Source organism: Paenibacillus sp. Root52, from assembly GCF_001426865.1.
GTDB lineage: Bacteria > Bacillota > Bacilli > Paenibacillales > Paenibacillaceae > Paenibacillus.
The window spans coordinates 1-57,671 of the sequence record NZ_LMFO01000012.1 but is presented as its reverse complement, the minus strand read 5'-3'; the positions used below and the strand labels follow the sequence as shown (position 1 = coordinate 57,671).

The window sequence follows — 57,671 nt, the reverse complement described above, 5'->3', positions numbered from 1 at the left end:
CATCTCTTCGGCGATTTCCCACAGAAAATAAAAGTTGCCTCTTACCCGCAAGTATTCATCCCGTGAACGGTTCTCCCTACGTGCAAAAGCAGTAGGTATGATCTGTTCTGCCTCCTCGTAACGCTGCTCCAGCTTCCGATACACGGACTTCACGCCTTCTTCGTCCACTTGGCGGAATACATCTGCACCAGGTGCTTCAATTAAATGATCGATATCCGTTACTTGGCGACGACCACTGTAATAATCGGCGAATACAATTTTCATAAACTGCATGATGCGATATGTAATGTTGTGACCCCCGAAGTTGGTATCCCCATTTTCGTACGTGGTATGGATGTCCAGCTTATACGCCATATGTCCGTCTTCCATCGTAAATGCGCAGGATGACAAGTCGGTCGTTCCACCGCCGCAATCAATCACAAGTGCATGATACATCTGCCCTTCCATGAACACCCCGCGTTCCATACCATCCGCAAGCGTGTTATAGAGAACAGCCATCCCCTCATCCAGCGCATAAGTCTGTTCAATCTGATAGTCTGGAAGCATCTCCCCGAACATCTGCAAAAACTGTGTTTTCATCTTCACGGGACTCGTAAAATGTACATGGCGGAACTTGCACTTGAATTGATGCTCTGCGGTTCGAATAATATAGCTCATATACGCGCGTAGCAGATCCATCCGAGAAACGTTAGCTGCATTTCCATGAACATCGACGATTTCTTCCAGCTTGGTATAATTGTTCACCCAGCGCTTCATACTCCGGAACACACTGGCTCGGCTGCTGTATCCTCCGCGACGCATGCTTCGCAATGCCTCATAGCCGAATTCGTAACGAATATTTGCCGGATCGGAGCAATCTGCTACACCAATGGCCGTAGGCAACACTTCAATCCAGTCGGTGGCTTTGTAAGTGGGATCAGGAAATGCAACATAGTTAATGGCATCCATTCGAACCCGTCCATTCAACAGATCCTGACTGCTGGGTGCTTGAATATAACCGTTATGCAAAAAGGCGCCTGCCGTCGTATTGGAGGTGCCAAAATCTATCGCAAGCACAGCTTCTGTTGGCTCAAGCTCCCGAATATCCAGATCAGCCAGTGGAATCTGAGTATATTGAATATGAACCGGAGGAAGAGGGCGGTTGGAGTAATACGTCTGGTACAAATATTCCGAATCGCGTTTACGGAAAAAGAGAAGACTGTACTGTCTGTTTCCCGAACGCTTCCAAGTCGATCCACTGCCTGCCGTTAGATAAAAAGTACCAGCTACAGTGTCATCCTTAACTAGGTTAAAGATGCCACACAGCTCCATGCTCTCATTGACTAACAGCACATTAGATTCCGTTAACCCTCCGGGTGCGGTGACGACGTATTGATCCAGCTTGTCCACCTTCAAACCTTCGTACAGAATAAGCCTTGCGGGAACACTGATTCCTCCATCACTGCTCATCGGAGCTGTCATATGACGGGATATTGCCTTTTGGATGCGCTCAAATCCACCATCATATGACTGATCGATCCACAATACATCGTCAGCCCCCAGAAATTTCAGAATGATCCGAATCAACTCTTCGCGCTCCGTTCTGGGCCCCAATCCCTCAACTAAACGCTCTTTGTAACAAATGTTCCGCAATTGGAATGTCGTCATATCCATTAGTTCTTCACGCGTATAACGCATCGTGCCTCTGGCTCGTTCCCTGCCGGTGGCGTCAGGATACAATCGGTATGAATAACCGTTCATCTATGCTTCCTCCTTACAACTGCTACCGCTGCTAATATAGCGCAATACCGTCCTGTATCATCGTATAGTCCACATCCATTATGCCAAAATGATGACCCCAATAGATTTCCGTATCGAAGCGAACCGGCAAAAATAGTTCTAGAATCAGCTCCAACTTCTCCTTCGCCTCCGTGCGTTCCGCCTGTCCAATATATAAGAGCAATTCGTCCTTCTCCTCACAATTGGCATATAGAGTGGAGCGGGGAAACATCCGAACAAGTGTATCTCGTAGAAGATGTACAGCCTCGCCCGTATCGTACAAGCGGAGCATATTACAAGCGATCACTTCCTGCTCCTCTCGACCAAACAGCTCCAATCGCCGCTTAATTCGCTCACCGTATACACCCGAATGCATATCATTCAGAATGAAACGAATGTAGTACTCCCGCTTGTTCATCCCTTGCATCAGATCCATATTCGCCAGAAAATGAATGACCAGATCAAATAACGCTTCCCGTAATTCCACCTGTTCTTCATTGTTGATATCAAACAAATCTCGGAATATATCAAAAAAGCGATAATACGGATTCACTTCGATCGTCCGTTCTACCCCTGAAGCATTCAGATTGGTATGACTGAGCTCCATGTAAGGCGAGTACACACGTGCAGGCACAAAGGAAATATCGCGCAAATCAGCTCCACTTCGCTTCGCTCGAATGACGAGATCCCATATATAGTTCATGCCATACTCACACCCATTCCCCTTCACAGCAGTATTCCGGGAAGGCAAGCTGGACTTCCGATACGAGAAAGCTCAGCAAATCATCTAAGAAAATAGCCATCTCCGGCTGAATTCCATGTTTGCTGAACTTCAAAATCATTCGATGTTTATCCGCCTCAACACGAACATGATCACTGACAAATTCATTGAGTGGATACGTTATCCCAAGTCCCGAACCAGGTGCTACAACCTGCACATCCTCTAGTTCCAATCCTTCTGCCGACTGAAAAGCATGAATCATGCGGGCAATCTCGCCTTTGGATCGAACAGATCGTCCCTCCTGACGCGCATACTTACCAGCAAAACCTTCCCGTTTGTTATTGGAAAATAGCGGGTAGTCCATCCTGCTAATTCGGGTAGCAACAGGCACCGCTATCTTAAGCACCGTCCAAGAATCTGATTTTTCTAGTGGAGATACGATGGTAATCTCCTCTTCTGATCTTTTGATATACCGGATGTGCGATTCTTCTCCATCAACCAGATATCCGTGCTCTGTTCCTGTTTTGCGGAGTGGTAATACATGCTCATAATTAATTCGATCCGATGCTGGGACAGGGAAGCCTCCTGTTTTCATATCAAGCTTCTGAATGTTCCACAATGGAATCATATTCGTTCGTTTGTAGGACTCAAATTCTTCTAGATGGATAGAGAGTTCCTTGACGGTTTGTTGTTTGTCCCATTCGTCACCGTCATCCGAACTGACCAGAACACAATCAACGAATTTGAATATGTAGGGTGCATTAACTGACTTCCAAGGAAGGCTGTTTTTACGAAATACTCGGTACAACTCTTCAACTTTGGAGATATATGCGGTGCTTGGTTTCAATCGAACGGTTATCGCATGTCTACCCTCACTCGTTACAATTTCCCCGCGAAATGTGCGATTACTATGTAACAGAGATTGCAGCTCACGATGTCCGCACTCCATATAACATGTAAATAACTTCATGTCTTCCTTGCGTGACAAGGCTTCTGATGCTTCGCTCAAGTATACCTTCTGAGGAACAGCATCCTCGGGAAGAATCGGATATAAGAATTCATGAATCGGATCTAAATCTTCATGTGCACATAACGTGACATATACATCATGACGTTCCTCTTGCGGAAGAACCTCATCGAACACACGCTGCTCAATCTGCTTATTCAGCGTCTCCTGATATTCCACCAAATTCAGAAAAACGCCAGTCATGAGGTTCTTTAGCATGCTGCGTTGTTCAAGATCCTCCATCTTATTGAGGCGGTCACGGATAATGTCTTTCATTATGAATCTCCTCCTTCCGTTGTTGGCTGCTCTTCAGACTCTATTTCAGTTGTATTATTGCTAACCGCATTCGTAGCTCCAGTTCCTACAGATGAATTCGTGTCACCATTGGTAGTATTAGATGTGTTGGATGTATTGGAAGAACTGCTTCCCACCGAATTATTCGTGTTCATCCCGCCTGTGTTGTTAGTCAGATCTGTGTTCATCCCTGACATATCCGCTGATCCGAATCCCGCGGTATCCGTATTTAGGTCAGCCGCGGGTACGGGTGGATTGAGCTTTTCGTCCAACTTGTTAATTTTGCGTTCCATCGCCAGCACACGTTCCAGCATATCAATCTCCTGATACACTTCCTGTGCTTTCTCGTAGGCTGTTAGCGCACCCGCATAATCGCCCGCTTCATTGAATCGATCACCCTTCTGTTCCAACGTATCTGCTTGAAGCTGGCGCGACTGGCGTTTGATATCTGCACGTTTCGTCTCCGCCGTCTCCAGTTTGGTGGCGATCTCCTTCAGGGCATCCTTATAAGCTGTCTCCGTTGCGGCTGTTCGAGCTCGTTTATACAAAATAATAGCCCCACTATAGTCCCCGTTCTGGAGTTTCAGATCCCCTTCGGTAATCCAATCCTGCACTTGTTGGAAGGTCGTCATTTGCTCCAGTCGCTCTGAAATAACTTCTCGATTGAACATGCTGTATGACTCCGTCAATTCGAGTGCCTTCGTATAGCTAGCCGTTGCCTTCGTAATATCGCCTTCCTTCAGATGAGCGTCTCCATCGACGAGCGTCTGAGCAGCAGCCATTTTTTCAGTAAATAGCTTCTTATGTATCGGGTCCTTGACCTTAATAGAATTGTTGCGTGCTAGACTGTAATCCGAGACCGCCTTAGCGTACTCCTGTTCCTTCACATACTGGTCAGCATTCTGCTCGTATTGCAGCATATCTACAACTAACTCAGCCTTCTTGGCTGCACTTTTTACCGCATAGAATATGCCCGCCCCACCAAAAATGAGAAGCATGATTAACATAATCGCAATCCGCTTAATCCACTTCTTCCGATTCTTAGGCTCTTCGTGAAAGATTTTGTTCACATAAATAGCAGCCGCACTGTAATTCTCGATTCGCGCACGCTGCTTGCTCAGCATCACTTCTTCGAGGGTATCCGCCAGCGTCTGTGGATCATTGGCTCCCTCCACGGCATCGATCATCTCGGCATCCTGTACACCTTCCCACAGACCAGGCGTACAGAGTACAAGCACATCTCCGTCGGCAAGCTTGATTTTGTCGGATACATAAGGCTTAATCATACCGGGTTTGCCCGCATATTCGTTTAGATTCCCGCGTTCATCATGCTGATCTACACGATCCTCCGCAATCTGTCCTTCCGCAGCAAGCTTGGCGGCCATACTATGATCCTTGCTTTTCAGAGCAATACGGTTACCTCGAAAATGATACAACCGGGTATGTCCAGCCGATGCCCAGACCATACGTGTATAATCTGTGACCACAATGACGAATCCCGCTTTGAGTCTGACCCGGCGGCTCTCATACTGCAACCATTCATGAGCGATCTTGATATATTCGGTTAGTCTGCGTTTCGACATCGTCGGTTTGTCTAGAAAGGATTCAAGAATGGTCTGCACCGTGATCTGTGCACTGTTCACCTCTGTGTCCGTGTCCAGTCCATCTGCCATGACATAACAAGCCCAATCCTCCAGTTCTACACAACCGTAGAAATCTCGATTTTTCAGGAAAGATCCCGCTTCCGAGACAAACGCTGTATTAAATTCACTGTTCTCCTTCCTCATCCGTCTCCCCATTTCCCGTCCCTGTGCGTTGCCTTATCCCTTACCATCCTTGCTCCAAAATGATAATCGTGGCATTATCCTGATGCACGAGCTGTTTTTCTTCAATTAGATCAATAATGGCCTGTGCAGCATCAAATGGCGGAATACTTTGCGCCAATATGGTTTCCAGTTCCATCTCCGTGAGCGAGTTATATACACCATCACTGCATAACACAATCTTGTCCGCCGGATGCAACGCAAACGGCTCGTCCGCGATTTCCATTTGCTTGAAATGGTCGTATCCCAAATAGTTGACCAGCCTTTTGCGCTGCGGGTTATCCAGTGCCTCCTGCTCCGATATCTGTCCAGACATGTATTGTTCTTCTAGTTGACTTTCCAGCGTATGTTTGTGATTAATCGGAATAAGTTCACCTTGGCGAAATACAGATAAAATACTATCTCCAACGGCTCCCCAATAGAGGTTTCTCCCCCGAATCATGACCGAAACTAGGGTTGTGCCTCCTGGAACACCAAGCAGATTACGGAGAATAGCTTGATTCGCTAAATGTGCAGACTCGCTCCAGAACTCGTCCGGATCTGGGAATCGATCCAGTGCCTCAAACTCACGGATGAAGGTTTCAACGGCTGTCGTACTCGCAACCTTTCCACCCGATAATCCACTAATTCCATCAGCAAGTACCGCAAGCACGCCATAGGGCTCTACAGCACAGGCAAAATAATCATCTTGCTCACTTCGGGCTCCGATGGTCTGTCCATTCCCAATCTGAACTCCAACGGGTCTATCGTCACGCTGCCTTACCGGAATCCGGCTTCGGACGAATAATAGTAATCCAATGGACAGACAACCTGCTAAGATCACCCAATAAGGGGTTAGCTCCTTGTCGTTCCAGAGAATCATGAACGTACTCACTGCTGCTCCCATTCAAAGTGCACACCGCACAATGGAATGAAGATGAATTTGCTTCGACCTAATTGAATGACATCGTATGCAGCCAGTTCCACCGGAGAATAGACCGCTTCATTGTTGTGATACGCAAGGCCAGAGGCATCACCGGGCAGCAAGTAGAAATTTCTCTTTTTGGGATCATATACGATCACCGCATGATTACGCCGAGAAATGGTGTTATCTCCGAGGATGCGAACATGCATCTCTTCTGAACGTCCGATAAAGTTCTTCTCTGCCATAATCCGATAATCCTGACCCATCTGTGCACCTTCAATGCACACGAGCCAGCCTGTTACTGGTTCAATCCCCGTCGTTTCTCCCAAATACGGCATGGTTTTGTCTTCCTCAGATGTACGAGGTGCCCGCGGGATTGCACCCGCCCCATCACTACTACTTGAAGCTGGTGATTCCACTGCTAGATTGCAATATGGACACGTATTCCCGTGCCGTCTCATGCTGAACATATGTCCGTTTCCGCATCTTGTCAGACTCATTTCGTTTCATTCCCCCGTAAGCTTGTATGATGGTACGCCAACGTCATTTCACCAGAATTCGGGTATTGGCAATATAAATTAAATCCCCCGCCTCAATTAGACTGGGTTCCTCGATTTCCAATTTGGATGCTCGGCTCTGATTGCCCTTACGCACACCTACACCACTGGCCGAATCGATATCCTCGATAAACCATTGGCCTGATGCTTTGTTAAGCACGGCATGCTGTTGACTGATTAGAGATGCATAAGGTGTATCTGACAGATCGATGTCTGCCTCACTATGTTTCGAACTTTTACCGATAAGCACACTGGTCTCACCCTGGATGTACCATTCCTTCACACTTGTTCCGTCATCATCGAGCAGTACGAGTTTTACAACGCGTGAGGATAGTTTCTTCTTTTCCGCCTTGGTAGCAGGCATGTATTTAAAAAACAGATAAGCCGCTCCCGAGAGAATCACGATGCTTCCAGTAATCCACTGGGCACCCATATCCCGGTTCACAAAAAATATGTAATATAGCACGGTTAACGAAATGATGGCGACACATGCATCAAGCCCTATCGTCAATACCGACCTTCCTTGTCTCACTTTTCATAACCTCCGCCTGAATCAGAATCACTTATAGAGGTTGTTCAAAAAGTCCGCTTTTGATTACGAAGGATGCCTGTCGGCATCTCATCATCGAAGTTGGAATTCAGCCGAAATGTCCGTTGCTCACGTAGTTTTGCCTACGCTCCGCTACTCCATTTCTATTCTTCATTCCATCTTCTCGGTACTGAAAACCGACCTTTTTGAACACGCACTTATAAATTGTTTAACATCCTACTTTTTTCGAACTCCGAAATAACGGTCAAACATGGCGGACATATCCATTCCCTTATGAGAATCGGCTTTATTCCCACTGTTCGGACTTTCTTTCCCCTTTGGTCGAATCCCAAAAAACTGTTCAAATTGCTCATGCATTCGCGAAGGATCTGACCAGCCAGTTACCTGATTTCCTCCGGAAGCTGCATGGTTTTCCCTTGTTGCATGATTGGAGCCTGTTCCCTTGGAGCTACTACTTCCTCCAGATCGAGGTTGTTGGTCATACGCAGCCTTAAGCTCTGGATTGCCAAGGGTGCTGTAAGCCTCATGAACCTGCTTAAAGCGCGCTTCGGCCTGAGCATCACCACCATTCACGTCAGGATGATACGTTTTGGCTAATTGGCGATAAGACTTCTTAATCTGTTCAGGCGAAGCATCTCGACTTACGCCAAGAACAGCATAAAAATCACTCATTTGATTGTTCCTCCTTCCTTACTGTTATCAGTGCAAAATAAAGATTAAGGGGCACAAGGCCCCTTAACTTATGATGCTTGTTCCATGCAAGTGCCGATAGCACTTGTCTGGGACATCAGAGGTTTCCTAATTAAACCGGGAAGCCACCTTCAATTTTCGTGAACTCAGTTTTGTCTTTTTTCTGTTTGATGAACAAGCTGAATTCACCCACACCTTCGGTATCTCCGAAACGCTCTGTGTAATCCACTACAAAAGCATTAGGCATGTAAATTTTGCGTACCACTTGGTCAGCTGCAACAACTTCCAGCGTTACTTTACGGTAGCAATCTGCTTTTTCAGCAGGAACGAGGGACCACAGCGCCAACTTCATCGTGTCATCTGCGTTGTCACCATCCGTTGCTGTAATGATTTTGCCGCTAATGCGCAGTGTTGCGCCCACATCTGTGGAGCGTGCATTGGAATCATCCGGCGTATCTGTGTCGTATACGACTGTACGGATATTATCCATTCCCAATTCGATTGTTTCTGCGCCTTCTACTTTCAATACAAAACCCATTAATAAAAACCTCCTTAAGATTAGGAAAAATGTGTCCGCCATCCTGCTTCAAAATCTGAGGAAAGACAACGAAATATATGTATAAAGGCAAGCCGGTAAAGGCAGCCTCTAACACCAAATTCATGTTTTCAATACGTTGTTTGAAGAACTATATACACTATTAAAACTTATATATTAAACTAGCTAGACTTTCATTGCACTCGTGCCTTTGGTAATCATGACCTCAAGGTTCTTCACGTTACCGTTAAAGACCAGGTCGATATGGCACATATTGCTCTTCTCATCGATGATAAAGCTCATGTCATCACCCTCTTGAATGATCGAATTGATCGATCCACGAGTTCCCAGCCACCGGCTCTTTTGACTGCTCGGATTATTGCTGAAGAATTTGACGATATTTTCATGCTTGAAATCACCGGTTTGGAAACGGAGCAAGCGTTCAATGTACGTGCTAACAAGTGTCTTATACAAGGAGTCAAATCCATCTTCGGACATCGCCATACTTCTAGCTTTATACACGGTGATCCGTTTGATATCACTGTCCTGAATCTGAGCATTTTCCGATGAGAAAATAAATCCAAAGTTCTTCCGGTTAATGGAATCCTTAATGGTATTCGTGAAACCCGAAATTTCCTTGGTCATCGTCGTAACAACACGCAGACTGTTATCGCCAGCTTCGATATCAAAACGCACCCCTGGATAATCGCGGTTGACCGTTTTGAATGCTCCACGCAGATACTCTGGACATTGATAAGCTGCCACAATACCAGCAGATACATAAGATGCTCCTATATAAACGCCTTCGATCCAAAGTCTCAGGATATCTTCTTTTTCCTTCGAAAGCTCAACACCATGCTCGGTTTGAAGCATACGGCTATCGATGACTACACCTGACTTCTCCTTCGGAATAATGGTGAAATTCGGCGCACTTGGAATCGCAAACTCACTATATTCCTTCCGCGTTAACACAGAACATTTCTCAATGTACTTATCAATGCCAGCGGTAGCCATACTGCTGAACGTCGTCTCTTCTCCGGATTCAAAACTGAAGAAGACCTGGACTTTGTAGTCCTTCACGACTTGCAGAAGCATTGTCAGGGATTCCATACTATTCCCGTCCTGCTTAACCACCTTGTCATTACCACGGAAACGAGTACGACTGACCTTAACTTGGCTTGTATTCTCCAGTTCAACCGAAGGTACAATTCCGAACCAGATCGTATCCGAAAAGTCATTCTTCGCGTTAACCGTGTTAAGGTACGTCTCTAGCCGTGGAATATTGCTACTCTTCACAAGCATATCCAGCTTCGTGTTGGAGATCAGCATGGAAGGAACCATACCTTTGTTCTTCGTTGCATATTGATCAAAGAACATTTTGACACCCAAAATTTTCTCCACCAACGGCTTCACTGTTTTGACAAAGTCATCCTTGGCGTTTTTGTAAAACTCCAGGTATGTATTGTAGTTCTGTACCTCCACGGATGTATCCACATCGGTCTGTACCGCAGGAAGTGGGGAGAATGTACGAACAACCAGATCCTGAACATAAGGTGAAGGTGTCTCGGACAATGAATTATAATCCTCGGCAAATACCTGAGTCAGATCTGTACTACTTGCTTCATCCAATAACATCAACTCGTTGTTATCCGATTTAGGAGCTTCGATAATTTTCAATTCTCCGCTCTCACCGATGGTCAGTTGACCCACTTGAATCGCTTCGGAAGAGGTCTCTTCCTGTGCACGACCCAATAACAAACGGGTTTTGATATCTTCAATTGCAAGCGGTAGCATCGCCATGACATTGTTGTAATTCCGGCTAGCTTCCTCGAACATCACATTCAATTTGTCGCCGATATCCAGCTTCTTAGGATCTCCATCATCCAGCTTCTCGTGCTGGCCGTACATGTAGTGAATTTCCTTCCGCACTTGGCGGATGTCATCCATCACTTTTTTCGGGGAGATCATGTCGAGCAGATTCTCAAACTTGAAATCTACGTTGGTAATGCCTTGGCTACGCTTCGTATCGATCAAGGTAAACAACATTCTTAGAAAATCATTGCTCTGATCAATTTTGATCTCCGAGATGGCTTCATCCGGAATACCTTCCGGTTTTTTAAGCGTATACATGACTTTCTGGTTCACCGCATTGAAAAATGAATATACGCTCGGTGAGAACTTATCCAGAAACTCATCAAAGCTGCGAACAAGCAAGTGCTCGTTAATCTCTTTGATTTTGTCATCGCTCAGGCTATCAATGCCCTTCACGTCACCAACGATTGTGATGAGATCCAACTTCTCGGGATTGATCTCTTCAAAAAGCATCGTTCGGTTCGTTTGATTAATAATGTCCATTCAGGCAGCATCCCCACGAGCAGGCTTTCATTCGGGCGGATGCTTTCCCCCCTCCATCAATTTTTGACACTCCGCACGTCTTTTCGGCCTTTGGTCTTGATCTTTAAGAATCAAACTAGGCAGAAGGAAGACGATCGATAGAACGAGCTGTCAACATGTAACTGGAACTTATGTACCAGTTTATGCCGTTTGCTTTGGAGATTTATGGAATTCATCTTAATCATCAGCGACATGTTTTGTCAATATTCCCCACTATAGGTCTAAAAGCTCATTTTATAACCTTCGATATACCTATAGAACTAATTTTTGGAATTCGCTTCATTTCCTTGTAAGTCAAACCGATGATATAGAATATCCTATAATTTGGATCTTGTTCAAGGATTTAAGACCGATGGAGTATTCCCCCTATTCGAGCGTGTAAACACATAACCTATGCGAGGTTGCACTTCTTTTGACAATGCAAAACTACGCATAACCACGTTAAAACGTGTGGAAGTAGAAAAAATTAGATTTTGTAGATTTACTTCAAGAAACATAAGCTAGTTGTGTGCAAACAGAAAGGAGACTTGAAGCCTCACATGATATTAATTAAATTCAAAAAAGCATGGCTTACCCTATTGGTGGTGAGCATCTTACTTCCCAATTGGGACACTGGAAACGTGCACGCAGATTCATCTGTCAAGACCCAGGCTTATGAAGGCCTAGATGCTATGTTTGTTCTAGACGTTAGCTACTCAATGAATGAGACTGACAAAGATCGCATTGCCGAAGAAGTTATACATATGTTTATGGATATGAGTAGTGGACCTAAGACCCGGCTTGGCTTTGTAGCCTATAATGACAAGATCACATCATCTGTACCTTTGATGGATATCTCATCTTCCGGAGCTCGCAATAATCTTCGGAGCCGTGTGGATGGATTGAAGCGTTCAGGTTATACAGACCTTGGACTCGGTTTACGCCGAGGTGCCAGCCTACTTGAACAATCTAAGACAGATCAACGTAAACCATTTATGATTTTGTTATCTGATGGCGAGACAGACTTAAGGGGTTCAACCAATCGAACACCTGCCGATTCTTCCAAAGATGTCGACAAGGTAATTCAAATGGCACAACAAGCCGGTTACCCGATCTATACTGTTGGGCTTAACCGAGATGGAACTGTAAATCCTGCTGAACTTGAACGAATTGCCAAAGAAACAGGCGGTTCTTCCTTTATCACCGGAAGCGCAGATGACTTACCCGAGATTTTCAATCGAATTTTTGCCGATCAGATTCAATCCGTTCTCGTGTCTGTAGCTGCTGTTACGGCAACCGGGGCGATGCAAGAAGTCACAGTAGACATTCCGAATTCAAGTATGGCGGATGCGAATATCATCATGCTCTCGGATCATGCGGTCTCTGAGGCTCAGCTCTATTATCAATCCAGCAATGTGAGCTTTATCCGTTCAGACAAATATGCTTTGATGAAGATCATTCGTCCGGTTAAAGGACAGTTCAAATTGAAATTCAAAGGACGCAGCGGAGATCTTGTGAAGATTAACCTGCTCGGCAATTACAACGTTTCTGCAACTGCAAATATGGCAACTGAGCTGCCAGTCAAGGGACAGAGCATTACGTTCAACGCCGCATTATACGATCAAGCTGCAGAGCCAAAGCCAATTCAGGATCTGAATGTGTACAAAGGTCTTGAAGCTGAGCTAATCGTGAGCACATCAGAAGGAACGAGTGAACGCGTAGCTCTAACGAATACAGGCAGTGGATTTACGGGGAATTATACATTTCCGAAGTCTGATCTATATACGTGGGGACTCCGCATCGACGGTCCAGACTTTTATCGAGAGATCACTCCGGTTGAAGTAGATATTACGAACCAAGCCCCTGTAAGTACAGGCTCTTCCATGGACTTGTCCAAAGATGATGGGGATGCTTATCTGGATCTAAATACATATTTTGAAGATGCCAATAATGACCCTTTAACTTATACGCTCGGTGTAGTTCAGGATTCCAATACCCTTGGTAATACGAGCATTAATGGTAATATGCTGCACTTGTCTTCTCTTCACACAGGTAATTCGTTCGTTCAGATTACAGCAACGGATTCCGAAGGCGCGAGTGTGACTACTGATATCCCATTACGGATTCATTCTTTACGTGAAAAGATTTTCTTATTTACTGGTTTGGGGATCCTTGCCGCAGGTGGAATCTTCGCTTTGTATTGGTTTGTGTTGAAACCTAAGCCCGTGTTTCGCGGAAGGTTGGAGGGTTATTTTCTTGCAACCGCGAGTGGAGAAGATATTCCCGTTACCCATTGGCCACTAACTTCGCTCAATAGTCGAAAAGTGAGCTTAAGTGAACTTTTTGATCGAATGGATATCGGGGTGAGGGTACCCGAAGCAGGCCGAATCTGGCTGGAAGCAGGCAAAAAAGAAACATTGCTGATCCGGCATGATACGAATTGCACCGTCGTTCGAGGTCGAACACCTGTGAAACGGCGCCATACGGAGGCTCTGGAGTATAATGAGAAGTTGTATGTTACCTTCGAGGATGGAATTACCGAGATTGAAATTCGTTACAAGCCTATTAAACCGAGTACCAATATTTCAGTTGGGCAACGGAGAGAACCGTATCAGCCATAGTTAACTATGATGTGCTCTGTTGGGAACGAATTGTAACTCACCTACCAACTAGAGGTATTCGTAGTGGAAGGACTTGAACGTTCGAGAAATCGAGGATGGTTTAGCATTTACTCGTCTCTGTTGTTGCCCTTCTATATCGCACACAGATACTTATCCTGATTAAAGCAGCTATAGGTACTATAAATTGACTACCATATAAATAAAACAGGTTAGATACAACCCACCGGGGTTAATCTAACCTGTTTTTTCGTATGCATATGATATGTAACGCTACTCGTATACCCGCGATATGGTTCAGGCGGTCTCATGCTGTTTGCCTGACTCCGCTTCGTAGATCTGAGTATGTTCATTCTCAGACAATGACCACTCTACCGTCCCCGGTTTACGCACTTTCCACACCAAAGCCTGCATCTGCAATGATCTTCTCACCCACCGTAGAGAAGCACAACGTTTCTCGGAACGAACGGATAATCCCCAGTGAATAACATGAGCGAGCCATGGATTCACATATTCATTGTGCGAACGCACTGACGGGAGTTCATCCTGGAATAGACGTTGCTTCACATCCATCGGCGGCTGTCCACATGTCCAATAATGAAGCAGTGCTGCTAAACTATATATATCAGACATCGGCCCTTGACTGGACTTCTCTGAATAAAATTCAAGCGGAGAATATCCAGCAGATGTGAAAATGACCTGTTTCTCACCGGACGGCATCGGCCAGCGAACAGCAGAACCGAAATCTAATAATTTAGGTGTACCATCCTCCATCACCATAATGTTCGAAGGTTTCAGATCCCGATGCAGAATACCTTGCTTATGTATATGTTCAACGGTATCGATAATAGGAAGAAGCGTGCCTTTGATAAAAGCAGCATCTAATGCATGATTACGTTCTTTCAAATAATCATTCAGCATGATCCCCGTACAGTATTCCATCACAAGATAGCCGGTATCATTCGCTTCAAAATGATCTACATATTGAATAATATGAGGATGATTCAGACCAGATAGCAGCTCTCCTTCAATCAGGAAAGAAGCTAGTAATTCTTGATACTGTCCACTGTATCCTCGTGAGGAACAATACACACTCCGTTTGTCAGACTGACGAGAAGCCAGACTTTGAGGGAAGAATTCTTTGATCGCAACTTTTGCGCCTGTATTGCGATCTCTTCCTATGTATACAATAGCCAGCTCGCTGCAAGCTAGGACTTGTCTTACTTGATATGTATCGTTCAATATAACATTGCGTTGCAGTGCCATTTTGTAGTTATCTTTTCTCATAACTTCCTTCGTCTCACCCCTATCTAACTGAGGAACTTTCCGCAGGTTGCATCATTTCGTTCAGTCAGTAAGCAATTGGATCGCCAACTATATATATAAACCAAATGATGCAACATGAATCATATCCCTGCGAAAAGATATAATTATTTTATCTTAATACTATACTTGCTTCATCCTATTACTTACTCGTACCTTACTCGTACCCATAATTGTTTCATTCTTCTATTTATGTTATCGACAGAACGGAGCATTTAATGAATGCATTCGCACAAAAAGTATATAATTATTCCGCTCAATATCTATATCTTTTAATAATTCTCTTGTAGGAACAGCTTAATCTCCTCGTTCATCTGAACCAGCACATGCTGGGATGGATAATGTCCTGTATCATACTTAACGGTTCTCACATTCGGGATAATCTTCCGCGCTCTCTCAATCAACTTATCTCCTGGGAAAAAGATATCCTTCTCACCTGCCAAGATCAGTGTTGGGGCAGTGTAGTTCAACAATTCTTCTCGGTCGGTCAGCTTCGGCATATCCTGTTCCAGACTTACATGTTTGAAAATTTTGCCGATGATGTTCTTATCTACTTCCTTCATACAGTTACAAGACATGGTATCTGCAATTTTTTGCAGCGAATTCGGTGAAGAAGTCATTCGGTAGGTCACAATTGGGAGCATGAAGTCCTGAGCCACTTTCATTTTGGAACGAGCGATCAGTCCCGCTGGTGCAACCAGAATGGAGCACGCAATCCGATCCGGAATATACGTTGCCAGTCTCAGAATAATTCCACCGCCAAAGGAAGGACCGATAAAAGCACTTTGCTCAATCTCATAGTGATCTAGCAGATCCGTCACCCACATCGCCAAACTATCAAACCTCGCTGAGATTCGGGTATCTTCACTATAGCCAGGGTGACCAATGGTATCCGGTGCAATAATTCGGTAATCCTTAAATAAGGAAGAAAACCATGACAGCGTCATCGGATTCACACAATTCCCACCTTGGAGAATAAATAACGGCTTGCCATCCTTAGGACCAGTCAATAACACATGGGTCTGTCCAAAACGTGTTTCAACATACTCACGCGTAAAGCCCTCACCCAACTGATCTACATATGCCTCGTATTCCTCAAGAATACAACTCTTACCTTCTTCACTTCTGTAAATGGAACTCATGTCTGCCTCCTGCAATGTGTACTCAAATAACCCATTTTCATCATATTCATTTCATATAAACCGTAAAAATAACGACTCAAAAAGATAAAGAGGGCCTGCAGACGGCAGGCTCCTCCATATGTGCAACTTATCATATTGAATGATTATAGAATGGAAATTGGAAATTGTAAATATCGTTTCTAATAGACAACAAATATCATGATTAGAGGTTGCAGCAGTAGCTTATTTTCGGCCATAATCCGCCTTAATTTCGCCCCATTGTTTGGTCTGCCATTTCAGCACTTTATTACTGTATGTGTTGGTTCGTAGCCACTGCTCTGCACGGTCAATCATAAGCCAGATTTCTTCTGTTGAAGAATCTCGCGGCAATGTGGTCGATACCGCCTTTTGCTTCAACCATTTCATCGCATTGACTGAGTCGGTGTACACCGTCTTATTACTGCCCTCTTTCTTAAGATGAGCCAGTGCATGTACAATCGCTAGAAATTCTCCAAGATTGTTAGTGCCTTTTGAGATTGGGCCAACCGAGAAGATGATCTCACCAGTACGAGTATCCACTCCTTTATATTCTACCTGCCCTGGATTACCTCGTGTACCTACATCAACCGAAATGCTGTCATAATCGACCTCTTCGGAGGTTTCCATGCCAACACTACGTCCACTGCTTCTTGCCTTCGTCTTGGACGAACCCTTAGCACCAGCGCCCCAATTGCCTTTCCAACCTGCACGGTATGCTTCTTCTGCTGCAGCTTTGGATTCGTATGACTTATATTTAGCCCCAGTATATTGATCTGTCTGCGCCTTGCATTCTGCCCACGTACTATATACACCTGGCTGTTTGCCTTCCCAGACAACATAATATTTAGATTTGGCCATCGTTACCCGCTCCCTTATTCGCTTACGTTCAATACCCTATTGTATACGAACCACAGGGTGGATTGAAAGTTAATGATAGTTCATAGAAAAGTAATTATATGATCTCCCTTATGATGGGTGTTATTGCGAAGCAGTTGTCCAATTCAGGTTCGTCTAATAGCGCCCAATAATGTAGCGTATTGTAGTGAATATCCGCATCAAGAATGAGATGATGTTTCAGTACATTGATTATCTCTGGATCGCACGTTCCTTCCACAAGAGCATCGTTACAAGATTCAATTATAATGATCATAAGCGCGAACTTTTCTTCAACATCCCATGGGCATTGCTCATACGCATCCAGAAATTCAGTTATCCTAGAAGCATCCGCAACCTCATACTCCCAGTCTTGTGTAAATTCACCCTGTGATTTAAGATTCAATTTACTGCACAGGCTCCTTACTGCATGTCCTGTAACATACTTAGGATAGTTCTTCTCCATATGGATCTCCTTCGTATAATTCCTTCTACATCAATTGTATCACTCTCTTAATTGGATCGATCCGTCAGATTGTGTTTACAGACAGGTTAACATATGAAGTATACTTCAACCATCCAGCTTATATCATATTTATCGCATAGCGGATGCAAAGACCTATTACCTATATCTCTCTAACGAATGAAGGGGATTGGCAATATGTTCCCCAACCTCTGCAATGGTTTCTTCGATTTCACTACGAATGGCTGGGTCTAGCTTATTATCCTGATGTAAAGAATTTTGCACTTGTGAAAAGCATCCCTTTAACCCTAAATTCACTACTAGCGACAGCATAATGTCTACCTCATCATAGGAGTCCGTATTCCACAGCTTTCGAAGCACCTGGTCTATGTTATCTCGTAGTTCCTTCTCTAGTAACTCATACGTCATCGCTTGTCGATCAGTTAGCTCGCTAAGAATCAGTAAGAACTCTTGCTTATCGTTTGTACCGTTCTCCAAATGTTGAAGTGCGTCATGGAACAGCGTATGTAAAAAGTCTGCAGCACAATAATCAGGTAATTTGCGGATATCTTCGTAATGCATAATTAATGTGACATCTCCTCTCCAGTTCTGAGCTTCGAACAAAGTTACATTATCTTCTTTTTAATATCCAAAAATTCAACTTCACTCTCCAAAGTCTATTCACAAATGAAGCCATATCCCTATCATGATTGCATTAACGAACACTAGATTTTTCTCTTTATAATAAATAACAATACATCTCCACTAACAGTTTGAACTTAAAATTTCCCAGGCAATGAACTGTACAACAGGATCCAAGTTATTAGAGGTTAGTGCCCAAACGATAAGGAAGTGGGAATGAGGCAACGAGTATTAAAGCAATAAGAACATGTTGAACATTGAAGATTTGTATTTTCCCTTTTGCATAAATTCCCCTTATCCAGAACACGCTAATCCTAATGATGGAAAAGACTTGTAGTAGAAAGGAGATCGAAGTACATGGATTGGATATGGAAATCGATCTTACTTGTTCTGGTGGGTATGCTTTTATTGCGCATTGCGGGGCGTAAGTCCATCTCACAGATGAGTGTTGCAACCACGGTCATTATGATCTCAATCGGAACAACGATTGTACAGCCTATTGCGAATCATGAGCTTGGTAAAGCCATTGGATCAGCAACTGTTTTTATTGCGACTTTACTGGTTGTAGAGGTGCTTCAGTTGAAATTCAATTTTTTCGAACGGCTGATGAGTGGTAGCTCCAAAATTGTCGTTGAAGACGGCAAAATCATTGTGCCCAATCTGAAAAAGATGCGTTATACCGTGGATCAGTTAGAGATGCATCTGCGCCAAAGTGGCATCTCTAGTGTGGAAGACCTGGAAACGGCAACTGTAGAACCAAACGGTCAATTGGGCTATGTATTGAAAAGACATGCGCGTCCAGTCACGATTGGAGATCTTGAGCTATTGCTTCAGGGTCAGAATACCAAAGTAGAGCAGGATAATTCCAGTGATATATTCCAAGAGGTTCGCCATGGTGAGCATCAACAGTCGGTTGATCCTATGCTACGCTGACTCATCTAGTCTTACCAAATAGACCGTTCCAGCGGGCAATGCCTCATTGCAATCGGGACGGTTATTTTTGTGCTACTATGTCCATTCATCACTTCTACATACCGTCTAAAATAAGAAAAAAGCCGAAGCTTAATTCAGCTCCAGCTAATTAAATATCGTTCGTTTATCTTATGCAGCAGTTCGCGGACGTGGCTGAGGATAGTTGCACTTATCTGAACATGATTTATCCCTTTGATCTTACCGTGTGCTTAGATAGGCAATACCCAACCCACCGGTTACGGGATTTTGGTAGATTTCACAATCTACCTCAAACACCTCACCGATCATCTCGCGGGTTAATATATCGGCAGGTTTACCATGAACCACAATCTGTCCCTGCTTCACCACGTAGAGATGATCACAATATGAAGCGGCAAGCTCAAGATCGTGCAGTGCAGCAAGGATTCCGATATCGAGACTTTTCACGATATTGAGAATCTGTAGCTGGTATTTAATATCCAGATGATTGGTCGGCTCGTCCAATATCAGAAATTCGGGTTGCTGAGCCAACACACGAGCCAAAACAACACGCTGCTTCTCCCCGCCGGACAACGAAATATAGTTACGGTCTGCGTGTCCGGTTAGATGTACCTTTTCCAAAGCCTGCTCTACAATTTCAAGATCCCGTCCATTATCCGTCTCCAGCAACTTCTTATGCGGGGTACGTCCCATCATGACCATCTCACGCACCGTAAAATCGAAGCTTAACTCGTTAAACTGCCCAACCACACCCATGTGCCGAGCCACGACTTTGGGACTGGACTTCAATATATCCGTATGATCCAAAAATACATTGCCCTGCTGGGGCTTAATGACCTTATAGATGCTCTTGAGCAGCGTGGATTTGCCACAACCGTTAGGTCCAATCAAGCCAACGAACTGCTTTTCTTTTACCTGCAAAGAAATATTACGAATAATATCTGTGTTCTGCACCGTGATGGATATGTTCTCTACATTCAGTTCCATTGTTAGTTTCCTCCAAAACCGTAGCCTTTTTTGACTAACATATACATAAACATCGGTGCACCTATCATCGCTGTAATGATCCCTATTGGCAGCTCTACACTGGATATCAGAGATCTTGCAATAACGTCTGTCCAGATGAGGAAGATCGCACCAAAGAGTACGGATACAGGCATCACTTTGCGATGGTCTGAACCGACCAGACCTCTAACGATATGCGGAATAATGAGGCCGACAAAACCGATCATGCCACAGCTCGCCACCATAACCCCTGTCACCAGCGCCGTTAATAACATGTAGAGCCTACGGTACACACTCAAGTTAATGCCAAGCGTAACTGCTGCTTCATCACCCAGTAACATGGTGTTCAGCACACGGGATTGCAATAGGAAGAACACAATCGACACAATCACCACGATACCGATCAAAGGTAGCTTATTCCATCCGGAGGCAGCGAGACTACCCATCGTCCAGAACGTTACCGTTTTGATTCCCTCAGCATTGTTAGCAAAATAGATAATAAAATTAGAAAAGGCTGTACACAGCGCATTAATAACCATGCCAGCAAGCACAAGCTTGACTGAGGTCATCTTACCCCGAATGCCTGCTAAGGTTAGCACCAACAAGGAAGCTCCCATGGCTCCAGCAAATGCCCAGAAGGCCACTCCCGTCTGTCCTAACCAACTGATGGCACCGAATCCAATCAAGATCGCAAACGTTGCTCCGAGTGAAGCTCCCGAAGATATACCCAATATGTATGGATCGGCCAACGGGTTCTGTACCGCTGCCTGCATGACTGCACCACACATCGCGAGACCCGCACCAATAAACATCGCCATCAGAACACGCGGAAAACGAATCTGCCAGATGATATCGGTAAATGATCCGGCTTCAATCGGTGCTTGACCGATTTGGAATCCTGTCAATTTGAATACAAGGATGCGATAGGATTCAGCAAGCGGGATACTCACCTGCCCGATCGATACGGCAATGCCAACAGAAATAATCATCACACCAATCAGAAGCGCGATTAATAATGCAAAACCGGATTTGCTGTGAATAAGAGATTCTTTTCTTCCCACACGCGGTGTCTGAAGCTGAACTGTCTGTGCCATCTTGTCCCCCATCATTTCCTACGAAAATAAAATAAAAAGAATTTAGCTATTTACAAAGTATTTTCTCGGATTATAATTGAGAATGATTATCTTTGTCAATTTACATTACAGAAAAGGGGCTCTCTCTCATTATGAAATTTACATCCAGAAAAATACTCATCACCTGTCTAAGTCTTATGCTACTTCTTCTCGCTGCTTGTTCTAATGCCACATCCTCCAATACGGAGCAAACCACCACATCAGGAGAAAATACAACCAACACTTCAGAATCAACCACTACCGCTGGAGATACGAATAAAACAACCTATCCACTGACGATTGAAAACTTCAGTATCTCCGGTGAAGGCGGAGAATGGAAACCGAAATCCCAGACGTTCGAGAAAGCACCTGAGCGTGTTGTAGCCAACACACAATCTGTAGCTGAAATGTTAATTAAGCTCGGTCTAACAGACAAAATGGTCGGAGTAGCCGCATTGTATGGCTCTGTGACTCCAGATGTTGCTGACGATTTCGCTAAAATTCCAGTCCTATCCGAAAACTATGTAGGTAAAGAGCTCGTTGTAGGCGCAAGCCCAGACATCGTGTTGGGTCGCGGTGACCTGTTCGCAGATGCTGACTGGGGCGTGGGTACCGTGGATGGACTGAACGACATGAATATCCATACATTCCTGCAAACAACAAACCATAAGGGCACATTGGACAGCCTCTATAATGATATCGCACAGCTCGGACAGATCTTCGATGTACAGGAAAATGCTACATCATTCACCGAGAGCCTGAAAGCACGTGCTGAAGCAATCAAGGCGAGTGTTGCAGATCAGCCTGAGCATACATTTGCTTACATCGTACCTGCGTCCGAAGATTCCATTACAGTTAGCAGCATGCAAAACGATACGTATCAACTGGATGCACTCAGCTTGCTGAAATTGAAAAATACGTTCGATGGCGTGCAAGGCGAAGTCAGTGTAGAGCAACTGATCACAGCTAACCCAGACTACCTGCTGTTGTCTGCGTATACGGGATCCCCGGATATCGACAAACTGATTCAAAATCTATATGCTAATCCTGCCTTGCAAAGTATGAATGCGATTAAGAACAAACAAATCTATGTCACTGATTTTGGTCAGTTCTGGGGTTATGGGCATCAGATTCTCGATGGTATCGAAAATATGCAGAAGCAAATGAATGAAAACCCAATTCAATAACAAGCATGTTCATCTTGATTGAAAGTGCTACATTATGAAAAGAATGTAATCAGTTAATATGCTGGACAACGCAACGCTATATGACAAGAGCAGGAGATGTTAATCTCACTGCTCTTTTTCTTTGGAATATTACTACGTAATACGTGTCTGAAATGGATTACATAATGTATCTGTAATTTGAGAACAAACGAATGAGGCAACGAGCAGATAAAGTATATTCATCAACGATCTTCTCAGCATACACCGTCAATTTTAACGAATCTGAGAGACCTTATTTGATCGAATCACGAGGAATGGAAATAGTAGGGAATCTGAGAAGCGTTATATGACGAAATACAACGGAATGGAACTAATTTTCGCACCCAAAAGGCGTATTAGCGTGTCAACGATTCGTTATCTTTTCCGAAATGTAATTTTCCCGCCAATAAGGCCTACTGAGTTCGTTAGGGATGGAGGTTAGCACTCAACAAAAAAAGTTGCCCCAAGTCATATGAACGACTTTTGAGACAACTCCTTATTTACTCCAACTATACTTTTGGATTTTTCACTTTACTTTTATTGATTCTTACTTTTTTGGCTTATTGCTTCGCTTCTTAATACATTACTTTTTTTATAACGTTACGCCCTGTTCTAACAATCAGCTCTTAATCACACCACGTCTTCTCTTTTGCATAAGATATACGCCCACCAGCAGAATGAACCACACTGGCGTTACAAACAACGCTACCCGGGTATCTTCTGCGAATCCGAGGATCACCAGAACAAAGACCAGGAAAGTGAGAATAATGTAATTCGAGAAAGGATATAACGGTAATCTGAATTTCGCACGCTTAGCAAGTTCCGGTTGAGTACGGCGATATTTCAGGTGACTGATTACGGTGATGCCCCACACAAAAATAAAGCAAACGGTCGACACACTCGTAATTAGAACAAACACGCCTTCAGGCATGACATAATTCAATATAATCGCAAGCAGAATAATCAACGTCGAGAAAAACAGGGCATTGGACGGTACCTTTCTCCGGTTAACTCGTGCAAACGAAGAAGGTGCATTGCGATCCTTTGCCATCGAGAATACCATACGACTTGTACTAAAAATAGCGCTATTACATGCCGAAGCCGCCGACGTCAGCACGACAAAATTTACAATCCCTGCTGCTGTGGCGATACCTACAGCGGCAAATACCTGTACAAATGGACTCTCACTCGGCACAATAGCGTTCCAAGGATAGATGCTCATAATGATCAACAATGCGCCAACGTAGAATAATAACACCCGAATCGGGATCTGGTTGATGGCCTTAGGAATGACTTTCTCTGGATTCTCTGTCTCCCCAGCTGTAAGCCCTACAAGTTCAATACCGACAAAGGCGAAGACAACCATCTGGAACGATAGTAAAAACCCATGTAACCCATGTGGGAATAGTCCACCATGACTCCAGATATTTGTGAAGCTTGCTGGACCCAGATCCGTAGAGAATCCTTTGACAATCATGAAGAGCCCAATAACAATCAGCGCCACAATGGCAATCACTTTAATTAAGGCAAACCAGAACTCCATTTCCCCAAACCATTTGACTGTAGCCAAATTCATGATCAACAGAATGACCAGTGCAATTAAGCCTGGCATCCATTGAGGAATGTTCGGAAACCAAAATTGTGTGTATAGTCCAACGGCTGTAACGTCCGCCATCGCAATCGATATCCAGCAGAACCAGTAGGTCCATCCCGTGACAAATGCCGCCATCTCCCCAAGGTAATCACGCACAAAGTCCACAAATGAATGATAGTTCAAATTGCTTAACAACAATTCTCCCAAGGCACGCATGATCAGGAACAGCACGATCCCTGTTATGATGTAGGCAAGCAGGATCGACGGCCCAGCCAATTGAATGGTTTTGCCTGCCCCTAGGAACAGTCCCGTACCAATGGCTCCCCCGATGGCCATCAGCTGCACATGCCTATTTTTTAACCCCCGCGTTAATGTTTCTTCCTGCATCGTACTCAACCACTCTCTTTCTGCTCATGCTCTCTAAGTTGCTAAAATAGTTATACCCCATCATATAATAATCTCCGCAGAATACAATCCCTGATTTTTTATTTTTTAAGACTGTCGAATCCCTTCTGCAGAAATATCAATGATTGCTTGGAGATTCAAACCCTTTTTCACGTGTACGTGCACTTCTGGGCAACAGCCCACATACAATAAATCGACCCTGTTCCCTTATGTGCTCAGGCCAGATCGTTGTAAAACTGCAGGAGGTGTCATCTGTGCCCGGATTGTTTACTGCAATTGCCCTATTCATCAAAGAGTTGACGTTGCTCGTCTCGTATGTCAAAAATAATGCATTCCCTCAACCGCTCGCTGAGGACGACGAAGCCAAACATTTACGCCTCATGGCCGAAGGCAATGCCCATTCTCGAAATCTGTTGATCGAACACAATTTGCGCCTCGTCGCACATATCGTTAAGAAATTTGATAATACGGGCGAAGATCAGGAGGACCTGATTTCAATCGGAACCATCGGTTTGATTAAGGCTATCGAAAGCTTCCAGCAAGGAAAAGGAACCAAGCTTGCTACGTTTGCGGCTCGTTGTATTGAAAACGAAATACTGATGCATCTCCGTTCCCTGAAAAAAACACGTAAAGACGTATCCCTGCATGATCCCATCGGTACGGATAAGGAAGGCAATGAAATTACACTAATAGATATCCTAGGAACAGAAGCAGATGATGTCGTAGATCGGGTTCAACTCAAAATTGAGAAAAGCAAAATTTATCGTAATCTCGATATTCTCGATGATCGGGAGAAAGAAGTCGTTATTGGCCGATTCGGTCTGGAAGCAGGTGGTGAAGAACGAACCCAGCGTGAAATCGCCAAGGAACTGGGCATCTCCCGTTCTTATGTGTCGCGGATTGAGAAAAGGGCGCTCATGAAGCTATATCATGAGTTCTATAAACAAAAGAGTTAGAAACTTCTTCACCTTCGAAGTCAGGTTCTGCATTGTAACCAAAAGGGAGCTTATCAGGTGCTTTAAAACTGCGCCCAAATAGCTCCCTTTGCATACCTACTTATATCTGCTCAACCTCAAACTTTCCATCCACGGAACGGACTAGATACAACGTATCAAACCCTTCAGCATATGTAGGCATTTGCAGATTCTTCATCGTGCTTTTGAGTCCAACTTCCGGAATCTTAGCGGCTCCTTCTCTCAGTGCATTCCTCGAATAAGACAACTCATAATCAGGTTCAAAATAATAACCTACAACCTTAAATCGGTTCCTCTTGGCTGCATCGATATACTTTTTTCGTTCTTCGATCGTGGGATTCGTATTATCAATCACAAAGGGTTGTTTCGCCTCAAGCGAAGCGGTTAAATAAATCTGCTCACGATGTCTCGTTCTCAACATATCCAGATTGATTCGCATATGCGTTTTGAAAAAGTTTGCTTGATAAAATGTCGATTTCCCCGAGGCCTGTATCCCAATAAAAATTATACATTCCACTGTTATTCATCCTTTTGTAGATAAACGTATTGATTAATATATTCACGATCCTGACTAAAGATAGGCGTTTCAAAATCCACGTCCCATTTGCTCCGCGTAGCTTCACCCTTTTTGTAAAATTGCTTCGTTATACAGGCTCCACGTTTTTGCCAGATCGGTAGGTCATTCCAATTGATCCCTTTCTCAAGGAATAACTTATCCTGTAGACTTTTCCCATCTAGCCCCTGTAGTTCGTTATGTGGAAAATGAGCTTGAGCTACCATGGAGATGCTGTTCTTCGTTGCATCCTGTTGGCGCCAGAGAAAATAATTGGTCACTTCATCCGGCGGGAGCACCCAAGCCCTGCTATCAAACGTGGCAAGTGGCTTATCCGGATAATGATCTCGGATCACTTCATTAAATTTGGCAGTTGCCATTGAGGCAGATACGGAAACCATCTTTTGCAGGTTATTTTCAAACCATGATTTCGTTGTTAATTTATCGTAGTTCGTCAACAGAAGAGATATTTCATCGCTCTGATGGTACACTAATTTGCACCCCATAATGTTCTGCGCTAAGTATTTACTGGTCTCCCACAGAGCCCCTGTCAGTGCTTCATCAAATGGTTTCTTCAAGCCACGTGTAAACGTGTGAAAGTGACATCCATCGATTCGAATAATAATCGGTAGCCGCTGAGGCAGGGTTTGTCTGAATGTATTTTCATACCCCTTCATCCGATTTCCAAAATCATCTTTTCTCATCTCTTACCCCTCCTGCAAAACCTATGTAATTAAAATCCTCGTTGTCTCGTCTTGTCGGTACTTTTATTGTCTAACGTGCAACTCTATCACTAGCTATTTATCACCTCATTATACAACGTAAAAAGCTTGCGAACTATTGGTTTCTCAGATTAATCATTACTTTCCATCTTAATTATCCTGAAACACAAAAAAACCTCCATCCCACTTCTCAATGTGTGAACAGAGGTTTTGTATGCTGCATGATATCCCTATTTAATTCGCCGATGCAACTTCTACCATTTCCGACTTATCAATCAATCGTTTTCTCCGATCCATTCCTACACTAATCAATAACCCTAATAATCCACAGGCTGCAATAACGGCTGCGTAGAGCGGTACGGAACCCAGCCCCGTATGGGTAATTGCGAAGCCACCTAAGTACGCACCCCAGGCGTTACCCAAATTGAAAGCCGAATGACTTGATGTCGTTGCAAGTAATGGCGCTTCTCGGGTCAGGTTCATAATGCGAATCTGCAATCCTGGCATAATACCGAAGGCCGCGACACCCCAGCAAAATATCGTAAACACCGCTAGATAAGCATTCTCTAGCGTGAACGTAAGTACAGCGAGAAGTACAGCTAGTATACCGAAATTAACTATTAGTGACGGCATCAGCTTCCAATCCGCCAGACGTCCACCTACCATATTGCCAAGGGTAACACCTACGCCGAACAGCACAAGAATCCAGGTTACATTTTGCTCCGCAAAACCACTAATATCCACTAACATTGGGGTAATGTACGTGAACACGGCAAAGAGACTTCCACATCCTAGCGCACCAACAAGTAGAACCAATAATACCTGCGGGCGAATCAGGTTGCGAAACTGTTGCATCAGATTCGCCGGAGCGCCTTGCGGGATAACCGGAATAAAGCGAATGATCCCAATTAACGAAATGATGCCTAGGATTGTAATCGCACCGAACGATGATCGCCACCCCAATTGTTGACCAATAAATGTACCAAATGGAACGCCAATGATATTCGCAATCGTAAGTCCTGCGAGCACAACGGATACAGCTCCTGCCCTTCTCTCTGGAGCAACCAGCTTCGTTGCCATAATCGACCCCACACCTAGAAACGTACCATGCGCAAATGCCGTCAAAATACGTGCGGAGATTAGTAACCCATAGGTTGGTGCTATAACAGACAAAGCGTTGCCTAGAATGAAAATGCACATTAATAGGACAAGCAATCTCTTTTGCGGTATTTTATGTGTAAACACCGTTAATATCGGTGCACCTACAGCTACACCAAGCGCATATCCCGTAATAAGTTGACCTGCTTGTGGAATGCTTACATTCAGATCTGTCGCCACGTTTGGCAACAATCCCATAATGATAAATTCGGTCATACCAATCGCAAATGCACCTACAGTGAGGCACAGCAAGGACAATGGAAATGCACCTCGCGGATTGGATGGCGAAGCTTGCGCCTTCTTGCTCTCTGTCTTACTCATACGATGTCTCTTCTCCTATCCGTTTAACATAATGAAACCTTGCGCATCTCTATAAACACAACTTATATAGTATACCGCCTTGCTCTAATCCTGAACAGCAATTCTCGGTATTCAGGCGCTATAGGGACATAGAGAAGCTGTGGGACTTTAGTTTTAAATCTGTCTTTTACATATAGGTCAGACTTACCTTTTATCCCATTTTTTGTTGAAATACTCCTTAGCATATGTTTAATTGGTATGAATTCATAAGGAGGTATTACACATTGATAAGAAAAGAATTTAAGGCATTTTTGGCTTTTGTCATGTTCGCCACTGTTGTATTAGGAACTTTCCAGCATCCCCGAGCAAGTGCCGAGGAATCAGTTAACAACGAAATAACAACCGAAGAGAATTGGTGGGATGTGGACGCAGCACAAAGCTTAAGCACAGCAAACGACTCCTCTAAGCAACTAACCAAAGAAGAGGTCTTAGATATCGCTAGAGAACAACTTGAGAATCAGAATGCATCACAAGAGAGCATTGATTATTTCACTAACCTTATCGAGAACGAATATAACGCTATGCCTAACGAAGGAATAACAACGCAAGCTCAGGCTACACAAGCCGCAACTGTTAATTTCAAACAAGTATTGATGAAGAGAGGTGGAGAGGATTACTATCAGTCTTACCTGGGAAGTAGATATATCGCCACTCACCGAGTGCAATACTTACCACCGACGGTGACAGCAGATATTATAGACAAAAAGCTGCGCGGAAACCTGACCACTTGGCAGCATGTGATGACGGCATTGTTAGGCTGGCCAATCTCTGCCAAATTCCCTGTAATCGGCCATATTATTTCAGCAGTAGGTGTTCTCAACACGATTGATTCATATATGACGTCTGAAACGATCCGTAAGATTGAAGCATCTACCGGAGCATCTAGAATTATTAGTTACAACTCCTCCCAGGGAGAAGACACTCTGTGGGTACCTTGGACAGAATACCCATACGCTAACGTTAGCGTCGACTCACAGTACTCTAAGAATTCCAGTCATGTGATCTATTAAAATTAAATTGATATTACGAATCAATATCAATCATCAAGTCATGACCAGGCTTACTATTATCCAATGTGAAAGGGACTTAACATGAATACTCAACCTCTGAAGAACAAAATTTGGTATTATTTCACCATTGTTTCTTTTGCCCTCCTACTTCTCAGTTCATTCATGTTAGAACAGATAACTTCCCAATCTGCGGTTGAGCAGTTATTGGGTGCGTATATCATCCCCGTGTACGTTGTCGTTCTTGTTGTCATCTCCACCATAATCCGACAACGGGATGAGTTATTCAATTTAACACTAATCATCTTCGCCACATACGCACATGCAGACTACACTGATATGCTCCTAACGCATTGGATTATTTCATTAGCTCTTCCGGTTCTATTTATCCTGCGGCTGATCTTCGTCGTAAAAAGGAAACATAAAACCGCGATTAGCATTGGAATAGGAGCCGCTGTTATTTATCTCTTCTTCTACCTTCGCTATACGCTTGATGTCATATAACACGAACAAAGCCAAAATCACAGGATCTCACCCGTGATTTTGGCTTTTATTCGCTCTATGCCACAGCCCATTCACTACCTCATCTAACGTTTCTTGCATAGCCAGCTTCTCTCGCCATTGGACTGGAATGCCGCTCAGACCATAATATGCACCGGCAATTTGCCCATACACAGCTCCGGTTGTATCCGCATCATCGCCTAAGTTTACCGCCAAGAGTGCTCCTTCTGCAAAAGTAGAAGATTTATAAAAAGCCCACAAAGCCGCTTCAAGCGAACGAACGACATAACCACTCCCTTGAATTCCGGGTGGCTCCATGCGCTGATAAGACGCTTCCACCACTTCCTCTATGCCAGGGGAAAATGTCTTCGATTCCCGCCACTGACGAATGGTCACTGGGGACAACATGGTTTCTTTGCTCGCTCCCTGAAGTCCAGCCACCAGAATCGCAGCCAACACACCACAGGCTTCTACGCTTTCGGTCGTGGCATGTGTTGTTCGAGAACTCATCTCGGCATACCGCACCGCTTCTTCCGGGTGGTTAGCATAGGCCATCGCTACTGGAGCAAGCCGCATAATGGAGCCGTTGCCTGCCGTATTCGGATTCGTAGATCCACTATACGGCTCCCCTGACACTGCAAATCGTTCCAAAGCGTTCCGCGTCGCCCCGCCAATATCGAAGCATGTTCCCGTACTGCTCATGTATCCCACTTGGTACCAGTTTGTATATCTTCGCATCTGATCTGCAGGGTCAAAAGCTTCTCTTCGCACCAAACTTTCTGCCAGACACAGAGCCATAGAGGTATCATCTGTCCATTGCCCAGCCTTTAACCCAAATACGCCGCCACCCACCATATCTGTCATTGGTTCAAATGTTCCCGGGGCACTGAATTCCACAGTTGTACCGAGTGCATCGCCAGCGGCAAGTCCAATGAACGTTCCATTAAAGCGATCTTGATTAAGCATCTGCCATTCCTCCTCTTCCATTCACCATTCAACCTAGATTAACTTCTTTCATTTTGACACATGCCTCAATGTGGCGCAAAAAGATTAATATTCCACACTTATTTAGCCTTATTTCAATTGCCTTTCTTCTATTATAAAAGTGTCGAAACCTGTTGAACGGTTGTCATATCCAATAATTCATAAAAAAAGTTTAAAAAAAGTAAACTGAAAATACAGTTTTTCCAGTACACCGCTTACATGCAAAAGGCATAACGGTTTATGACTTTTTCTATTTTCTGAAAACACGTCATTCATGTGCAATTTTTCAATGTAAACAATCATAACGCGCTTGACCCTTCACTTTGTCCTATGTTACGGTTTTATTAGATACAGCGCATATTATTTTCCAATTTTATTGCATTAACCTGTTGTCTGCGTCAACTAACATGCCGCAGGTTAAATAATACAGGAAATGAATTTGCAGAAAGTTTTCATTTTTATTCCAAACGATATAGGTTCAACTAAACTTTTTGCACGAGAACGGAGAGGACAGAAATAACGTGAAGAAGCGAAGCGTTCGCCTTTATCACCGGATTTTCCCTTTGAAGAAGGGAATCCAAAAAATCTGGGGATAACAGCGATCGGAAGGTTATTCTGTTATCGGAGTGGCAAGTGTAAACATTCTTTAGTTGAACTTATCTAATTCTGAAACAGGAGGAAACAAATTTATGATTAAGGCACTGGTTTTTGATTTTGACGGAACGATTATTGATACAGAAACAGCATGGTATGTCGCTTTTCGAGATGCCTATAAGGAACATGGTGTCGACCTGACCCTGGAGATGTATTCACAATGCATCGGTACCAGTCTAAAAACATTTAATCCCTATGAGTACTTAATAACAGATTTGAATCTTCCGATCGATCGGGATGCGTTCAGGGAATCCGTTCAGTTGCATCACGCAGCACTGATGAACAAAGAACAAGTCAGACCCGGTATCCAGAACTACCTCGATGCAGCACGCGAAGCAGGATTGAAATTGGCCGTTGCGTCCAGCTCGAAGCGCGAGTGGGTTGAGCAACACCTCGAACAACTGAAGCTTAAGGATTATTTCGAAGTAATCCGTACAGCTGACGATGTAGCCAATGTGAAGCCGGATCCAGAATTATATAATCAAGCTCTTGAAGCCCTTGGAGTAACTGCAGACGAAGCCGTCGCGATTGAAGATTCACCTAACGGCGCGCGTGCAGCTGCTGCGGCAGGTATTCACTGTGTCGTTATCTCCAATACCATTACCGGGACACTTGAATTCGACATGCCTCACCAACGGCTATCCTGCCTGACCGACCTCGAATTTAATGATCTGATCTCGAAGCCACTCGTCACTACCGTTTAAGTCTGAACGAATGCTGCTTCATTTCAATGATTAAAAGGGGGAGTTCACACATGAAAGCTGTACATTTTGGTGCGGGCAATATAGGCCGCGGTTTTATCGGTCATATGTTGTCCGCTTCCGATTACGAAGTCTGCTTTGTCGCACGTAACCCGAAGAAAATCTCCATGCTCCAGAAGAGGAAAGAGTATCCGATTACACTTGCAAATCGTGATCAGGATACAACGATTGTAAATAACGTAACTGCCATCAACGTTGGCGAACAAGATCGAGTAGCCGAGCATATTGCCTCGGCTGATCTGATAACAACGGCAGTTGGTGTATCAGCACTTGAAGATATCGCGGAACCGATTGCCAAGGGCATTCACCTTCGCATGCAACAACGTAACCCTGCTCCGCTCCATATTATTGCTTGTGAGAATGCTATTGGAGGAAGTACACGCCTTAAGAAGCGTATCTACCCTTTACTTGATGAACAGACTCGCCAGAAAGCGGAGCGCTATGTCGCCTTCCCTAATGCGGCTGTAGATCGGATCGTACCCGCTCAGGATCACCAGGATCCCTTACAGGTGACGGTTGAACCGTTCTACGAATGGGTTGTACATCGCCCCGCGTTATTGGATGGATTCAAGAAAATTAAAGGTGTACACTACGTTGATTCTCTTGAGCCATATATTGAACGTAAAATGTTTACCGTCAACACCGGACACTGTGTTGCGGCATACTTCGGATATCTCGAAGGATTCAAGACCATTCGACAGGTCATGAGTCACAAACCGCTTCGTGAGAAAATTCGTCATGTCATGGAAGAGACCGGAGCAATGCTCATCCAGAAACATGGCTTCGATCCACAGAAGCATAGCAGGTACATTGATACCATTCTCGAACGCTTTGCCAATCCGAACCTGACAGATCAGGTGACCCGGGTCGGCCGCTCACCTCTTCGCAAGTTATCGCCTTACGACCGGCTTGTTCGCCCAGCGATGCAGGCCAGTGAATTCGGAATAGCAATTCCTCATTTAACTTCCGCTATGGCAGCCGCAATGTTGTTCAACTACGAACGAGACGAGGAAGCCATGACGCTACAACACATGATTCGTGAGGACGGCGTATCCGCCTTTATTCGCGAACGCATGGGTATTCCCGACGCACATCCCGTTCATGGGCAAGTTGTCGCCCGTTATGAAGACATTAAAGGGCGCAAGGAAGCTACGATTTTGACTTAATCAGATATTGATGTCTGGGTCATTCTTGATATGAATAGAACAAGGGCTCAGAACGAAGACCTTAGAACAAGCAAAAGCCGGGAGGAACCCATGCACTTAAGCATAGTCCCTTCCGGCTTTATCATGTTTGTATCCTTATTTAGGAGAAACCTTTTCGTTCATGATGGAATTCAAAGATGCATATGCCATTGGCAAGAACCCTTCGGACGACTCACCAATAGGTGCATTCACACGGAAGATAAACCCGTTTCCATCCAGCTCTTTCACAATATAATATTCTGTCTTCTTATCGTTCTGAGACATCATGTATAGCTGAGCATCATTCATCGATCCCGTGCTAAGCTCTTTCTTGGTTAATTCCTTAACCTCTCCAGTCTCTGACAGCTCTTCTTTTGCATCCATTTTCAAGAAATCCAGATTATAGTCAGAAGGCAACTTTTCAATCTCTACCTCATAATCGGGATCAATCTTCATCGTCAATTCATTCTCATCTGCGTCGAATGCCATCGGTTCAAATACATACAACGAATATCCATTACCCTGTGCCAGCGTGACGGGACGTTTCTCTGTCATTCCTTCTACAGTCACTTCTAACTCAGACGTCTTGGGACGATCCGATGTACCATTAGCCCCTGTATTCGAGCCATTATCATCGTCATCTACTTCAACCTTCGTAATTTCCTTGACCACAAGTTGTTTGATCGTCGTATCTCCCGCAAAGGTTCTCTCTACATACTTGAAACGAACCGTATCCTCATCATCTATATCGTCGAATAAGGGCTGAACACTCTCTTCTACCTGGAACGACATCGGTTCATCCTTTACCCGAATCTCTACCGTATGAGGATCCGCCCAACCTGTAAGGATGCCTTCTGCTTCAATCACATCACCCTCTGCAGGTTGCTCCTCCGGTGCAGGCGCAGGTGCCTGTTCCCCTGTATTGTTGGTAGGTGGTTGCACCGCCGGATTACTGTTACCACAGGCGACGAGTGAGAACCCCATCATTAAAACTAGAATCGATGCACTAATATTCATTGTACTTCGCATATGAACACCTCCGTTAGCTTATACGCAATGATGCTTGTCCATGTTGCTTGACATTTAACTGAGCTACTTACTACTACTTACACCACTGACGTTATACTCAATCAAAAGGATACTCCAGCAGACTAGCATCTCACCGCTTAGCTTGCCTGATCCATCTGCACAAGCTTGGCATTCGCATTGTTAAAGGTTTTGGTCTGGATATTGAACTGCTTCCTGAACTCGGCAACTTGCACATATTGCGCATTTCGTTCTCGAATCGCTCGTTTAATCTTCACAAGGTTCGGCTTAACATCGTCTCTCATCATCGAATACAGCAGTTCTTCTGCATCCAAGCTCTGTTTATAGGACGCAACGAATCCGTCGAACGTAGCCGCTCTTACCTGATATTGATCCAGCACAGCCTGTGCTTGAGCCAACGTTTCTTCTTTTTCAAAAGACAATTCATCTAGAGACGTTCGAAGACTATCGATCTGCTCCAATGTCTGCTTCATGGCCGAATCAGCCTCGTCCAACAATTTCCGACGTTCATTAATGTGTTGGGCTGCCTGGTCTAATAGATCCTCAATATGGCTGTTTTTGTTCTTCCCCTTACTCAGAATCTCCGTATATAATTCCATGTCTTCCCGTTCATGACGAGAAAGCTCCTTCAGGCTCTCATCGATCCCCTGATCATGCTGAAGCCATTGATTCACCTGATTCGCCGCTGGTTCCTGCGGCTGTCCGCAGGCGGTAAGAAGCAGGATCAGCCCTATGCTGAATGCCGTCCACATTGTTTTTTTTCTGCCAAGCACCTGATCGACTCTCTCCCTTTTGCATCTGTTATGCCATTTCTCGAATCTATTTCAATGTTTTCCTACAATGCGTGTTCTTGAATCATCTCTTACAAACGCGTATCTCCGCTAAAATTAGCAATCCAATGCGCACTCGGATCATATACCTCGAACTCATAACCACGATCTTCTAGCATTTTCAAAATACGAGGCAATGCCTGTACGGTCTGTTCACGTTCATGCATGAGAATGACTTCTTTATCCCGATGTACGCTACTGCTGACGCGATCTACAATCTTATCTGGCTGTCCAGGCAGATTCCAATCCAGGGAGTCTGTGGTCCAATCCCACATTTTGAAACCGGCTGCCGCAATGTCTCCTCGGAATTTCTCTCCGATCTGCGGGCTGCTGCCATAAGGGGCGCGAATCAGATGAGGTGTGAAACCAATCAGCTCCTGTACCATCTTCTGTTCCTTCTTAAACTCCTTGACAAAATTCGAGGAGCTACCGCTCTTATACAGTTTATTATAGTTATGCGTCATACTATGAAGACCGGGATAGCTGCCTTCTTTTACAAGCCGCTCGACCACCTCTTTGTGTTGATTCAACTGTCGTCCGATCATGAAGAAGGTCGCCTTCGCCTCATGTTGCTTCAAAATGTCCAGCAGTGTTGCGGTATGTTCACTTGGTCCATCATCAAAAGTTATGTATGCCAGCTTGCGAACCTGACCTTGGAACCTCACAGGCTCTTCCTTCACATCTGGAGTCATTGCAATCATGCCAAGCTTCGTCGGTTGCTCAATGGCCGTGATAGGTGGGGGTGCAACGTAATCTTTGATCCAGTGTGTCATTCCAATGAAAATATATGTTAAACCGGTAATCAGCATTACAAGAATCAGCAACGCTGCACTAAGTCTCCCATACCGGATTCGTCTACGTTTGTGCGTCTTCATTCGGCTTGTTGTCTGCGAGATCGCGCCGTTCTTTCCCGCTGTCTGCTCTACTTTCACTACCAGGCCACTTCCTTAATTTCATTTTTCCCGAATCTTGGTATATTATATCGTTTCATGTCTCTATATAGAAGATTAATAGAAAAGCCCTGTGGGAGAATGACAGAATAGTTACAAGCTCGGTTACAATCTACTTATCTATTTTCATATGATGCATTTCCTGTGGATTCATTCTCCTGTATAATGATTTCATTTACGCCATTTGACTTCAAGAAGGAGCTACACCCATGACAAGCTTGAAACATACCGGCAGATCCATCTATCTGTTATTCTTTGTCGGTATTATCGCCATCTCGTTTTCTTCTATCTTTGTACGCTGGTCTTCCGCGGATGTTGCGGTAATCGCCATGTATCGTCTCTTCCTTACCAACCTGCTGATGCTTCCGTTTATCTGGAAGTACAGACATGAAATGTTACGTCTCAACGTCAGACAATGGGCATTGTTGGTCGCTTCTGGGGTTATGCTTGCACTTCACTTCCTGCTCTGGATGGGCTCTCTGCGCCTAACGAGTGTCGCCAGCTCAACCGTGATTCTAGCGCTCGAACCGATTCTAATCTTGGCCGGTTCCATCTGGCTGTTCAAAGCCAAAGTGAACCGTATGATGATTATCGGAATGGGTATCGCACTGCTCGGTTCCATCGCTATTGGCGCAGGAGACTTCCAGTTGGCGGGAACCGCACTTCAAGGCGACATTCTCTCGTTGCTCGGCACCATTGCTGTAGCGGTACACATGCTGTTAGGACAGTTTTTGCGATCAGGACTTAGTGCCTTTTCCTATAATTTCTGGGTATTCTTCGTCGCTGCCTGTACACTAGCTGTATACAATCTAATCCAGGGTCATGCCTTTGGTGGTTATGCGGCTACCGAGTGGGGGATTTTCCTGTTGCTTGCTATTGTGCCAACGATCTTTGGACATTATCTCTTCAACTGGCTGCTTCAATATATGAATGCAACGACGGTATCCATGGGGGTACTTGGGGAGCCTGTTTTCTCCTCCCTGCTGGCCTGGATGCTACTTGGCGAATCGTTGAGTACGCTGCAGATGTCTGCCGGCGTGTTCATCCTATTTGGCGTGTGGATCTTCATTCGATATGGCAAAACGAAGCCACAACTTGCTCCTGCCGAGGACAATATTGTAGGAAACACCCCTGCTAAACCAACTGTTGTATAAAGTAGGCCGGGCAATGCTATAGCTATATGAAACTCATGCGTTACAAACGAATCTCATTCCTTATAAGGCGGTGTATTGTTATGAAAAATATTGTATCCATGCGCTGGTTGCTCGCCAGAATGTACGAACCAGATGTTGTCATTGCGGATTGCCGTTTCCTACTCGGTCAACCGACTGCCGGAAGAGAGGCATATGAAGCGGGTCATATTCCAGGGGCAGTGTACCTCGATCTAGAACAGGATCTTTCCTCTCCAGTGTCGGCTCATGGCGGACGTCATCCCCTGCCTGATCCAGCTGTGCTCGCAAGTCGCCTAGCCAAAGCTGGGATCAGTTCTAACGCTCGCATCGTTGCGTATGATGATCAGGGCGGCATGAACGCCTCGCGGCTATGGTGGTTGCTACGTTATATGGGACATGAACAGGTGTATGTGATGGATGAAGGCTTTACCGCTTGGCAAAATGCGAAGTTCCCTGTTACGACGGATGTACCGGTTCAGATTCCATCTTCGTTCGAGTGGAACGTACAACCTCAGATGCTGGCAAGTGTAGAGGATGTGCAACAAGCGTCGGCAAGCGGTAGCGCCGTGCTCATCGACTCCCGCGATGCCCGCCGTTATGCAGGGCTGGAGGAACCCATTGATGCGAAGGCCGGACATATTCCGGGGGCAGTGAACTATTTTTGGAAAGACGTGCTTAATGCGGATGGTCGCTGGTCTGGTGTCGACGCATTGGAAGAGCGGTTCGTGAAACTGGGGAAAGATGATGCCATTATCGTGTATTGTGGTTCAGGTGTCTCGGCTTGCCCGAACGTGATTGCGTTGGAAGAAGCGGGATTCTCGAATGTGAAGCTGTATTCAGGGAGCTGGAGCGACTGGATTAGTTATGAGGAGAATGCAGTGGCTATAGGTAATAAGGAAGCGCACAAAGACGTATAGCAGTGTATCGATGTTGAATACATCGCCAGGTGGCTTATCTGCCCCGGCGATGTATTTTTTACAGTTCATGAGCGTCAACAGGAGATCAACATGTAGAAGGTGAAGCCATATTCACTGTAATAAATATTACTAGGCTGAAGGCAGCCAATTTGAATGTCTTTGTTAATATCCTGGAATACGCGAGAGATAAAGTCATTTTTGCACAAGCAGACTTATCCAGTTCCTTTCCCCTCAGTGAAATAAAATCTGCAACAGAACATGAGGGGATGCATTAATGAGTCCGTGAACCAAGATAATCACCCACACTCTACGATAGCGGGCCCATAAATAACCAAGAAACAGACCCGTAACCCCATGATTTGCAATCACTGTTGCCACATCAATATCCCACTGACCATAACCTTGAATGGCAACATGCCAGATGGACCATAGTATTGAAACCATTAGTATGGCAGGCCATCTTCCAAGCAATGCCTCCAATCGAGTCTGCAACCATACCCGATAGAAAACTTCCTCCAATACACTATTGATCATAAAACCAATGAACACCAAGAGAAATAATTCTGTCATGTCAGTTGCTTCGATTACTCCTTCTGGTTGTGCAATTGGGGAATAGAACTTTAGATAACCCCAGACCACAATAATGATTAGTGGTGCAATGACGTTTCTGCGAGAGCGAGGCTTTGCCGAGATAATTTGTTGCTGCCCGCCAGTCGTTTTGCGATAAATTAGCAAGAAAATCAGTGGAATGCACAACAGTGTCGCTAACTTGAACGCTAAATAATATAGCTCGAAATGTAATCCTTGAGGGTCTATCATTACAAGAGCAGCCGTAAATAAAACACCTGATATTAATAACACAATCGATTGAACAACCAAGTGAAGTCTCTCCATTTGTTGGAAGGGCGTATGATTTTGACTTTTATAAGGAATCAGACGGATTAGCAAAATACCAAGGAATGCCGGCAACCAACTATGCCATATTGGAATCACTCCCTCATGGTCGGCCGTGTACCTTATACTAAAGTTTCCGGTCCACACTAACCACAGTACAGCAGCAAACATAATTATCATGCACAATAAGCCAATTGCCTTTCCCCATGCCGGAAGCATTACTTTGAATTGCTGGTTCATTCCCTTTGCACTCCTTTGAGTTGCATGCGGCATTTGCCCCTTTTTTTAATTCAGTTGAGTTAAATAAACTTTAGCACATTCCATCTTAATCGTCTATTTAATTCACTTGAGTTAAATAATATGATATTCTGTGTGTATGCCAAAAATCGTAGACCATGAGAAAATGAAGAATATTATCGCTGAAGCAACTTGGAAAATCATTAGCGAGAAAGGCATTCATCAGGCAACCTCAAGAACGATTGCGAAGGAGGCCGGATTATCTCAAGGAGCCTTAAGACACTACTTTTCAAAACAAGAGAGCCTATTAGCGTTTGCGATGGAGTTAGTTAAGGAAAAGGTTCTTATTCGGTTAAGAAATCTAAATGCAAGAGAACTGGCGCCTCAAGAAAGAATTGTTGAATACTTGCTTGAGCTAGTCCCGACTGATGAACAAACATTATTGGAAATGCAGGTTTGGTTTGCATTTGTAGCCTATGGAAAAACGCAAAAAGGGTTCGATACCAATTATGAGGACCTCCAAAACGCAATCAAGAATTGCATTATATGCTTGAAAAATGAAGGTCTTCTGAGCACAACCGATGAAGAGAAGGAACAAGAAAAATTGTATGCCTTTATGAATGGAATGGCTCTCAATTTGTATCTAGAGCCGGATAAGATAAATCGAACACGAAGCAAAGAAATGATACAAGACTACATTAATTGGATCATACGTTAAAGGGAAGATTGCCGTATAAATCGGGGAGTTACGTCTGCTGGCCAGAGCCAAGCAGAATACGCTTTCCGTGCCTGTGCATATTCAGGTGTGCATGGATTGATATTCTCTTGGGGTCCAGAGCTGCCTGCTGTGTAACCAATTGCAGAAACCAATCTACTGCTGGAGCGACTGGATTAGTTATGAGGAGAATGCGGTGGCTACGGGTAATGCCGAAGCGAACAAAGAAGTATAACAGTGTATCGATGTTGAATACATCGCCAGGTGGCTTATCTACCCGGCGATGTATTTTTCTATATTTGGAGTCAACAACGATATCCAACTGGCATTTGATTCAACGGTAGATCAACCGATTTACCCATCGTAGACACATCGTTGTATATGGCTACAAAACACACAGAAGTAGACATAAGGTGGCCGCTTTTTGGGATTCATGATAACAAGAAACCGTGATGGACATCTGTCCACCACGGTTGAATATGAGATCTATTTATTACTTTGTACTTAACGATACATTGGCTGTTAACGTCTTATCGATCGTCGTCCAGTTTACATAAGCACCTAGTATTTCATTAATAACAGAAACCGGAACTACGGTTTCGCCATTTAAAAGCTTAGGTACCTTACTATTGAACACTAGTTTATCGTTAATGGAATACACATCTGAACCAATTTGGGCATTTATATTTTTCGTGCCTAATGTGATTTGCGTTGTACGCGTCTTATGATCCCATTCTACTGTGCCACCCAATAGCTCCGAAATGGTTCGAATCGGTACGTAGAACTCATCGTTATGAACAACCGGTTTGATTGACGTACCACCTACATTCATTATAACGTCAACATATTCAAGAAAATCGGTCTTTCGAATGAGTCCATGAACCCCTTTCGTTCGATCTACGACCTGAGATACTTCATAATCCGTTGCGGCCGATAGGTACGCATAAGCCACACTTCGATCCATATCAAGCTTATCGGATAAGAATTGAATCGATTCACGTACGGATTCTTTCATTGCTTCATCCAAATCAGGATCCAGTCCAATGGGAATCCAATAATCCTCTGTTTCAGCAAAGGGTTGCGTGAATTCTCCACTATGCGGTATCGACGGATCACCTTTCTTTAACACCGTTAACCGAACTGTCCCTCTTAAGGAGGCTTCCAATGCAGTTAATGCGACTTCTCCATCTCCTTGAGCAAAGTGTGGATCTCCAGTATAGAATAGCCCGCCTTTAACTTGAATCGGATAATAAATAGTTGAACCAACACCTAACTCATTAATATCCATATTCCCTCCTGTTTCAATAGGTGGGATAGAACTCACAACTTCACTGGTATTTGGCGCAACCCCCATAACACCTAGAAACGGGTTAATTGGGAAACGTACATTCTTGCCAGCTTTTGTTGGTAATAAACCATACCAATTGCCGTTGATTTCTTCAATCGGCGTAAATATAGATACATTATTGTATAATTCCGGTTTTGTTGCGCTAGCCCCCTCTTGCGGGCCTGAATTTTCTGGGAATTCGTTAGGAAGGGCACCTTTACCATGGCGGTTAGAAATGACACCATATGGAACTCGAGTTTGCAACGAAAGGACTTCTACTTTAAGAACATCTCCTGGCATCGCTCCCTCAACCGCTACTGGCCCAGTGATAATATGAGGTCCGTCTTTTACATAATCATGTTGAATCTCAGAAGCCGCAATTGCCTTCGCATCATCCAACACGCCATCGGGTGAGATACCATATTTGCCGAAGTACTCCACTGGATTTCTCCCTTGATCCTCGATCAGTCCCTCATGCGATACCGTATCAAATGTTACAGCACTTCCTGATGGTACAGTAAGAATAGGAGAGCTATCTCGATTAGGCAGTGATCCCCAGCGAATGTTTTCAATCGCAGACGTTACATAATAATCACCTTCTACCTTATCGAAGGTTGTTGGTTGCAGCGGCATACTAAAGCCCACTGAAGGAAGAGCAAATGTCAACATACCTACAATCCCGACTGAAACCCCTAATTTCCTAATCGTTCGGTTAATAAACATTACATCTCCTCCATCACATTATGTAATATTACCTAACACTTAAATACACACTACCATATAAATATATTTACAACAATATTTTTTTGTTAGAAAACTTAACATATTTAGCTATATATTAATATCAACTTATACAAATAAATCGAATGTCATTATACTTTTCATATGTAAGACATATAAAATTTAAATACATCTAGCAAATTTGAGGATACTCCTTTCGAGATTTGGTTGAAGGCATAATCACCTACCCGAACCTGATTGCTCTCAAAAAAGTGGGATTCTTGAATGTGGAGGTGTATTCCGGAGGCGGAGAGATTGAATTAGTTATGAGAGGAATGCGGTGGCTACAGACATGAATAACGTCAAAGAACCCGCGCTCTGCGCAGGTTCTTTGTGTTCGGCTTGGGTGGTGTCCCTCTCGGTACATAGTGCTCTGAGATACTCCGAAACAATTAAAAAGTAAATAGTCACTCTCATTCCACTTCACTGCTGTCGCCTGGAATAAATTCCAGAATGTCTCCAGGCTGACAGTCTAAGATTTCGCAGATTGCTTCCAAGGTAGAGAAGCGGATCGCCTTCACTTTCCCCGTTTTCAGATTGGACAGATTGACATTGGAGATCCCTACCTTATCAGCCAGGTCATTCAATTTCATTTTTTTGTCGGCCAGAACTCGGTCGAGACGTATAATAATCGGCACTGTCATCAGTCTCCATTCTCATAAAGTCGAATCATGCTCTTCCTGCAGAAGAGCGCCATATTTGAAAATCTCGGAGATGAACAGCACGAGTATGCCGATGATAATTCCGATTAAAGAGATACTCCCCAGATTAATGGAGAAGATACGAGTTACGAACAGGCAGATCAGAATGTTGAGAAGCAGCTTCGCCAGCAAAGAATACAGGATAACGGCAACTCCCAGCCTTCTCAGACGAGTGGCATTCGCCAGGCTAAACGGGCTACTTCCGCTAAGTATGCTACCTATTATATAGCGAATCTGGCCAATCGAGTAGATGTAAGTAATGAAGATAAGCGTAGTATTGGTCAAAGTGACGACCAGATAAGCGGTCTTGGCATCGAACATATCAGGATTGATCGGTTGAAAATAAGTGAAAGGCACCATGACACTATTCGTCACAGTATCCGATAATGGTACTGAAAAAAACCAGTGCGCAATTCCCTTCTCTGCAAAGAACAGCTCCTGAGGCTTTAGTCCGATCCATAGTTTGAAACAGACCAACGCAATGAGTAGGGCAATTCCTCCCCAGTATCCGATCATAAGTGCGATGTGCATTCTTTTGAGGCCAGGCTTGGCTCTAAATTCAATTCCGTTCATGAACAATCTCCTTTCCATGTGAACTTACAATATATACTAAATGATTCGTTCACGAAAAACAATAACTATTTAACGATAAACATTAAATGTTTATCGAAGAACTGCTTTAAACTGCTTGATGATGAACGATCTGCTGGCACAACTTCGCACAGACAAGCAGGAAGCCAGAAGTCTCTCCGATGTAATGACCGATGGTTTTGTGAACTGGACGAATGAGCTGAGGAGGCAGGTTGGTTCTAAATCAAACCAAATATAGATTCATTCTGCCGTCATTCTGAAATTCTAGACTGGATTGGGTTAGTACGTTGTAGATGATTGGTTTTATCCCCTAATTCTCTTATAATGGATAAGTTAAAGAATAATATACTATTTTAGGGAGAGAGAGTATGAGAAAGAGTAGTAGACGCTTTATCACCTGGTTTTTGATCGTAGCAGCAATGATGTTGTTTAGTGGGTTGCTACCTATTACAGATGGAAAAGCAGAAGCAGCACAAGAGCGGTTTAAATCCGAATTCGAATTTGAATTCAAGTTTGAGGAAGAAGCATCGATAGTTATACCTCAGGTTCGAGTAACGAAGTTTTATTTTGATGACGGTCGTGTGGAGACTGAACTTCACGAATTTCCAAAGCAGGCACGAGCTGTATCGAAAGACGCTCAATATTTGGAGAGCGCTCGCAAAAAAGATGATCCAGCGCTGAAGCAAACATTTTATCCAGGCTGCGGTTGGGGCTTTGGCACACATGTGATGAACACAGAGAAAGGTCCACTAGCTTTTACGATTTATTGTGATTCAACGACAGACAAACAACCAGATGCAAAAGGTGAAAAGAAGTCAGTAAGCAATCATGTTATCTATAAATATGATCTCGAACGCAATCTTCTAAGCGTGTTGAATCAAGTACAAACATTCGGGGAAAGCCGGCCTCCGTTCCGAATGTATTATGACTTTGGAGGCTATACCTTGCAAGAAGATAACGGAAAAATAAACTATGAAGAACGAAATACCCGAGTCTATTCACTGCTCAGTAACAAACTGCTGGCGCGTATTGCTGGATATCCACAGGAGATTGGCCAAACCTTAAGATACTCCGAGTACACAAAAATATCCAATGATCCAAAAGTTCTCGCTAAAATCGGAAATTATGTAACACATAGGAATAATAATTACATAGGAGAAACAATCATTTTGAATTCAGACGGAACCCGAACAAAAAGCAAGATTCCCGCCGAACTGCCAGACAATGTTTTTTATGAAAATAAAATCGGTTCAATAACTTATGTATCCTATAAAAATCCAAAAAGCGAAAATACCATGGTAGGTTATCGAACTTCTACAAGTGCAGCAATCAAGCCATTATCTCGCGTAGATGCTTCAAGTTCCATACGATTCTCTAAGTACGAACGTTACGTTCTGATTCATCAGCAAACAGCCAAAGAAAAAACGTTAAGAATCATCGATACAAAAACGGCAAAAGTTGTATCCGAAATTCCGGATACTGGCTTTGCAGTATATAGGGAAGTTGGCGATTCAATTCTTTTATTCCAAGCCGAAAAGAAAGATTACTACCTGCACTTGCCAACAGGAATTGTTACCCGTAACATGGAGAATTCTCAATTGGTACAAGCCGATACAGGTGGGTACACGGGCGACCAATCGAAGCTGATTTCCATGCAGGCTCCACCACAAATGCTCGTAAACGGCAAACCGATGCGTTATGCCGGCCAAGGCCCCTTCCTGACCAAGGACAATCGCTGGTACGTAGAAGTGAATGATTTTGCAAAGGCAGCGGATGCTACAGTGTCCAAAACTTCCAGTGGACTTACGATCAATCGCGGTAATTACAAAATGACCGTCTCCAAAACCGATAAAACGGTATTAACCTGGGCTGGACAGACCTTCGTACCATTGGAGACACTAAACGAAAAATTGGGCATGGCTGGAGGTTTCTTGAATTCCCTTTTAGGTAAAGGCTACGAATACAAAGTGCTCCATGTTTTCTCCAAAGATCTGAAAGAAGCAGATGTGATCGCTCGCCCAGATCTGTATGAGGCCATCGAAAATGATTCAGGGAATTATTATTCAATGGAAAATGGTAAACCTGCCGCAAGGCCGTTGTCGGAAGCCAACAGGTATTATTATGATGGAACTAATCTCATCTTCAAAGATGGCTTACTCGTAAATGTAGCTTCTATCTACAATGCGGGTGGCCGTACGTTGCGAAATATTATCTTCGATATCAATAAACTGAAGCATGTCATTGCCGTCTATGGAACGCCGAATGCAACCAAGACCGGAGGACAAATGGTACGCTGGTACGAGGTGGAAGGTAACGTGCTGGTATTCGAAAGTAACACGAATTTGAACAGTGCGTATTATATTGCACGATAAACCATGAATTGCTCCAAGCCCGATTCCTAATAAGGACTCGGGCTTTTTTTATAAATTTACGATGAAATGAATCCTGAATCCCCACTCTCCACCAACTTAACGATCTCGTCCAATTGTCCATCGACCGCCAGCGGTGTGTACATCCACCATTTATCATAGGATACGGTGTGTACGTTACCTTTACGAACAACATTTAAGTTACTCCACACTTCTGATCGACACAACTTACGAAATGCGGCTTCGGCATGCGGATTTTGTCCATTCACCATGACAAACAAGCGATCCGCGTCATAATTGCGGAGTTCTTCGAAAGGCAGCTTGTCCGAGAAGGCATTATGACCGTTATAGTTATTAATGAATTGCTGCACGAGTGGATGAGGGGTCAATTGAAGAGAGCGATGTAGTACATGTCCCATATTTCGGTTACCTGCCACGCGAAAGCCAGTATCATCGATCACCAGTGCAGCATACGTATCATGTAATCCAATAGTGGAAGCAAGTCGTTCCTTGGTTCGGGCAACTCTAAGCTGATGCTGTTCCATCCATTCTCTACTTCTACTCCGTTTGTTAACGACAGCAGATACGCTGTCCAACTGTTGGTATACATCCTGAGATTGCCAAGGGATGCGTACCACTTCCGCAATCGTTGAGAATTGTTCGTACTCTCCTGTCGTCATATGCTCATATCCCAGAATAAGATCAGGCTCCATACCGCGAATCGCTTCCAAGTCGTACGGTTCCCATCCAAACGGTCGAATCTCGGGTAAATAAGGGCGAACATAATCGTTCCGGTACAAATGATAATCAGGTGCTCCAATAGGCGTCATACCCAGCGCAAGCAAATGAGAGGTGAATAGCAGACCGATTACACGCGGCTCACGTTGTTTCATATAAATGCTGGGAGATACTCCTTCTTGCTGTTTGAACCTGCGACTGAAATAAAATTCGTCCTTGAAGCCAACTTGTGTGGCAATCGCGTGCATATCCCGGCTTGATGAGCGAAGTAAACGTTTGGCCTGATCCACTCGTACGCGATGCAAATAATCCATCGGGCTTGTTCCTGTGACCTGTCGGAAAATATGGCTATACTGCCTTGTGCCAACACAGGCCATGGCAGCCAGCTCGCCCACCTTCCAATGTTGCTGGTAATTTCCCTCGATATGAGTGATCGTTCGAAGCACAGCCTCCTTCGTATTGGCAGGCTGATCTGCACATGCCTTAACTGCGAATTGAAAAATCACTTCCTGTAGTAAAATTCCCCGCCTGAAGCGACTCATGCCTTTCTCAATCATCCTTAGCTCGGTAATCTGATCCAGTAATTCCATTAGATTAGCCAAAGGCTGTATGGAAACCAATCGATTCCCAATTGTGGTCAATGGATGTTCCTCGGTCTCTCCATCCCAGTCTGCATCAAATTCCAGCTTGTGTGCATGCACGATCTGCCCTGGCTGTTGTTCCCACGCTATGACCGTGCCAGGAAGAAGCAAAATACTGCTGCTAGGAACAATTGGGAAACGTTGTTCATCCACAACAGCAATACCTTCACCCTCATTCATCACCCATAATGCATAATTGTCCGAAGTGAACATCCGATGTTCTATACCAGAATGAAACGTATGGACTTCAAGCCCAATCCACCGTAAACGTACGTTATCCATGGGTAAATCGAAGCTCTGCCAATCCACAGTTGTTCACCTTCCTCGAATGAAAACGATTCTCATCTACATCTCATTGTATTGTACGATAATTAAGATAAGCAGAAAAGCCCCCTAAACATAGGGAGCTTTTACACTAATTTTTCCTTATTGCTTATGTTGTTTGAACAACTCCACCGCTTCATCCAGCAGAGCATCAGTGGAGAATAACGTGTAAGACCACCATTTGTCATGCGGAACAATGAAGACGTTGCCGTTTTTGACCGCAGGCAGGTTTTGCCATAGCTTGGATTCCTTCATTTGTTCATAGAATTCCGTTGAACCTGGTTGGGTGTCGTTCACCTTAATGATCAAGTAATCCGCAGTAAGCACAGGCAATTTCTCTAGAGATTGTGGCTCGGTGTACACAACGAATCCGTCACTTTTATCAACCTCTTCCTGAACCCATGGCATACGTTTTAATCCGAGCAGATCGTGCAATACAAAGCCCATGTTGCGAGTACCCGCGACTTGGAAGGAATCCTTAAAAATTTCGACAGCCGCTACTGTCTGATCTGCTCCAACAAGACTACTCATTTCGGCTTTGCGTTCTTCTACCTTCGCCTCATGCTTCGTAATCCATTCTTCTGCTTCTGACTTCTTGCCAACGATATCACCGATATATCTCAGTTGATCGTACAGATTATCTTCCCATGGATAGACCACCGTCGGAGCAATCTTCTCTAATTGAGCAATGATGTCCGGTTCGACAAAGGAAGACGCGATGATCAAATCTGGCGTAAGTGCTGTTACAGCTTCCATATTAGGTGGATAGTCCCCAGCGATTTCAACCTTACTAGCCGCATTTTTGAGATAATAATCCTGATCAATCTCATACTGAAGTCCGCCTACTGGCGTAATACCAAGTGCAAGTAATTGCGTCGTTGCACTGATTGAGAAAATACGCTGTGCTTGCACAGGAATCTCTTTGGTCCCTGTAGGATCTGTAAAAGATTTCGTTTGTGGAGCATCAGTGGATGCCACTTCTTCCTGCGTTGTCGTTCCTGTATCCGTTGACGACGAAGCCGTCTGGCTTCCAGTGGATGAACCACTATCGGCTTGCGTGCCACATCCCGTCATAATTAAGATCAACAGCAATACGATTGCTGCAGACATCATGCTATACAACCCTTTTCGTTTCATTAAATGGATCTCCTCGCTATGCAGTATTCAGTAATGAGAATCAATATCACTTAGACTAGAATACTGGACAGACCTCTTCTTTGCACATGGAGAATTCTGCGATTTTTTTTAGATCATTGAGAGGTTGTAAGATCAGGGGATATTAGCATCATCTATCGATCTGATAAATTCCTGAGTCAAGCGGGTAGAGTGTTTATTAGCAAAGTTATGAGGCAGTTCACCTAGTAAACTCCCAAGATCATAAACTTCTACTTTTGAGCCAGTTATCAAAAGCATGGACAAGCCGCAAGCACAATGGCCTTTCGCAAATTGATTCTTTTGATAATAGAAAGGGACATTCCCCTGCCTTTTTAGTGAAACAGGTATATCGCAGGGCGAACTCTGACCAACGATCATTATGCATATGTCAAAAGTCAATCAATTCACTTTCAGCCCGCAATTCTTGCGGGCTTGTTCGTGTGTCACGGGCACTATTTGCCCTTATCATTGCATCGAACAAACACTCCAATGTAAAGCACGCCAAGACTGTACTTCCGCCATCTCAACTTCTCCTCTCTCTAATCAAGTTACGTTTACAAAATTAGATAAAAAGTGATTGTATTCTAGCAAAAATGTGATATGATATCGTCAAGTTAATAAACATCTTAAAGAAAATATGAAAAATAATTACAATTAATTCAGTTTATTTTATGGATCGATGTCATTTAACCTATTGTATTGAAAGCGATCGCAACCAACAACTGGACAGATTATAGCGTTTCTAGCGAAGTCTGGTGATGCAACAATACTGTTGGGTTATAGCTGTCCATTGCCGTCGTGGATATGTACACGCCGAGCATGTCGTATGGCTTGAGCCATAGATGACGTACCTGAGATCCCCTGACGAAAAAAACCTGAACAACGGAGGTGAAGTGAGATCATTCCTGTTTTCACATTTTAACTTATGGAGGCGAAACGTATGATCCGTAAACCCCTTGCCATGCTAATGTCCTTTCTTCTGGTGCTGCTTTTCTTCCCAGCTCATTCAAGCCATGCAGCCAATGCTCCACTTGCCAAACTGCCTGGAAACGCCAACCCCCTTATCGATCATAAATTGGGAGCTGACCCGTATGTGCTCGTACATAATAATCGGGTCTATGTGTACATGACGGGTGATTCCTATCTCTATAACAATGATGGATCCATTAGAGAGAATCAGTATAGTACCATCGGAAGAATCAATGTAATCTCTTCTTCCGATCTGGTGAATTGGACAGACCATGGCTATATACCGGTAGCTGGTGCGAACAATGCTAATAACGGTCAAGGTATAGCGAAGTGGGCTACTCAATCCTGGGCGCCAGCTATGGCGAAGAAAACAATCGGTGGCAGAGATAAATTCTTCCTCTACTTCGCCAATTCCGGTGGCGGCATCGGTGTACTGACAGGTGATTCACCTATTGGGCCTTGGTCAGATCCACTGGGACGCGCACTCCTGACACATAACACACCCGGTATGGCTGGAGTAACCTGGTTATTCGATCCGGCTGTTCTTGTCGATGACGATGGCTCGGCTTATCTCTACGCGGGTGGAGGTATTCCAGACTCCAATAATGCAGCATCCATTGCCAATCCCAAGACAGCTCGGGTGATCCGACTCGGCGCGGATATGATCAGCGTGGTAGGCAGTGCTGTAACGATTGATGCTCCTTATATGTTTGAGGATTCGGGCATCCACAAATACAATGGCAAATATTATTACTCCTATTGCATCAACTTTGCGGGAACACATCCTGCGGCATACCCAAAAGGTGAAATCGGATATATGGTAAGTGACAGCCCAATGGGTCCTTTTACGTATCAAGGACATTTTCTCAAAAATCCTGCAACATTCTTCGGCGTAGGTGGGAATAACCATCATGCCGTGTTCCAGTTCAACAATCAATGGTATGTCGCCTATCACGCACAAACTGTTAGCAAAGCTTTTCTCGGTGATGGCAAAGGATATCGTTCGACGCATATCAATAAACTGACACACAACGCGAATGGAACCATTCAGGAGGTACAAGGCAACATGGCTGGTGTTCCTCAGATTGCTAACGTAAATCCGTATGTACGTGTAGAAGCTGAGACCATTGGCTGGCAAGCGGGAATTACAACTGAACCAAGCCAAGCGAGCGGTGGCCCGGTCGCTAATCAGAACGTAACAAACATTCATAATGGAGACTGGATTGCCGTGAGTAATGTTGATTTTGGCTCAGCAGGTGCTTCGAAATTCAAGGCCAATGTCGCTTCCACCGGAAGTGGTAAAATCGAGGTACGACTGGATAGCCCAACAGGGCCTCTAGTTGGAACGCTGAACGTAAGTTCAACTGGTGGTTCACAGACTTGGAAAGAGCTAGAGACAAATGTGACCAATGCTACGGGTATGCATCACTTGTATCTTGTCTTTACCGGCACGGGGAACGGAAACTTGTTCAACTTGGATTACTGGCAATTTACATCGAGCTCAGGCAACAATCCTAACCCCAACCCCGTCGTGAGCCGTTATGAGACTGAAACGATGACCATCGGTGGCCCCTATGCTGGCCTGATCAGCTCTCCTTTTAATGGTGTAGCCCTATATGCAAATAATGATTATGCGGCATATAATCAATATTTTGCCTTTCCTACCCACAACTTTTCTGTCCGCGGAGCTTCCAACAACAATAATACCGCCCGCGTCGATCTGGTGATTGGTGGAGTAACAGCTGGTTCCTTCTACTTCACTGGAACCCAACCCACAGTGCAGACACTGTCGAACGTTACCCACGCCACAGGGAATCAGGAGGTTAAACTGGTGGTCACCACAGATAACGGCACATGGGATGCATACATCGACTACCTTGAACATTCCCAATAGAAGCAGCTTGTTATCATGGCTTCTTTTGAAGCTTGCTTTGGTGACTTGCTGGCAATAGGAGTTAGGCAAAATTCATTGAACTCGTTAGACGAGAATCCAGTTGGTACTGGAGAGGATGAACAAGCATAAGCCCGCGATGATCGCGGGCTTATATACATTCTACAACTAATATAATCATTGAATATCAACAGTATATGCGGAAGCCAAAAGCTCAGCATAGCTGTCATAACCAACCACAATATAATGCTTCAGCTGCAGCCGATTACGTGGGTCGTATTTCCCCCGTTCTTGTACAAGCCACTCCGAAGTGTGTACCTGGTATACCCCCGTATCTGGATTAGTCCCGATTAACTCGTAAGTATCGTAGTTGACCTCATAGAAATTAAGTGTGATACACCGAAGCTCAGCGACATTGGAAAAATTCAGCTGCATCTGGTGATACTTCATTTCTCCGGATTCTTCGAGCGGTGTAACATCAACGTTAATACTCACGCCATTCTGTTCTGTATAACGAACCTCCATCTCGGTTGTAGAGATTCGGCAGTCTAATCGTTCTGGTTCCAATGAAAGCATGAACCATATCCTCCTCCGTCTGGCTTAAGCTGCTATTTGTTAGAGGTCGTCCACACAAAAACCCCTCTATAATAGACAGATTAATGGACTTTCTTTTCTCTGTCTATTATAGAGGTTTCATATCAAGTACTACGTTACCCCTAAGCATGATCCGCAAGGAGCTCCCTGTTTATGAATTTTATACAAAGTTTGAAATTCTGTTAAGTGATAGTAAGACTACCGCTTGCATATCCGGCCAAGGTTGTAGCCACATCAATTCCGGCTGTTACGGATGCCGAGAACACCATAAGCAGACGGTCACCCGCAGCTACTGGAACACTCAGTCCCGTGGTCAATCCGCTGGATATTGTGCCCAGTGCCAAAACGCCGGTCAGTGGAGGAGCCAAGGTAACCAATGCACCAGGTACAGCTGTAAAGGTGTTATTAGGTGTAGTGGAATGGAACAGTTGTGCAGTTATGGTTACTGTAGATCCAACCAAGCTAAGCCCAGCTGTCGTGCTGAAATAGGCAGCCAGTGAAGTAATCGTTCCTGCACGAGATGCTGAGAAAGCGAAGTTAAGCAAGGTGCCTGCAGCGCCCGTGAGATCAATAATGCCTCCGTTAACACTTATTCCTGTGGCACTGTTACCAAAACCAACTAAACTGGAGGTATTTAAAAGTCCACCTAATACTGTAGTCAACGCGACTGGAAGTCCCGATGCATAAGGAATGATCGCTCCAGAACCTGCCGCACCTGTCGCTCCCGTTGTACCCGGTGCTCCCGTTACTCCTGTTGTACCCGCGGTGCCTGTTGCTCCGGTCACTCCTGTCGTACCCGCTGTGCCTGTTGCTCCCGTTACTCCTGTCGTACCCGCCGTGCCGGTCGCTCCGGTCACTCCGGCTGTACCCGGTGTACCTGTTGCTCCGGTCACTCCGGTTGTACCCGCCGTACCTGTTGCTCCAGTCACTCCTGTCGTACCCGCCGTACCTGTTGCTCCTGTTGCTCCCGTTGAACCCGTTGAACCCGCCGCACCTGGCGTGCCTGTTGCTCCCGTTGAACCCGCCGTACCTGGCGTGCCTGTTGCTCCAGTCGCTCCTGTAGACCCGGTTGCGCCGGTGATGCTTGGGATTTCACCTATCAATTCTGAAGAAACCAAACGATGAGCTGCTACCAAAGAGCCTGTGCTGCTTTTTCCCCATACGGATACTTGAACAGGATCATTAACCACCGCTGTTGTTGAAAAGGTAAACTCGAACGCATCAAAATTAGCAAAATAATTGTTGGTTATCACTTGATTTGGTGCAATGTCGAACGACTCACTGACATATAGAATCCTGGATCCATCAGTCATATAATACCCTTGTAGTTGTATGGTTGAAGTTACGGTATCGCTTCGATTATCAATTCTGATCGTAACCGACTGAGTCGGTCTTACACCGTTAACGGAATTATTTTCTATTGGTCCTGTTGACAAAAAACTCATCGCCACATCCTCCTCTTGTGAGTGAACCCCTTTTGCTAGATATCCTTAACTATGTTTTCGTGTACCACTATTCGGTGTGCATCAACTAATTGCCCAGACTCTTGTTTGCCCCACACTGAAATCCCTACTTCCCCCACACCTTCCGCACTAGTTTCAAAAACAAACTCAAAAGCATCCAAATCTGCGAAATAATTTTTGCTCACGACTTCGTTAGGTGCAATACTGATTGCTTCATGCACATACAGCGTCCTTGTTGTGCTTATTACATAACCTTGCAAATAAACTGTTACAGAATCTGCAGTAGCGCGATTTACCAATCTAATCGTTACCTGTTGTGTCGGTCTAACGCCAGAAATGGGGCTGTTTTCTATCGGCCCAGTTGATAAAACACTCATTTTCTCCATCCCACCTTTTTTATGAACATCTAACTCTGGAGGTATTTTGTATATCGGAACAATAAGCCAACAGTGCGGACAAAAGACAGTGGGCACATTCGCCGTTATCAATAAACAATAACAGTCTGCACCCAGTGCTTAGCTATAAAAGGCTGGATTATGTACAGCAAGGAGAAGAAATAATGCTAGTGCAACAATAAAGTTTTTTCATTGTTATCCGCAGGTTGACTCTTTGTGTCTTAACCAAAATCAATTCCAGAAGAAACTAAACGACTGTTCCCATTAAATTATATGGAAACAGCCGCAGCTTAAGACTTTTTTTCGTGTCTACTTGTTCAGTTTTTTATGTAATCTAACGTGCTGTTCCTTATGTCTGACTCTACAATCTCCGCAACATGTCCTTTTTCTTCAAACCGTTTTTCTTGGCGGTAGCTTCCCAAAAGGAGCGCTTTGCTGCCCATTTCCATGCAAAACGTGGAAAGTTTGGACTGAAAAAGCGAGATTGTCCTGTCCCTTGTGTATTAATATGGTGTGCAAGTTCTTGTATGGCTCTGCCGAGATTCCGAAGAGGGCCATGCCCGAGTGGAACCTTTTCGAGAAATCCCAGCATTTCACCGCCACCTTGACCAAGACCCTGTCCAAAGGTTACCCCTGAGCGCTGACACCAATTTTGAATGATTTCAATAGCAATTTGATTTTGGTGTCCCTCATAAAACCCATTGTTCATCATGACATATAGATAAATATCCTTGTTACGTTCTGTTCTCATAAATTTCTCTAAGGTCACAAGCATGCTAAATAAATGGGATGGCAAGCCGTCCACGTATAGTGGCGATGCAATAACCAGTACATCCATGTCACATAGTTCAATGTACTGTACGTCTGTAAGTGCTCTCTGGCGAATCGGGAAGTGTGTAACTTCATGCTCTTCATGGATAAGAGGCTCCAAAGCTTGCAGCATGAAGGCAGAGTTACTTTGTCTTACTTTGGGGCTTCCGTTAATCATCGCGATTTTCATTGCATCATCCCCCTAACATCTTGGGCGTGTGTGTGAAAGAACACACTGTTATTGGTAGAAGCCCAGTTAAGACTATTGGCAGCAACAAGCTTCTTCGCAGTTTCCTTCTCATTTTCCATAATGTCTTCACCATAAAAATGGACAGACAAGGCGAAGCGATTTTTGTACCGTTGCTTATGGTGAGTTTCCCCGTTCTTCGTAACGAAGTAAGGCAACACGTAAGAGATACTTCTGTTAAGAACATTAAGCACAAAAGGGCTATAGCTTCCATACATGCACTCGCTGACAATGATCAGCTCATCGATTTTGGAGAGACGTTCTCCCATGTGCTGATATTCATCCCTTATAATACATACGCCAGGTGTTCTGGTCCAGCATCCAAAACAGCCAACACACTTGCGAATGGAGCCAATGTTGGTGACAACGTCCAGCTCCAAAGCATTTGTAGGATTATATATCTGACTCAACTGCTGTTCAGGCAAATCGTGAATTAGCATTTTCATTATTTTCCCTCCTGAAATGGGGTTTGGATCGTGATATAATCACGCCAATTTCCAGAGAAACGAACACCATTGTTAGTGAGCAGCGAAGCTATGCCGTGCACCATCGCCCACAAAGCAATTAACTGTTGTGGACATTGCTCCTCGGGAAGGCCGACGGAACGAAACATACGATATGCAGTCGTGCGAAACAGTACAAACGGCGGATAATCATCTTGGTCATAGTTATCTAGATTAATTGAGATTTTAGAATGATAGAACAAGAACTGAAAATAAGGTGGATGATCCACAAAAAAATCAATGTACGCCTGACCCAACAAGGAGACGGCTTCGCGGCTGTCCTCCTGTCCATCAATGGAGGTGTGAAGCTTGTCCATAAATTGTGCTGTCACATGCTCCCCCATAGCAGCAAGTAGTTCATCCACATTTTCAAAATGACTATAGGGCGCAGTGTGACTAACGTTGCATTTTGCAGCAACCCGACGCAGCGAGAAGCTCTTTAAGCCATCCTCGTTAATCAGTCGAATACCTGCTTCAATCAGTTGACCTCGCAGATTGCCATGGTGATACGGCTTTTCCTTCATAAAATCTAAGTCCTCCCTTCTCAATAACTTAACACTGTAAAGATTGTATCATATTATCTTTACAGTGTTAAGTTTAATTTGCGAATGAATACATTAACATTCCTCCGTCAGTAAAACTACCATTGTTTCTTGCAAAATTTGGAGCTATATATCACTAGATGATATAGTAAAACCTGTAATCCTTTTTTAGAAATTAATATCTTATACATATGACGGATTGTAATATGAAGTGCGACACCCGCTGGAAATAAATAAAAAAATGGCCCATGGCCGGATTCGTGTAGAATGAAGGTTCCTACACCACATTCACACAAGGAGAATCCACCATGAGCTACACACATCTTAGCATAGCTGAGCGCAGCAAGCTAGAAATCCTACATCGNTGACGGATTGTAATATGAAGTGCGACACCCGCTGGAAATAAATAAAAAAATGGCCCATGGCCGGATTCGTGTAGAATGAAGGTTCCTACACCACATTCACACAAGGAGAATCCACCATGAGCTACACACATCTTAGCATAGTTGAGCGCAGCAAGCTAGAAATCCTCCATCGACAAGGTCAAAGTTCAAGAGCCATCGCAAAAGAATTAGGAAGGCATCCTTCGACGATTTGTCGTGAATTGGATCGTGCTACTTCATTGCAACCCTATCACGCAGAGCAGGCTCAGAGCGCTTATGTCGAGCGTCGTCAAGCTTCAATCTCACCTGGTAAATGGTCCGAAGCCATAGCGATTTCCTTGGAGGAAAAACTGCAAGCAACGTGGTCTCCAGAGCAAATCACGGAACGTTTCCGTATCCAAGGCCTGCCGTCGGTTTCCTTTAAAACCATCTATCGCTGGCTCTACGCTGGGCGTCTGGTTCGAAGTACGTTACAGGTCCTTCGACACAAAGGGAAGCGTCAGAAACCTGCAGAAACTCGAGGTAAACTCGCGATTGGCAGATCGATTTCAGATCGTCCTAAAGAGGTTCGTTCCCGGGAAACGTTTGGGCACTGGGAACTGGATACCGTCGTATCGGGTCGTGGGAAAAGTAAAGGATGCGTAGCCACGCTCATTGAACGCAAAACCCGTCTATATACCGCCATTCTCATGCCTGATCGCACCGCTTTGTCCATGGAAATTGCGCTTGGTGTAGCCATCTCACAGTATCCCACAGGCACTTTCCTCACAGCCACGGCTGACCGAGGAAAGGAGTTTGCATGCTATGCCAATCTGGAAAAAAGCTATGATCTGCACGTTTATTTTGCTGATCCATACTCGTCTTGGCAACGCGGTTCCAATGAAAATGCGAATGGCTTACTTCGAGAGTTTTTCCCGAAAGGCACTGATTTCGCTAAAGTCGAGGATGAGGATCTCGCCAGTTCACTAGATCTAATTAACCACAGACCACGAAAATGCTTGGGTTGGAGAACCGCTCACGAATCTTTCACAGAGGAACTGTCGCACTTGGTTTGACAATCTGTCGT

Annotated in this window: 53 protein-coding genes (1 of these 53 running past the window's edge); 15 read left to right on the top strand and 38 right to left on the bottom strand. The window is 44.4% G+C overall.

Translation table 11 applies throughout. From position 1 onward, the window contains the following. The 10 genes from ASD24_RS11715 to ASD24_RS11670 all read right to left on the bottom strand — a co-directional run. Positions 1-1,740, bottom strand: the 5' portion of a protein-coding gene (locus tag ASD24_RS11715) for a hypothetical protein (protein WP_056695771.1). 912 nt of this gene lie to the left of the window's left edge; 1,740 of the gene's 2,652 nt are visible here — the first part of the coding sequence; it begins with the start codon at positions 1,738-1,740; the stop codon falls past the left edge of the window. 31 nt (positions 1,741-1,771) lie between these two features. Continuing rightward, entirely contained in the window at positions 1,772-2,461 is a 690-nt protein-coding gene (locus ASD24_RS11710; protein WP_056695768.1) for a hypothetical protein, read from the bottom strand. A 7-nt stretch (positions 2,462-2,468) separates the two neighbouring features. Further along, positions 2,469-3,761, bottom strand: coding sequence for a hypothetical protein (locus tag ASD24_RS11705; protein ID WP_056695765.1), 1,293 nt, complete (start codon positions 3,759-3,761; stop codon positions 2,469-2,471). Beyond that, positions 3,761-5,566, bottom strand: coding sequence for a SpoIIE family protein phosphatase (locus ASD24_RS11700; protein WP_056695761.1), 1,806 nt, complete (start codon positions 5,564-5,566; stop codon positions 3,761-3,763). The genes ASD24_RS11705 and ASD24_RS11700 overlap by 1 nt, the downstream gene beginning before the upstream one ends. Before the next feature lie 40 nt (positions 5,567-5,606). Then, positions 5,607-6,488 (bottom strand): PP2C family protein-serine/threonine phosphatase, encoded by an 882-nt coding sequence (locus ASD24_RS11695; RefSeq protein ID WP_235540532.1) that lies wholly within the window; start codon positions 6,486-6,488, stop codon positions 5,607-5,609. Further along, entirely contained in the window at positions 6,473-7,006 is a 534-nt protein-coding gene (locus tag ASD24_RS11690) for an FHA domain-containing protein (protein WP_056695758.1), read from the bottom strand. Before ASD24_RS11690 ends, ASD24_RS11695 begins: the two co-directional genes overlap by 16 nt. A 43-nt stretch (positions 7,007-7,049) precedes the next feature. Beyond that, on the bottom strand, positions 7,050-7,595 hold the full coding sequence (locus ASD24_RS11685; protein ID WP_235540531.1) for an FHA domain-containing protein: 546 nt from the start codon (positions 7,593-7,595) through the stop codon (positions 7,050-7,052). A 234-nt stretch (positions 7,596-7,829) separates the two neighbouring features. Then, the gene (locus tag ASD24_RS11680; protein ID WP_056695751.1) at positions 7,830-8,285 is read right to left on the bottom strand and encodes a J domain-containing protein; all 456 of its coding nucleotides are present in this window, start codon (positions 8,283-8,285) and stop codon (positions 7,830-7,832) included. 130 nt (positions 8,286-8,415) lie between these two features. Continuing rightward, positions 8,416-8,841 (bottom strand): hypothetical protein, encoded by a 426-nt coding sequence (locus tag ASD24_RS11675; protein WP_056695746.1) that lies wholly within the window; start codon positions 8,839-8,841, stop codon positions 8,416-8,418. A 183-nt stretch (positions 8,842-9,024) separates the two neighbouring features. Beyond that, a complete protein-coding gene (locus ASD24_RS11670; RefSeq protein WP_056695742.1) occupies positions 9,025-11,193 on the bottom strand; it encodes a hypothetical protein in 2,169 nt (722 codons plus the stop codon). A 578-nt stretch (positions 11,194-11,771) separates the two neighbouring features. On the opposite strand from ASD24_RS11670, the gene ASD24_RS11665 reads away from it, so the two are divergent. After that, the gene (locus ASD24_RS11665) at positions 11,772-13,832 is read left to right on the top strand and encodes a vWA domain-containing protein (RefSeq protein ID WP_056695739.1); all 2,061 of its coding nucleotides are present in this window, start codon (positions 11,772-11,774) and stop codon (positions 13,830-13,832) included. A gap of 294 nt (positions 13,833-14,126) precedes the next feature. Here the strand turns inward: ASD24_RS11665 and ASD24_RS11660 are convergent, their stop codons facing one another. From ASD24_RS11660 to ASD24_RS11640, 5 genes are all read right to left on the bottom strand, one after another. Further along, entirely contained in the window at positions 14,127-15,116 is a 990-nt protein-coding gene (locus tag ASD24_RS11660; RefSeq protein WP_056695736.1) for a serine/threonine protein kinase, read from the bottom strand. Between the two features lie 308 nt (positions 15,117-15,424). Continuing rightward, positions 15,425-16,294: an alpha/beta fold hydrolase gene (locus tag ASD24_RS11655; protein ID WP_056695732.1), complete on the bottom strand. Its 870-nt coding sequence runs from the start codon at positions 16,292-16,294 to the stop codon at positions 15,425-15,427. Positions 16,295-16,516: 222 nt separating this feature from the next. Beyond that, positions 16,517-17,170 carry a ribonuclease H gene (rnhA, locus tag ASD24_RS11650; RefSeq protein ID WP_056695730.1) on the bottom strand — a complete coding sequence of 218 codons (654 nt, stop codon included), beginning with the start codon at positions 17,168-17,170 and terminating at the stop codon, positions 16,517-16,519. Positions 17,171-17,264: 94 nt separating this feature from the next. Then, a complete protein-coding gene (locus ASD24_RS11645; RefSeq protein WP_056695727.1) occupies positions 17,265-17,651 on the bottom strand; it encodes a hypothetical protein in 387 nt (128 codons plus the stop codon). Between the two features lie 156 nt (positions 17,652-17,807). Beyond that, positions 17,808-18,230 (bottom strand): hypothetical protein, encoded by a 423-nt coding sequence (locus ASD24_RS11640; protein ID WP_056695724.1) that lies wholly within the window; start codon positions 18,228-18,230, stop codon positions 17,808-17,810. A gap of 417 nt (positions 18,231-18,647) precedes the next feature. Between ASD24_RS11640 and ASD24_RS11635 the strand changes: the two genes are divergently transcribed. Next, positions 18,648-19,223 (top strand): DUF421 domain-containing protein, encoded by a 576-nt coding sequence (locus ASD24_RS11635; protein ID WP_056695722.1) that lies wholly within the window; start codon positions 18,648-18,650, stop codon positions 19,221-19,223. A 237-nt stretch (positions 19,224-19,460) separates the two neighbouring features. Here ASD24_RS11635 and ASD24_RS11630 read toward each other — a convergent pair whose 3' ends face one another. Next, a complete protein-coding gene (locus tag ASD24_RS11630) occupies positions 19,461-20,228 on the bottom strand; it encodes an ABC transporter ATP-binding protein (RefSeq protein ID WP_056695719.1) in 768 nt (255 codons plus the stop codon). Positions 20,229-20,230: 2 nt separating this feature from the next. Further along, a complete protein-coding gene (locus tag ASD24_RS11625; RefSeq protein ID WP_156395436.1) occupies positions 20,231-21,340 on the bottom strand; it encodes a FecCD family ABC transporter permease in 1,110 nt (369 codons plus the stop codon). A 131-nt stretch (positions 21,341-21,471) separates the two neighbouring features. Between ASD24_RS11625 and ASD24_RS11620 the strand changes: the two genes are divergently transcribed. After that, on the top strand, positions 21,472-22,545 hold the full coding sequence (locus tag ASD24_RS11620) for an ABC transporter substrate-binding protein (RefSeq protein WP_056695717.1): 1,074 nt from the start codon (positions 21,472-21,474) through the stop codon (positions 22,543-22,545). Positions 22,546-23,182: 637 nt separating this feature from the next. Here the strand turns inward: ASD24_RS11620 and ASD24_RS11615 are convergent. After that, a complete protein-coding gene (locus tag ASD24_RS11615; protein ID WP_056695714.1) occupies positions 23,183-24,544 on the bottom strand; it encodes an amino acid permease in 1,362 nt (453 codons plus the stop codon). A 272-nt stretch (positions 24,545-24,816) separates the two neighbouring features. Between ASD24_RS11615 and sigK the strand changes: the two genes are divergently transcribed. After that, the gene (sigK, locus tag ASD24_RS11610; protein ID WP_056695710.1) at positions 24,817-25,518 is read left to right on the top strand and encodes an RNA polymerase sporulation sigma factor SigK; all 702 of its coding nucleotides are present in this window, start codon (positions 24,817-24,819) and stop codon (positions 25,516-25,518) included. A gap of 100 nt (positions 25,519-25,618) precedes the next feature. Here sigK and ASD24_RS11605 read toward each other — a convergent pair whose 3' ends face one another. From ASD24_RS11605 to ASD24_RS11595, 3 genes are all read right to left on the bottom strand, one after another. Further along, positions 25,619-26,053 carry an ATP-binding protein gene (locus ASD24_RS11605; RefSeq protein WP_056695708.1) on the bottom strand — a complete coding sequence of 145 codons (435 nt, stop codon included), beginning with the start codon at positions 26,051-26,053 and terminating at the stop codon, positions 25,619-25,621. Between the two features lie 2 nt (positions 26,054-26,055). Continuing rightward, positions 26,056-26,793, bottom strand: coding sequence for a tRNA(His) guanylyltransferase Thg1 family protein (locus tag ASD24_RS11600; protein ID WP_056695704.1), 738 nt, complete (start codon positions 26,791-26,793; stop codon positions 26,056-26,058). Between the two features lie 252 nt (positions 26,794-27,045). After that, positions 27,046-28,290 carry an MFS transporter gene (locus tag ASD24_RS11595; RefSeq protein ID WP_056695701.1) on the bottom strand — a complete coding sequence of 415 codons (1,245 nt, stop codon included), beginning with the start codon at positions 28,288-28,290 and terminating at the stop codon, positions 27,046-27,048. A 263-nt stretch (positions 28,291-28,553) separates the two neighbouring features. Here ASD24_RS11595 and ASD24_RS11590 point away from each other — a divergent pair, with 263 nt between their 5' ends. Together ASD24_RS11590 and ASD24_RS11585 are read left to right on the top strand one after the other, a co-directional pair. Next, on the top strand, positions 28,554-29,339 hold the full coding sequence (locus ASD24_RS11590) for a hypothetical protein (RefSeq protein ID WP_056695698.1): 786 nt from the start codon (positions 28,554-28,556) through the stop codon (positions 29,337-29,339). 81 nt (positions 29,340-29,420) lie between these two features. Then, entirely contained in the window at positions 29,421-29,840 is a 420-nt protein-coding gene (locus tag ASD24_RS11585) for a hypothetical protein (RefSeq protein ID WP_056695696.1), read from the top strand. A 27-nt stretch (positions 29,841-29,867) separates the two neighbouring features. Here ASD24_RS11585 and ASD24_RS11580 read toward each other — a convergent pair whose 3' ends face one another. Then, positions 29,868-30,803, bottom strand: a complete 936-nt coding sequence (locus ASD24_RS11580) for an ADP-ribosylglycohydrolase family protein (protein ID WP_056695693.1) — start codon at positions 30,801-30,803, stop codon at positions 29,868-29,870. A gap of 707 nt (positions 30,804-31,510) precedes the next feature. Between ASD24_RS11580 and ASD24_RS11575 the strand changes: the two genes are divergently transcribed. After that, positions 31,511-32,179 (top strand): HAD family hydrolase, encoded by a 669-nt coding sequence (locus ASD24_RS11575; RefSeq protein WP_056695690.1) that lies wholly within the window; start codon positions 31,511-31,513, stop codon positions 32,177-32,179. A 50-nt stretch (positions 32,180-32,229) separates the two neighbouring features. Further along, the gene (locus tag ASD24_RS11570) at positions 32,230-33,402 is read left to right on the top strand and encodes a mannitol-1-phosphate 5-dehydrogenase (RefSeq protein ID WP_056695688.1); all 1,173 of its coding nucleotides are present in this window, start codon (positions 32,230-32,232) and stop codon (positions 33,400-33,402) included. 135 nt (positions 33,403-33,537) lie between these two features. Here ASD24_RS11570 and ASD24_RS11565 read toward each other — a convergent pair whose 3' ends face one another. The 3 genes from ASD24_RS11565 to ASD24_RS11555 all read right to left on the bottom strand — a co-directional run bounded on the left by ASD24_RS11565 (position 33,538) and on the right by ASD24_RS11555 (position 36,229). After that, positions 33,538-34,449 carry a hypothetical protein gene (locus ASD24_RS11565; protein ID WP_056695684.1) on the bottom strand — a complete coding sequence of 304 codons (912 nt, stop codon included), beginning with the start codon at positions 34,447-34,449 and terminating at the stop codon, positions 33,538-33,540. Positions 34,450-34,586: 137 nt separating this feature from the next. Further along, a complete protein-coding gene (locus ASD24_RS11560; protein WP_056695682.1) occupies positions 34,587-35,240 on the bottom strand; it encodes a YkyA family protein in 654 nt (217 codons plus the stop codon). Between the two features lie 89 nt (positions 35,241-35,329). After that, positions 35,330-36,229, bottom strand: coding sequence for a polysaccharide deacetylase family protein (locus ASD24_RS11555; protein ID WP_235540528.1), 900 nt, complete (start codon positions 36,227-36,229; stop codon positions 35,330-35,332). 227 nt (positions 36,230-36,456) lie between these two features. On the opposite strand from ASD24_RS11555, the gene ASD24_RS11550 reads away from it, so the two are divergent. Next, the gene (locus tag ASD24_RS11550; RefSeq protein ID WP_056695680.1) at positions 36,457-37,401 is read left to right on the top strand and encodes a DMT family transporter; all 945 of its coding nucleotides are present in this window, start codon (positions 36,457-36,459) and stop codon (positions 37,399-37,401) included. A gap of 80 nt (positions 37,402-37,481) precedes the next feature. After that, on the top strand, positions 37,482-38,336 hold the full coding sequence (locus tag ASD24_RS11545; RefSeq protein ID WP_056695677.1) for a sulfurtransferase: 855 nt from the start codon (positions 37,482-37,484) through the stop codon (positions 38,334-38,336). A 231-nt stretch (positions 38,337-38,567) separates the two neighbouring features. On the opposite strand, the gene ASD24_RS11540 is transcribed toward ASD24_RS11545, so the two are convergent. Further along, on the bottom strand, positions 38,568-39,470 hold the full coding sequence (locus ASD24_RS11540; protein WP_056695674.1) for a CPBP family intramembrane glutamic endopeptidase: 903 nt from the start codon (positions 39,468-39,470) through the stop codon (positions 38,568-38,570). Positions 39,471-39,633: 163 nt separating this feature from the next. On the opposite strand from ASD24_RS11540, the gene ASD24_RS11535 reads away from it, so the two are divergent. Then, positions 39,634-40,185, top strand: coding sequence for a TetR/AcrR family transcriptional regulator (locus ASD24_RS11535; protein ID WP_235540526.1), 552 nt, complete (start codon positions 39,634-39,636; stop codon positions 40,183-40,185). A 28-nt stretch (positions 40,186-40,213) separates the two neighbouring features. Here ASD24_RS11535 and ASD24_RS30280 read toward each other — a convergent pair whose 3' ends face one another. The 4 genes from ASD24_RS30280 to ASD24_RS11520 all read right to left on the bottom strand — a co-directional run bounded on the left by ASD24_RS30280 (position 40,214) and on the right by ASD24_RS11520 (position 43,563). Further along, complete coding sequence (locus tag ASD24_RS30280; protein ID WP_156395435.1) at positions 40,214-40,504, bottom strand: hypothetical protein; 291 nt, start codon at positions 40,502-40,504, stop codon at positions 40,214-40,216. Positions 40,505-40,675: 171 nt separating this feature from the next. Continuing rightward, a complete protein-coding gene (locus ASD24_RS11530) occupies positions 40,676-42,232 on the bottom strand; it encodes an acetamidase/formamidase family protein (protein WP_082560378.1) in 1,557 nt (518 codons plus the stop codon). A 470-nt stretch (positions 42,233-42,702) separates the two neighbouring features. Next, the gene (locus ASD24_RS11525; RefSeq protein ID WP_056695667.1) at positions 42,703-42,927 is read right to left on the bottom strand and encodes a helix-turn-helix domain-containing protein; all 225 of its coding nucleotides are present in this window, start codon (positions 42,925-42,927) and stop codon (positions 42,703-42,705) included. A gap of 18 nt (positions 42,928-42,945) precedes the next feature. Next, positions 42,946-43,563 (bottom strand): DUF2975 domain-containing protein, encoded by a 618-nt coding sequence (locus ASD24_RS11520; protein ID WP_056695664.1) that lies wholly within the window; start codon positions 43,561-43,563, stop codon positions 42,946-42,948. Between the two features lie 118 nt (positions 43,564-43,681). Between ASD24_RS11520 and ASD24_RS31005 the strand changes: the two genes are divergently transcribed. After that, positions 43,682-43,819, top strand: coding sequence for a hypothetical protein (locus ASD24_RS31005; RefSeq protein ID WP_156395434.1), 138 nt, complete (start codon positions 43,682-43,684; stop codon positions 43,817-43,819). Between the two features lie 130 nt (positions 43,820-43,949). Further along, complete coding sequence (locus ASD24_RS11515; RefSeq protein ID WP_056695661.1) at positions 43,950-45,953, top strand: hypothetical protein; 2,004 nt, start codon at positions 43,950-43,952, stop codon at positions 45,951-45,953. 56 nt (positions 45,954-46,009) lie between these two features. Here the strand turns inward: ASD24_RS11515 and ASD24_RS11510 are convergent, their stop codons facing one another. Beyond that, positions 46,010-47,638 carry a helix-turn-helix domain-containing protein gene (locus ASD24_RS11510; protein ID WP_056695659.1) on the bottom strand — a complete coding sequence of 543 codons (1,629 nt, stop codon included), beginning with the start codon at positions 47,636-47,638 and terminating at the stop codon, positions 46,010-46,012. A gap of 117 nt (positions 47,639-47,755) precedes the next feature. Beyond that, complete coding sequence (locus ASD24_RS11505) at positions 47,756-48,790, bottom strand: ABC transporter substrate-binding protein (protein ID WP_056695655.1); 1,035 nt, start codon at positions 48,788-48,790, stop codon at positions 47,756-47,758. A gap of 958 nt (positions 48,791-49,748) precedes the next feature. Between ASD24_RS11505 and ASD24_RS11500 the strand changes: the two genes are divergently transcribed. After that, a complete protein-coding gene (locus tag ASD24_RS11500; protein ID WP_056695652.1) occupies positions 49,749-51,671 on the top strand; it encodes a carbohydrate-binding protein in 1,923 nt (640 codons plus the stop codon). 174 nt (positions 51,672-51,845) lie between these two features. On the opposite strand, the gene ASD24_RS11495 is transcribed toward ASD24_RS11500, so the two are convergent. From ASD24_RS11495 to ASD24_RS11470, 6 genes are all read right to left on the bottom strand, one after another. Beyond that, complete coding sequence (locus ASD24_RS11495; RefSeq protein ID WP_056695648.1) at positions 51,846-52,244, bottom strand: hypothetical protein; 399 nt, start codon at positions 52,242-52,244, stop codon at positions 51,846-51,848. 200 nt (positions 52,245-52,444) lie between these two features. Then, the gene (locus ASD24_RS11490; protein WP_056695645.1) at positions 52,445-53,707 is read right to left on the bottom strand and encodes an exosporium glycoprotein BclB-related protein; all 1,263 of its coding nucleotides are present in this window, start codon (positions 53,705-53,707) and stop codon (positions 52,445-52,447) included. Positions 53,708-53,742: 35 nt separating this feature from the next. Next, positions 53,743-54,102 carry a hypothetical protein gene (locus ASD24_RS11485; protein WP_056695642.1) on the bottom strand — a complete coding sequence of 120 codons (360 nt, stop codon included), beginning with the start codon at positions 54,100-54,102 and terminating at the stop codon, positions 53,743-53,745. Positions 54,103-54,481: 379 nt separating this feature from the next. After that, entirely contained in the window at positions 54,482-55,120 is a 639-nt protein-coding gene (locus tag ASD24_RS11480) for a hypothetical protein (RefSeq protein WP_056695640.1), read from the bottom strand. Beyond that, positions 55,117-55,623: a hypothetical protein gene (locus ASD24_RS11475; RefSeq protein ID WP_056695638.1), complete on the bottom strand. Its 507-nt coding sequence runs from the start codon at positions 55,621-55,623 to the stop codon at positions 55,117-55,119. The genes ASD24_RS11480 and ASD24_RS11475 overlap by 4 nt, the downstream gene beginning before the upstream one ends. Beyond that, entirely contained in the window at positions 55,623-56,204 is a 582-nt protein-coding gene (locus ASD24_RS11470) for a TetR/AcrR family transcriptional regulator (RefSeq protein ID WP_056695636.1), read from the bottom strand. The genes ASD24_RS11475 and ASD24_RS11470 overlap by 1 nt, the downstream gene beginning before the upstream one ends. A 499-nt stretch (positions 56,205-56,703) precedes the next feature. Between ASD24_RS11470 and ASD24_RS11465 the strand changes: the two genes are divergently transcribed. Continuing rightward, on the top strand, positions 56,704-57,660 hold the full coding sequence (locus ASD24_RS11465) for an IS30 family transposase (protein ID WP_056695635.1): 957 nt from the start codon (positions 56,704-56,706) through the stop codon (positions 57,658-57,660). Positions 57,661-57,671 lie beyond the last annotated feature (11 nt).

Excerpts from the sequence above, each read along its gene's own strand:
- ASD24_RS11655 (WP_056695732.1), bottom strand. The coding sequence starts at position 16,294 with ATGAGTTCCATTTACAGAAGTGAAGAAGGTAAGAGTTGTATTCTTGAG.
- ASD24_RS11710 (WP_056695768.1), bottom strand. The coding sequence starts at position 2,461 with ATGAACTATATATGGGATCTCGTCATTCGAGCGAAGCGAAGTGGAGCT.
- ASD24_RS11705 (WP_056695765.1), bottom strand. The coding sequence starts at position 3,761 with ATGAAAGACATTATCCGTGACCGCCTCAATAAGATGGAGGATCTTGAA.
- ASD24_RS11485 (WP_056695642.1), bottom strand. The coding sequence starts at position 54,102 with ATGAGTGTTTTATCAACTGGGCCGATAGAAAACAGCCCCATTTCTGGC.
- ASD24_RS11660 (WP_056695736.1), bottom strand. The coding sequence starts at position 15,116 with ATGAGAAAAGATAACTACAAAATGGCACTGCAACGCAATGTTATATTG.
- ASD24_RS11600 (WP_056695704.1), bottom strand. The coding sequence starts at position 26,793 with ATGAGAAAAGATGATTTTGGAAATCGGATGAAGGGGTATGAAAATACA.
- ASD24_RS11680 (WP_056695751.1), bottom strand. The coding sequence starts at position 8,285 with ATGAGTGATTTTTATGCTGTTCTTGGCGTAAGTCGAGATGCTTCGCCT.
- ASD24_RS11695 (WP_235540532.1), bottom strand. The coding sequence starts at position 6,488 with ATGGGAGCAGCAGTGAGTACGTTCATGATTCTCTGGAACGACAAGGAG.
- ASD24_RS11630 (WP_056695719.1), bottom strand. The coding sequence starts at position 20,228 with ATGGAACTGAATGTAGAGAACATATCCATCACGGTGCAGAACACAGAT.
- ASD24_RS11645 (WP_056695727.1), bottom strand. The coding sequence starts at position 17,651 with ATGGAGAAGAACTATCCTAAGTATGTTACAGGACATGCAGTAAGGAGC.
- ASD24_RS11470 (WP_056695636.1), bottom strand. The coding sequence starts at position 56,204 with ATGAAGGAAAAGCCGTATCACCATGGCAATCTGCGAGGTCAACTGATT.
- ASD24_RS11505 (WP_056695655.1), bottom strand. The coding sequence starts at position 48,790 with ATGAAACGAAAAGGGTTGTATAGCATGATGTCTGCAGCAATCGTATTG.
- ASD24_RS11690 (WP_056695758.1), bottom strand. The coding sequence starts at position 7,006 with ATGAGTCTGACAAGATGCGGAAACGGACATATGTTCAGCATGAGACGG.
- ASD24_RS11585 (WP_056695696.1), top strand. The coding sequence starts at position 29,421 with ATGAATACTCAACCTCTGAAGAACAAAATTTGGTATTATTTCACCATT.
- ASD24_RS11540 (WP_056695674.1), bottom strand. The coding sequence starts at position 39,470 with ATGAACCAGCAATTCAAAGTAATGCTTCCGGCATGGGGAAAGGCAATT.
- ASD24_RS11615 (WP_056695714.1), bottom strand. The coding sequence starts at position 24,544 with ATGCAGGAAGAAACATTAACGCGGGGGTTAAAAAATAGGCATGTGCAG.
- ASD24_RS11595 (WP_056695701.1), bottom strand. The coding sequence starts at position 28,290 with ATGAGTAAGACAGAGAGCAAGAAGGCGCAAGCTTCGCCATCCAATCCG.
- ASD24_RS11465 (WP_056695635.1), top strand. The coding sequence starts at position 56,704 with ATGAGCTACACACATCTTAGCATAGTTGAGCGCAGCAAGCTAGAAATC.
- ASD24_RS11515 (WP_056695661.1), top strand. The coding sequence starts at position 43,950 with ATGAGAAAGAGTAGTAGACGCTTTATCACCTGGTTTTTGATCGTAGCA.
- ASD24_RS11490 (WP_056695645.1), bottom strand. The coding sequence starts at position 53,707 with ATGAGTTTTTTGTCAACAGGACCAATAGAAAATAATTCCGTTAACGGT.
- ASD24_RS11500 (WP_056695652.1), top strand. The coding sequence starts at position 49,749 with ATGATCCGTAAACCCCTTGCCATGCTAATGTCCTTTCTTCTGGTGCTG.
- ASD24_RS11550 (WP_056695680.1), top strand. The coding sequence starts at position 36,457 with ATGACAAGCTTGAAACATACCGGCAGATCCATCTATCTGTTATTCTTT.
- ASD24_RS11580 (WP_056695693.1), bottom strand. The coding sequence starts at position 30,803 with ATGCTTAATCAAGATCGCTTTAATGGAACGTTCATTGGACTTGCCGCT.
- ASD24_RS11570 (WP_056695688.1), top strand. The coding sequence starts at position 32,230 with ATGAAAGCTGTACATTTTGGTGCGGGCAATATAGGCCGCGGTTTTATC.
- ASD24_RS11620 (WP_056695717.1), top strand. The coding sequence starts at position 21,472 with ATGAAATTTACATCCAGAAAAATACTCATCACCTGTCTAAGTCTTATG.
- ASD24_RS11675 (WP_056695746.1), bottom strand. The coding sequence starts at position 8,841 with ATGGGTTTTGTATTGAAAGTAGAAGGCGCAGAAACAATCGAATTGGGA.
- ASD24_RS11535 (WP_235540526.1), top strand. The coding sequence starts at position 39,634 with ATGAAGAATATTATCGCTGAAGCAACTTGGAAAATCATTAGCGAGAAA.
- ASD24_RS11625 (WP_156395436.1), bottom strand. The coding sequence starts at position 21,340 with ATGGCACAGACAGTTCAGCTTCAGACACCGCGTGTGGGAAGAAAAGAA.
- ASD24_RS11520 (WP_056695664.1), bottom strand. The coding sequence starts at position 43,563 with ATGAACGGAATTGAATTTAGAGCCAAGCCTGGCCTCAAAAGAATGCAC.
- ASD24_RS11480 (WP_056695640.1), bottom strand. The coding sequence starts at position 55,120 with ATGAAAATCGCGATGATTAACGGAAGCCCCAAAGTAAGACAAAGTAAC.
- ASD24_RS31005 (WP_156395434.1), top strand. The coding sequence starts at position 43,682 with ATGATGAACGATCTGCTGGCACAACTTCGCACAGACAAGCAGGAAGCC.
- rnhA (WP_056695730.1), bottom strand. The coding sequence starts at position 17,170 with ATGGCCAAATCTAAATATTATGTTGTCTGGGAAGGCAAACAGCCAGGT.
- ASD24_RS11700 (WP_056695761.1), bottom strand. The coding sequence starts at position 5,566 with ATGAGGAAGGAGAACAGTGAATTTAATACAGCGTTTGTCTCGGAAGCG.
- ASD24_RS11545 (WP_056695677.1), top strand. The coding sequence starts at position 37,482 with ATGAAAAATATTGTATCCATGCGCTGGTTGCTCGCCAGAATGTACGAA.
- ASD24_RS11670 (WP_056695742.1), bottom strand. The coding sequence starts at position 11,193 with ATGGACATTATTAATCAAACGAACCGAACGATGCTTTTTGAAGAGATC.
- ASD24_RS11640 (WP_056695724.1), bottom strand. The coding sequence starts at position 18,230 with ATGCATTACGAAGATATCCGCAAATTACCTGATTATTGTGCTGCAGAC.
- ASD24_RS11495 (WP_056695648.1), bottom strand. The coding sequence starts at position 52,244 with ATGCTTTCATTGGAACCAGAACGATTAGACTGCCGAATCTCTACAACC.
- ASD24_RS11475 (WP_056695638.1), bottom strand. The coding sequence starts at position 55,623 with ATGAAAATGCTAATTCACGATTTGCCTGAACAGCAGTTGAGTCAGATA.
- ASD24_RS11565 (WP_056695684.1), bottom strand. The coding sequence starts at position 34,449 with ATGCGAAGTACAATGAATATTAGTGCATCGATTCTAGTTTTAATGATG.
- ASD24_RS11575 (WP_056695690.1), top strand. The coding sequence starts at position 31,511 with ATGATTAAGGCACTGGTTTTTGATTTTGACGGAACGATTATTGATACA.
- ASD24_RS11530 (WP_082560378.1), bottom strand. The coding sequence starts at position 42,232 with ATGTTTATTAACCGAACGATTAGGAAATTAGGGGTTTCAGTCGGGATT.
- ASD24_RS11665 (WP_056695739.1), top strand. The coding sequence starts at position 11,772 with ATGATATTAATTAAATTCAAAAAAGCATGGCTTACCCTATTGGTGGTG.
- ASD24_RS11635 (WP_056695722.1), top strand. The coding sequence starts at position 18,648 with ATGGATTGGATATGGAAATCGATCTTACTTGTTCTGGTGGGTATGCTT.